General features: G+C 58.0%; 53 protein-coding genes. 28 read left to right on the top strand and 25 right to left on the bottom strand.

Features of this window, described 5'->3' with window-relative positions; translation table 11 throughout:
* Positions 1–90: 90 nt before the first annotated feature.
* A complete protein-coding gene (locus LYZ69_09040) occupies positions 91–1,101 on the bottom strand; it encodes an NAD(P)/FAD-dependent oxidoreductase (GenBank protein MDV3278588.1) in 1,011 nt (336 codons plus the stop codon).
* A gap of 252 nt (positions 1,102–1,353) precedes the next feature.
* Entirely contained in the window at positions 1,354–2,643 is a 1,290-nt protein-coding gene (locus LYZ69_09035) for a citrate synthase (protein ID MDV3278587.1), read from the bottom strand.
* A 379-nt stretch (positions 2,644–3,022) separates the two neighbouring features.
* On the opposite strand from LYZ69_09035, the gene LYZ69_09030 reads away from it, so the two are divergent.
* Genes LYZ69_09030 through LYZ69_09005 form a run of 6 tightly spaced genes read left to right on the top strand, consistent with a single transcriptional unit; the run spans position 3,023 to position 8,409 of the window.
* On the top strand, positions 3,023–4,273 hold the full coding sequence (locus LYZ69_09030) for a citrate synthase (GenBank protein ID MDV3278586.1): 1,251 nt from the start codon (positions 3,023–3,025) through the stop codon (positions 4,271–4,273).
* Positions 4,270–4,695, top strand: coding sequence for a CBS domain-containing protein (locus LYZ69_09025; protein MDV3278585.1), 426 nt, complete (start codon positions 4,270–4,272; stop codon positions 4,693–4,695). Before LYZ69_09030 ends, LYZ69_09025 begins: the two co-directional genes overlap by 4 nt.
* 46 nt (positions 4,696–4,741) lie before the next feature.
* Positions 4,742–5,110 carry an NADH-quinone oxidoreductase subunit A gene (locus tag LYZ69_09020; protein ID MDV3278584.1) on the top strand — a complete coding sequence of 123 codons (369 nt, stop codon included), beginning with the start codon at positions 4,742–4,744 and terminating at the stop codon, positions 5,108–5,110.
* Between the two features lie 2 nt (positions 5,111–5,112).
* A complete protein-coding gene (gene nuoB / locus LYZ69_09015; protein MDV3278583.1) occupies positions 5,113–6,759 on the top strand; it encodes an NADH-quinone oxidoreductase subunit NuoB in 1,647 nt (548 codons plus the stop codon).
* Positions 6,760–6,767: 8 nt separating this feature from the next.
* The gene (locus LYZ69_09010; protein MDV3278582.1) at positions 6,768–7,286 is read left to right on the top strand and encodes an NADH-quinone oxidoreductase subunit C; all 519 of its coding nucleotides are present in this window, start codon (positions 6,768–6,770) and stop codon (positions 7,284–7,286) included.
* 4 nt (positions 7,287–7,290) lie between these two features.
* The gene (locus LYZ69_09005) at positions 7,291–8,409 is read left to right on the top strand and encodes an NADH-quinone oxidoreductase subunit D (GenBank protein ID MDV3278581.1); all 1,119 of its coding nucleotides are present in this window, start codon (positions 7,291–7,293) and stop codon (positions 8,407–8,409) included.
* Between the two features lie 37 nt (positions 8,410–8,446).
* Here the strand turns inward: LYZ69_09005 and LYZ69_09000 are convergent, their stop codons facing one another.
* Positions 8,447–9,571 carry an LAGLIDADG family homing endonuclease gene (locus LYZ69_09000; GenBank protein MDV3278580.1) on the bottom strand — a complete coding sequence of 375 codons (1,125 nt, stop codon included), beginning with the start codon at positions 9,569–9,571 and terminating at the stop codon, positions 8,447–8,449.
* A 147-nt stretch (positions 9,572–9,718) separates the two neighbouring features.
* On the opposite strand from LYZ69_09000, the gene LYZ69_08995 reads away from it, so the two are divergent.
* Together LYZ69_08995 and LYZ69_08990 are read left to right on the top strand one after the other, a co-directional pair.
* Positions 9,719–10,120, top strand: coding sequence for a hypothetical protein (locus tag LYZ69_08995; protein MDV3278579.1), 402 nt, complete (start codon positions 9,719–9,721; stop codon positions 10,118–10,120).
* A 100-nt stretch (positions 10,121–10,220) separates the two neighbouring features.
* Positions 10,221–10,856: a hypothetical protein gene (locus tag LYZ69_08990; GenBank protein MDV3278578.1), complete on the top strand. Its 636-nt coding sequence runs from the start codon at positions 10,221–10,223 to the stop codon at positions 10,854–10,856.
* A 48-nt stretch (positions 10,857–10,904) separates the two neighbouring features.
* On the opposite strand, the gene LYZ69_08985 is transcribed toward LYZ69_08990, so the two are convergent.
* Positions 10,905–11,603, bottom strand: coding sequence for a hypothetical protein (locus tag LYZ69_08985; protein MDV3278577.1), 699 nt, complete (start codon positions 11,601–11,603; stop codon positions 10,905–10,907).
* Between the two features lie 54 nt (positions 11,604–11,657).
* Here LYZ69_08985 and LYZ69_08980 point away from each other — a divergent pair, with 54 nt between their 5' ends.
* Genes LYZ69_08980 through LYZ69_08970 form a run of 3 tightly spaced genes read left to right on the top strand, consistent with a single transcriptional unit; the run spans position 11,658 to position 16,415 of the window.
* Complete coding sequence (locus tag LYZ69_08980; protein MDV3278576.1) at positions 11,658–14,309, top strand: hypothetical protein; 2,652 nt, start codon at positions 11,658–11,660, stop codon at positions 14,307–14,309.
* Positions 14,310–14,337: 28 nt separating this feature from the next.
* Positions 14,338–15,996: a hypothetical protein gene (locus tag LYZ69_08975; GenBank protein ID MDV3278575.1), complete on the top strand. Its 1,659-nt coding sequence runs from the start codon at positions 14,338–14,340 to the stop codon at positions 15,994–15,996.
* A gap of 23 nt (positions 15,997–16,019) precedes the next feature.
* Positions 16,020–16,415: a PPOX class F420-dependent oxidoreductase gene (locus tag LYZ69_08970; GenBank protein MDV3278574.1), complete on the top strand. Its 396-nt coding sequence runs from the start codon at positions 16,020–16,022 to the stop codon at positions 16,413–16,415.
* A 7-nt stretch (positions 16,416–16,422) separates the two neighbouring features.
* On the opposite strand, the gene LYZ69_08965 is transcribed toward LYZ69_08970, so the two are convergent.
* The 3 genes from LYZ69_08965 to LYZ69_08955 all read right to left on the bottom strand — a co-directional run bounded on the left by LYZ69_08965 (position 16,423) and on the right by LYZ69_08955 (position 19,272).
* Complete coding sequence (locus LYZ69_08965) at positions 16,423–17,007, bottom strand: TetR/AcrR family transcriptional regulator (GenBank protein ID MDV3278573.1); 585 nt, start codon at positions 17,005–17,007, stop codon at positions 16,423–16,425.
* Between the two features lie 55 nt (positions 17,008–17,062).
* Positions 17,063–18,709: a TCP-1/cpn60 chaperonin family protein gene (locus tag LYZ69_08960; protein ID MDV3278572.1), complete on the bottom strand. Its 1,647-nt coding sequence runs from the start codon at positions 18,707–18,709 to the stop codon at positions 17,063–17,065.
* Between the two features lie 266 nt (positions 18,710–18,975).
* Positions 18,976–19,272, bottom strand: coding sequence for a 4a-hydroxytetrahydrobiopterin dehydratase (locus LYZ69_08955; GenBank protein MDV3278571.1), 297 nt, complete (start codon positions 19,270–19,272; stop codon positions 18,976–18,978).
* A 136-nt stretch (positions 19,273–19,408) separates the two neighbouring features.
* On the opposite strand from LYZ69_08955, the gene LYZ69_08950 reads away from it, so the two are divergent.
* Entirely contained in the window at positions 19,409–19,705 is a 297-nt protein-coding gene (locus LYZ69_08950; protein ID MDV3278570.1) for a hypothetical protein, read from the top strand.
* A 14-nt stretch (positions 19,706–19,719) separates the two neighbouring features.
* The gene (locus LYZ69_08945) at positions 19,720–20,055 is read left to right on the top strand and encodes a hypothetical protein (GenBank protein ID MDV3278569.1); all 336 of its coding nucleotides are present in this window, start codon (positions 19,720–19,722) and stop codon (positions 20,053–20,055) included.
* On the opposite strand, the gene LYZ69_08940 is transcribed toward LYZ69_08945, so the two are convergent.
* Positions 20,052–20,816 (bottom strand): nucleotidyltransferase family protein, encoded by a 765-nt coding sequence (locus LYZ69_08940; protein MDV3278568.1) that lies wholly within the window; start codon positions 20,814–20,816, stop codon positions 20,052–20,054. The two genes, LYZ69_08945 and LYZ69_08940, sit on opposite strands and share 4 nt — an antisense overlap.
* A gap of 94 nt (positions 20,817–20,910) precedes the next feature.
* Complete coding sequence (locus LYZ69_08935) at positions 20,911–21,234, bottom strand: hypothetical protein (GenBank protein MDV3278567.1); 324 nt, start codon at positions 21,232–21,234, stop codon at positions 20,911–20,913.
* A gap of 108 nt (positions 21,235–21,342) precedes the next feature.
* On the opposite strand from LYZ69_08935, the gene LYZ69_08930 reads away from it, so the two are divergent.
* Positions 21,343–23,094, top strand: a complete 1,752-nt coding sequence (locus tag LYZ69_08930; protein ID MDV3278566.1) for a hypothetical protein — start codon at positions 21,343–21,345, stop codon at positions 23,092–23,094.
* The gene (locus LYZ69_08925; GenBank protein MDV3278565.1) at positions 23,091–26,432 is read left to right on the top strand and encodes a DUF87 domain-containing protein; all 3,342 of its coding nucleotides are present in this window, start codon (positions 23,091–23,093) and stop codon (positions 26,430–26,432) included. Before LYZ69_08930 ends, LYZ69_08925 begins: the two co-directional genes overlap by 4 nt.
* A gap of 41 nt (positions 26,433–26,473) precedes the next feature.
* Here LYZ69_08925 and LYZ69_08920 read toward each other — a convergent pair whose 3' ends face one another.
* From LYZ69_08920 to LYZ69_08895, 6 genes are read right to left on the bottom strand one after another with little or no spacing between them, the layout of a single operon-like run.
* The gene (locus LYZ69_08920; protein MDV3278564.1) at positions 26,474–26,581 is read right to left on the bottom strand and encodes a YHS domain-containing protein; all 108 of its coding nucleotides are present in this window, start codon (positions 26,579–26,581) and stop codon (positions 26,474–26,476) included.
* A gap of 5 nt (positions 26,582–26,586) precedes the next feature.
* Positions 26,587–28,026: an MFS transporter gene (locus LYZ69_08915; protein MDV3278563.1), complete on the bottom strand. Its 1,440-nt coding sequence runs from the start codon at positions 28,024–28,026 to the stop codon at positions 26,587–26,589.
* Positions 28,027–28,078: 52 nt separating this feature from the next.
* Positions 28,079–28,918, bottom strand: coding sequence for a DMT family transporter (locus tag LYZ69_08910; GenBank protein MDV3278562.1), 840 nt, complete (start codon positions 28,916–28,918; stop codon positions 28,079–28,081).
* Between the two features lie 26 nt (positions 28,919–28,944).
* A complete protein-coding gene (locus tag LYZ69_08905; protein MDV3278561.1) occupies positions 28,945–29,145 on the bottom strand; it encodes a hypothetical protein in 201 nt (66 codons plus the stop codon).
* A 12-nt stretch (positions 29,146–29,157) separates the two neighbouring features.
* On the bottom strand, positions 29,158–29,592 hold the full coding sequence (locus LYZ69_08900) for a CoA-binding protein (GenBank protein MDV3278560.1): 435 nt from the start codon (positions 29,590–29,592) through the stop codon (positions 29,158–29,160).
* 24 nt (positions 29,593–29,616) lie between these two features.
* On the bottom strand, positions 29,617–30,411 hold the full coding sequence (locus tag LYZ69_08895) for a nucleoside phosphorylase (GenBank protein MDV3278559.1): 795 nt from the start codon (positions 30,409–30,411) through the stop codon (positions 29,617–29,619).
* A gap of 57 nt (positions 30,412–30,468) precedes the next feature.
* Here LYZ69_08895 and LYZ69_08890 point away from each other — a divergent pair, with 57 nt between their 5' ends.
* Positions 30,469–30,657, top strand: coding sequence for a hypothetical protein (locus LYZ69_08890; protein ID MDV3278558.1), 189 nt, complete (start codon positions 30,469–30,471; stop codon positions 30,655–30,657).
* Here LYZ69_08890 and LYZ69_08885 read toward each other — a convergent pair.
* Positions 30,644–31,909: a DUF4349 domain-containing protein gene (locus LYZ69_08885; protein MDV3278557.1), complete on the bottom strand. Its 1,266-nt coding sequence runs from the start codon at positions 31,907–31,909 to the stop codon at positions 30,644–30,646. The genes LYZ69_08890 and LYZ69_08885 overlap by 14 nt on opposite strands.
* 105 nt (positions 31,910–32,014) lie before the next feature.
* Here LYZ69_08885 and LYZ69_08880 point away from each other — a divergent pair, with 105 nt between their 5' ends.
* From LYZ69_08880 to LYZ69_08860, 5 genes are all read left to right on the top strand, one after another.
* Entirely contained in the window at positions 32,015–32,452 is a 438-nt protein-coding gene (locus LYZ69_08880) for a hypothetical protein (GenBank protein MDV3278556.1), read from the top strand.
* A gap of 41 nt (positions 32,453–32,493) precedes the next feature.
* On the top strand, positions 32,494–32,928 hold the full coding sequence (locus LYZ69_08875; GenBank protein MDV3278555.1) for a hypothetical protein: 435 nt from the start codon (positions 32,494–32,496) through the stop codon (positions 32,926–32,928).
* 272 nt (positions 32,929–33,200) lie between these two features.
* Positions 33,201–33,917 carry a Rieske 2Fe-2S domain-containing protein gene (locus tag LYZ69_08870; GenBank protein ID MDV3278554.1) on the top strand — a complete coding sequence of 239 codons (717 nt, stop codon included), beginning with the start codon at positions 33,201–33,203 and terminating at the stop codon, positions 33,915–33,917.
* Positions 33,918–33,921: 4 nt separating this feature from the next.
* A complete protein-coding gene (locus LYZ69_08865; protein ID MDV3278553.1) occupies positions 33,922–35,484 on the top strand; it encodes a cytochrome bc complex cytochrome b subunit in 1,563 nt (520 codons plus the stop codon).
* On the top strand, positions 35,481–35,780 hold the full coding sequence (locus tag LYZ69_08860; protein ID MDV3278552.1) for a hypothetical protein: 300 nt from the start codon (positions 35,481–35,483) through the stop codon (positions 35,778–35,780). Before LYZ69_08865 ends, LYZ69_08860 begins: the two co-directional genes overlap by 4 nt.
* Here the strand turns inward: LYZ69_08860 and LYZ69_08855 are convergent.
* Together LYZ69_08855 and LYZ69_08850 are read right to left on the bottom strand one after the other, a co-directional pair.
* Positions 35,777–36,202, bottom strand: a complete 426-nt coding sequence (locus tag LYZ69_08855) for an NUDIX domain-containing protein (protein ID MDV3278551.1) — start codon at positions 36,200–36,202, stop codon at positions 35,777–35,779. The two genes, LYZ69_08860 and LYZ69_08855, sit on opposite strands and share 4 nt — an antisense overlap.
* 23 nt (positions 36,203–36,225) lie before the next feature.
* A complete protein-coding gene (locus tag LYZ69_08850) occupies positions 36,226–36,717 on the bottom strand; it encodes an SET domain-containing protein-lysine N-methyltransferase (GenBank protein ID MDV3278550.1) in 492 nt (163 codons plus the stop codon).
* A gap of 69 nt (positions 36,718–36,786) precedes the next feature.
* On the opposite strand from LYZ69_08850, the gene LYZ69_08845 reads away from it, so the two are divergent.
* On the top strand, positions 36,787–37,404 hold the full coding sequence (locus LYZ69_08845; protein ID MDV3278549.1) for a hypothetical protein: 618 nt from the start codon (positions 36,787–36,789) through the stop codon (positions 37,402–37,404).
* 4 nt (positions 37,405–37,408) lie between these two features.
* Here LYZ69_08845 and LYZ69_08840 read toward each other — a convergent pair whose 3' ends face one another.
* The 3 genes from LYZ69_08840 to LYZ69_08830 form a co-directional block, all read right to left on the bottom strand.
* Entirely contained in the window at positions 37,409–37,792 is a 384-nt protein-coding gene (locus LYZ69_08840) for a helix-turn-helix transcriptional regulator (GenBank protein ID MDV3278548.1), read from the bottom strand.
* Positions 37,793–37,960: 168 nt separating this feature from the next.
* Positions 37,961–39,073, bottom strand: coding sequence for an ABC transporter permease (locus LYZ69_08835; protein MDV3278547.1), 1,113 nt, complete (start codon positions 39,071–39,073; stop codon positions 37,961–37,963).
* An 8-nt stretch (positions 39,074–39,081) separates the two neighbouring features.
* On the bottom strand, positions 39,082–39,495 hold the full coding sequence (locus LYZ69_08830; GenBank protein ID MDV3278546.1) for a hypothetical protein: 414 nt from the start codon (positions 39,493–39,495) through the stop codon (positions 39,082–39,084).
* 301 nt (positions 39,496–39,796) lie between these two features.
* Between LYZ69_08830 and LYZ69_08825 the strand changes: the two genes are divergently transcribed.
* Positions 39,797–39,997 (top strand): hypothetical protein, encoded by a 201-nt coding sequence (locus LYZ69_08825; GenBank protein MDV3278545.1) that lies wholly within the window; start codon positions 39,797–39,799, stop codon positions 39,995–39,997.
* Between the two features lie 94 nt (positions 39,998–40,091).
* Here LYZ69_08825 and LYZ69_08820 read toward each other — a convergent pair whose 3' ends face one another.
* Entirely contained in the window at positions 40,092–40,652 is a 561-nt protein-coding gene (locus LYZ69_08820) for an RDD family protein (protein ID MDV3278544.1), read from the bottom strand.
* Between the two features lie 149 nt (positions 40,653–40,801).
* A complete protein-coding gene (locus tag LYZ69_08815; protein ID MDV3278543.1) occupies positions 40,802–40,945 on the bottom strand; it encodes a hypothetical protein in 144 nt (47 codons plus the stop codon).
* A 2,360-nt stretch (positions 40,946–43,305) separates the two neighbouring features.
* Between LYZ69_08815 and LYZ69_08810 the strand changes: the two genes are divergently transcribed.
* Both LYZ69_08810 and LYZ69_08805 read left to right on the top strand, forming a co-directional pair.
* On the top strand, positions 43,306–43,530 hold the full coding sequence (locus LYZ69_08810; GenBank protein MDV3278542.1) for a hypothetical protein: 225 nt from the start codon (positions 43,306–43,308) through the stop codon (positions 43,528–43,530).
* Between the two features lie 194 nt (positions 43,531–43,724).
* Positions 43,725–44,273: a hypothetical protein gene (locus LYZ69_08805; protein MDV3278541.1), complete on the top strand. Its 549-nt coding sequence runs from the start codon at positions 43,725–43,727 to the stop codon at positions 44,271–44,273.
* 524 nt (positions 44,274–44,797) lie between these two features.
* Here LYZ69_08805 and LYZ69_08800 read toward each other — a convergent pair.
* Positions 44,798–45,370: a hypothetical protein gene (locus LYZ69_08800; GenBank protein MDV3278540.1), complete on the bottom strand. Its 573-nt coding sequence runs from the start codon at positions 45,368–45,370 to the stop codon at positions 44,798–44,800.
* 159 nt (positions 45,371–45,529) lie between these two features.
* On the opposite strand from LYZ69_08800, the gene LYZ69_08795 reads away from it, so the two are divergent.
* Positions 45,530–45,793, top strand: a complete 264-nt coding sequence (locus LYZ69_08795; GenBank protein MDV3278539.1) for a hypothetical protein — start codon at positions 45,530–45,532, stop codon at positions 45,791–45,793.
* Between the two features lie 62 nt (positions 45,794–45,855).
* Here LYZ69_08795 and LYZ69_08790 read toward each other — a convergent pair whose 3' ends face one another.
* Positions 45,856–46,638, bottom strand: a complete 783-nt coding sequence (locus LYZ69_08790) for a hypothetical protein (protein MDV3278538.1) — start codon at positions 46,636–46,638, stop codon at positions 45,856–45,858.
* A 103-nt stretch (positions 46,639–46,741) separates the two neighbouring features.
* Between LYZ69_08790 and LYZ69_08785 the strand changes: the two genes are divergently transcribed.
* Both LYZ69_08785 and LYZ69_08780 read left to right on the top strand, forming a co-directional pair.
* Complete coding sequence (locus LYZ69_08785; protein MDV3278537.1) at positions 46,742–46,960, top strand: hypothetical protein; 219 nt, start codon at positions 46,742–46,744, stop codon at positions 46,958–46,960.
* Complete coding sequence (locus tag LYZ69_08780; protein MDV3278536.1) at positions 46,920–47,444, top strand: hypothetical protein; 525 nt, start codon at positions 46,920–46,922, stop codon at positions 47,442–47,444. Before LYZ69_08785 ends, LYZ69_08780 begins: the two co-directional genes overlap by 41 nt.
* Positions 47,445–47,475: the final 31 nt, after the last annotated feature.

Here is a 47,475-nt window from a genome sequence, read left to right as displayed (position 1 = left end):
GACCGAAGTGGTCAACTTGGCCCCCAGCACCTTCTGGACCGCGCCCTTGAGGACGTGCACCGCTGTGTGCGTCCGCACCTCTTCGCTCAACTAGAGCCTCGTCGCTATCTTGTAGAAGTCAGTGAGCTTTGTCTCCAGCCCGTACCTCGTCTCGTTGCTCCGCATGTACCAGAAGATCGACAGTAGTGTGGGCCACATCTTCACCATGCTGAACCTGCCATCTATCTTGGCCTTGATGAACTCGTAAACCTTGGCGTACATCGCGAAGTGGTCCAGGACCACCCTCCTGTACTCTTCCCTGTCTCCAAGGTGCTCAACGAAGATGTTTGCGCACTGCATCGACGGTATGATTCCTTCTCCGAGCATCGGGTACACTGTACCGATGGACTCGCCAACGCCCACGACCTTGCCGTCGAAGAACGGCTCACAGAGCTTCGGGGGCGTGACCCTCACCGGCCGCCCAATCCTCCTCACGACCTCGCACTTGTACTTCCTCACGAACTCGTCCAGCTCTCCCCTGTACCTGCCTCTAAGGTCCCCGGCCCCAACGTGAGCAGTTCCATCCCCGAGGGGAAAGTACCACCAGTAGCCAGTAATCCCCGGGTACGGCCTTATCACGAAATCGTCATACGGGAGCTCCTTGGACTTCACCTGGTACTCGAGCGACGGGATCAAAATGTCCTCCTTCAGTTTCGGCAGCAGCGACCTGTGGAGCCCAGTCGCGTCCACGACCATGTCGAAGCCATCGAAGTGGCCGTCCTGCTCCGTGATGTGTTCTTCCCAGTGGATGTTCTTCCCCTCGATCATGTCGTGGGTCAGCTTGTGCTTGTCGTATGTCACGAGTCCCTTGAGTTTAATCTCCAGCTGCTCGTCTCCGAGGTCGACAATCATCTTCTTCCCCCTGTGCAGCACGTAGTCGTCGAAGTTGAACCCGGCCTTCCTGACCAAATCCCTGATGAAGGGTTCGCTCGTCCCCCACGCGCAGACTGTGTACCAGTTCTGCTGAGACCTCATCTCGAAGGCCTCCACTTTGTGCTCCGGTGGGATGCGGTTCAACAGGTACGCGCCGGCGACGCCCGTGCCCACAACTGCTATCTTCAAGCTTGGGGCCAAGCATGCCTCTCTCGCTTTTTTACTTGTCGATTAGGGCTCTCTGTAATCGCCGTTTGGCCTAACTTCAGAAGGCCAGTCATGCTCCCTCAGGACCGGAGACTTGGTGAGATTTGTCGAAATCTGGCACGGCTAGCTCGAGCCGTCTTACGCACTTTGCAGCCCAACTCTTCACACACCAAAGCGCGCGTTTTGTCTAAGGTATGGATAAGATGCACATCTGATTAGGTAACACCACGGCGCCTAACCCACTTCTGGGACATGGCGTTCTGGGTAGCCCAGGTAAAGCTGGCGAGGGCGTGCAATCTTTTGCTCAGGATCGAGGAGGCCTTCCTGCCACTGGGCCAACCAACCAGACATCCTGGGTATGGCGAAGAGAACCGGGAACATGTCAACTGGGAAGCCCATGGCCTGGTAGATGATTCCAGAGTAAAAGTCCACGTTCGGGTAGAGCTTTCTCTTGATGAAATAATCGTCAGAGAGGGCGACCTTCTCCAACTCCAAGGCGATGTCAAGGAGAGGATTACGCCCAGTCACAGAGAAGACCTGCTCGGCAACCTTCTTTATGATGCGAGCCCGCGGGTCGTAGTTCTTGTAGACGCGGTGGCCAAATCCCATCAACAACCTCTTTCCTTCTTTCGCTTGGGCAATTACCCCCGGCACCTTCTCCTTCGACCCTATCTCCCGGAGCATCCTGATGACTTCCTCGTTGGCACCACCGTGCAGCGGGCCGTATAGGGCGGCGGCTGCTGCCGCAGAGGCTGAGTATGGGTCGGCGTGGGAGCTTCCTACGTTCCTCATCGCGTTCGCGCTGCAGTTCTGCTCATGATCGGCGTGAAGCGTAAAGAGAATGTCGAGCGCCTTCGCCAGAGTCTCGTCGGGCTCGTACCTAGTTGTCGGGGAAGGAGTGTACATCATTGAAAGGAAGTTGGCCGCGTAGGCCAAATCGTTGCTGGGGTAGATGTAAGACATCCCCCTAGAGAGCCTGTACGCGAAGGCCGCGAGCGTTGGAATCTTGGCTATCAATCTGTAGATTTGAAGTTGTCTGGACGGCTCATCGAAAATCATCTTTGCGTCAGGGTAGAAGGTGGAAAGGGCACCCAGAGTCCCGACAAGCATCCCCATCGGGTGTGCGTCGTAGTGGAAGCCATCCATGAATTTCTTTGTGTTCTCGTGGACCATTGTGTGGTATGTGATGTTGTGAACCCAGTTCTCTAGTTGGTTCTTTGTCGGGAGTTCGCCGTGAAGCACCAAGTACGCAACCTCCAGGTAGCTTCGCTTCTCGGCGAGTTCCTCGATTGGATAGCCCCTGTATCGCAGTATTCCGGCTTCGCCATCAATGTAGGTTATCTTACTCTTGCAGGAAGCGGTGTTCTGGAAGGAGGGGTCGTACGACAAAAGTCCGAAATCGCGCTCAGATGCCTTGATCTGGCGCAAGTCGAGAGCATTAATCGCCCCGCTCTGAATCTGCACGTTGTACTCTTTGCCAGTGCGATTGTCCCTGATCGTCAGCGTATCAGCCTTGGCCGACAAGGTTGACTTTGCACCATTTTGTTCCGCGGTGAGAGGGTGCACTTAAGCACCCCACGCGATTCTCACTGCTGAAAACCAGAGATCCCCTTCACCATCTTGCCGCAATCAGGGGAGCAACGCCGCTGCCGAGGGCGTAGCCAAAGGGAGCAGGTTCCGAGGTAACGACTGGCAAATCCCTCCACCCACCGAGGGGAAATCAGGTTCATGCGCAACCATGATGCGAACTTGTCCACAGGCGGGGGGATACTTCCATGCGTTAGGAACCGTTCAATATCCACCCGCTAGACTCTCCATGTTGTTGGGCCGCAATCCAACTAGGATAGGTTGTACGCTGAACCTTCAAATATCCTAAGAACCCAAGTAACCGAAGTAACTGCAGTTGGCCAAGTCGTCGCCCAAGTCGCGGACGTCAAAAGTGGTGAAGGTCTCCGACGAGACCCACTCCAAGCTCGCGGGAATGGCGAAGTGGGGCGAATCGATGGACGAGGTGATTGGGAGACTAACCACACAGGCGAAGGGCCTCGAGGACGTCATCGCTGGCCAGAGCTCTATCTGCTTCATCGACGGCCATGAAGGAAGACTGCTCTACCGCGGGTACGACATCGTGGACCTTGCATCAAAGTCGACATACGAGGAGGCAGCGTACCTGCTCTGGAATGGTCACCTCCCGACCGCAAGCGAACTGCGCTCGTTCTCCGCTGACCTCTCGTCCAAGAGGTCGATTCCGAAAGAGCTCGTCTCGATCCTGACGACGTTGCCGAGTAACTGCGACGCGATGGACGCCCTCCGCGTGGGCGTCGCGGCCCTGGGAATCTTCGACGACCCAATGTACCAGCAGCAGGAGAAGGCGGCTTCGATTGCGTCCAAGATTGGCACCATGGTCGCTGCAATCCACAGGCACAAGCACGACCAGCCCATCGTCGCGCCGAAGCCCGGCCTGGGCTACGCCTCCAACTTCCTCTACATGGTCACGGGCAGGGAGCCTCATGAGGAGGATGCCAGGCTGATGGACGTCCTGCTCATACTCCACGCCGACCACGAGCTGAACGCCTCGACGTTCACTGCCAGGGTGATAGCGTCGACCCTCTCGGACGTCTATTCAGCGGTAACAGGTGCCGTCGGCGCACTGAAAGGGCCGCTCCACGGCGGGGCGAACGAGAAGGTCGTCGAGATGACCGAGGAGATAGGCACTGCAGACAAGGCCGAGGCTTACATTTCGGAGAAGTTCGCGCACAAGCAGAAAATCACGGGTTTCGGGCACAGGGTCTACAAGACGATGGACCCCAGGGCCAGGATCCTCAAGGACATGGCGCACAGGTTCGTCCAGACAGACAAGGAGAAGCAGGCCCTCAAGATTCTGGAGAAGGTCGAGGAGATGATGCGGAAGGAGAAGTCGCTCTACCCCAACGTCGACCTTTACTCGGGCCTGGCGCTGAACCACATCGGCATCCCGAGCTACCTCTTCACCCCAGTCTTCGCCGTTGGAAGGGCGCCGGGCTGGCTTGCGCACGTCCTTGAGCAGTACTCGGACAACCGCATCATAAGGCCGAGGGCGGAATATGTCGGACCGAACAAGACGGAGTACGTGCCCATCGACAGACGGCCGCTCGTGGGGTCGACAAAGAGATGAGGGTCGAGGCGCTCATCAAGAGGAAGCCGGTCACGATAAGCAACAACGCGACGATCAAGCAGGCGGCGGAGGTCTTCACGAGAGAGAAGATTGGCCTCCTCGTCGTCGCCTCCTCGATAAGCCCCGTGAAGGCCTTGGCTGTCGTCTCCGAGAGAGACGTCGTCCGGGCGGTGGCCGCCGGGACGCCGCTCGGAAACCCGCTCCAGTCAATCGCGACGGCGAAGCTGGTGAGCGTAAAGAGGGGAGACAGGCCCTCCAAGGCAATCAAGCTGATGATGGAGAATGGAATACGCCACCTGATAGTCGAGAACGACGACGGCACCCTCTTCGGGGTCATCTCCATACGCGACTTCTTCAGGGAGCAGAGACTACTGCAGGGCCTGCTGAAGGACGAAGTCGAAGACGTCCACGGCGTCGATTGACCCCCGTAAACCCTAAATAGCGTGAACCGGTCTGCGAATTTTGCACTTGCTCTTCGGCGACATCGGCTCCGTCTTCATGATGGGTGTGGTCGGCGTCCTCTTCACTATGGTCGTCGTTATTGTCCCGAAGCTACTCGCTCCTAGGAGGCCGAACCCAATCAAGAACGCGCCGTTCGAGTGCGGCCAGGTTCCCGTCGGCGCTGGCAAGATGCACTTCATGATGCAGTACTACGCCTATCTCCTGATGTTCATAGTCTTCGACGTGATGGCGATGTTCCTGTACGCCTGGGCCGCCTCGTACCAGCCCCTGGCTCTGGGCGTCGCCTCCGACTGGACTCTGACCCTCTTCATGGGGATGCTCTTCATCCCCATGGGCTTCGCGCTCAACCTCGCAGGCAAGAGAGAGCTTTGGTAGAAGTGCAAAAGTCGGGGGCATTCCAAGTCCTCGTTGGCAAGCTGAACGACGTCGTCCAGTACGCGGTCGGCGACCCGATGCGGTACCTCGCCAACTGGGGAAGGCTCTATTCCCTCTGGCCGGTCCATCTTGAGACAGCCTGCTGCGTAACCCCTGATACTGTCATACTCGGCGACAACAAGCCCATTTCAGAGTACCGGCCGGGAGATGAAGTAACCGGCGTCAGTGGGCATGTAGGCGTTATGCAGACCTTCGATCGAGAGTACCATGGAAACCTCATTGAAGTTACCGGACGGGGTATGCTCCCGCTCCTGCTGACTCCCGAACATCCGGTCTTGACAATCGAGAGAGAGGTGCGTCATGGTAAGGGAACTTACCACGAGAGCAAGGCGTGGAAGAGCGCCGGAGAGTTAACCAGCTCGCCCGCTCTCAAGATGAATGGGCGCCACGTGTATCCGACGAAGTCCCATGATTGCGTATTGATACCACGTGTCAACGGATTCACTGACATCACCAGCATTGCACTGGATAGATATGCAACACCCCGCGGACTCGCGATCGTGAGGGGCCGCGGCTGGAACCCGCCTCTGGAGTTCCCAGTTTCTATCGATACTGCCTGGCTGCTTGGGATGTACACCGCTGAGGGCTGGTCTACAAAGGGCCATGACGTATTTTTCGCATTCGGTCATGAAGAACACTCCGTGATTCGGCGAGTCTCAAGGTTGGTGGAATCGCTAGGTTACACGCCATCGACCAAAGTAAGAGAAACAACCACCACGGTTAGATTCTCGTCAAGCGTACTTGCGCGTGCCTTCCGTGAATGGTGTGGCCATCTGGCAGAGAACAAGAAGATTCCAGACTTCATACTATATCACAAGAATCTTGATTTGCTCAGAGCGTTTGTGCGGGGCTACCTTGATGGTGATGGCGGCGAAATACGAGACAAAAGAGGGCCCGTATACGTCCGTGCGGACACCACTTCAAGAGTCCTTGCTTTGCAGGTTCAGCTGGCGTGCGCGAGGCTTGGCCAATTCGCTCGAATCTCCTTAGGGCGCCGGAGGGGCTCCTCAAAAATCTTGGGCAGAACTGTGAAGACGAACGATGTCTATACCATCTCGATGCTGACTTCGAAGAGAAGACAAGCAGATTTCAAAATCTCCGCTGACTTCGTCGCGGTCCCGATAAGGAGAATATCTCAGATAGAGTACTCGGGGCACGTAAGCAATCTCGAGACCACCGATAATACCTATCTGGTTTCGAACGCAGTTGTTCATAACTGCTCGGTAGAGGTGGGGGCGGCCGCAGGCTCGAGGTTCGACTTCGAGAGGTTCGGTGCCTTGGAAGCGTTCGGCTCACTCCGGGCATGCGACCTGATCATAGTTATGGGCACTGTAACCAGGAAGCTCGCACCCAGGCTGAAGCTGATCTACGACCAGATGGCCGACCCTAAGTGGGTTATCGCCATGGGCGCCTGCAGCATCACGGGCGGGCTCTACTTCGACTCCTACAACGTCCTCAGGGGCATAGACGACATCATCCCTGTGGACGTCTACGTCCCAGGCTGCCCTCCGAGGGCCGAGGCCCTCATCCAAGGCCTGGTGCTCCTGCAGGAGAAGATCAGGAGAGCTCCCAGCCTCAGCGGGGCGTGACCTCCCCGATGAGCCAGCCACCGTCTCCGAGTCCCCAAGCTCCCCCAGCGCAGCCGAAGCCAGAGCCTATCAGGGCGAAGGAGCTCGCCTCCAGGACGACGGCTAAGTTTCCTGACGTGAAGGTCGACTACACGAGGGAGAGAAGGCTCAAGATGACAGCTCCAGCGCCGAAAGCCAGCGACGTCGCAACCTTCGTCCGGGACGAACTCGGGTTCGACCACATCAGCACTGTGAGCGGCGTCGACTGGATAGCGAAGGATGAGTTCGAGATAATCTACTTCGTCGGGTCTTTCAGGCCTGGCTTCGAGGATTTCGTCGTCTGCCTCGCAGAGCGAGTCCCGCGCGGCAATCCCGTTGTCCAGACCCTGATCGGGGTGTGGGCCGGCGCGGAGTATCACGAGAGGGAGACGCACGAGATGTTCGGTATCAACTTCCAGGGCCATCCGAACCAGGGGCACCTGCTCCTTCCCGAGGACTGGAACGACCTGCCGCCGCTAAGGAAGGACTACGTCTCGCCTGGGAGATGAAGCGTTGACAATCCAGTCAGAGTATTCGCCCGACGCGGACAGGATAATGTCCGTCTCGCTCGGTCCCCAGCACCCGGGCGCGGGCCACTTCAGAATCAAGCTCTGGCTGGACGGCGACTACCTAGTCAGGGCAGAGCCCGACCCGGGCTACGTCCACAGGGGCGAGGAGAAGATGGGCGAGTACCGAAACTACATCCAGAACGTCCCGCACCTCGAGAGGCCAGTCATACTTGACAGCTCGAACATCCTGTTCGCGTACTCTCTCGGCGTCGACCAGCTGATGAACACGACCGTGCCCGTGAGGGGAGAGTACCTCAGGGTGATTATGTCCGAGTGCAACAGGATCATCTCCCACATGTACTTTCTCGGGATAATGGGCATCTTCACCGGCCACTCGACGATGACGACTTGGTGTATGGGGGACAGGGACTTTTGGATCGACGTGGCTGAGAGAATAGGCGGCGCGAGGGTCACGTTCGCCTACATCATCCCCGGGGGAGTCAGGAACGACATGCCCACAGGGCTCACCGAGAGGGGGCTGAAGACGTGCGACTGGTTCGAGAAGCGGATGGACGAATACGAGAAGATATTCCTGAAGAACCCGATCTTCCTCGAAAGGTCGGAGGGTGTGGGCGTGCTCTCGACGGAGGACGCGATCAGGCTCGGCGCGACCGGCACAGTGCTGAGGGCCTCCGGCGTCAGGCACGACCTGAGGAAGGACGAGCCGTACAGCGCCTACGACGACTTCGACTTCAAGGTCTCAGTCCTCGAGTCAGGCGACTCGTGGGCACGCTGTCAGGTGGCCCTCCTTGAGATGAGGGAGTCTGTCAAGATAATCCGCCAGGCCTTCAGGTCGATCCCGCCTGGCCCCGTCAGGGTAAAGATCGGGCCGCAGCCGAGGGTCCCCGCGGGGGAGGTATACTCGCGCACAGAGGCCGCGAGGGGCGAGATGAGCTACCACATAATCAGCGATGGCTCACCCAGGCCATACAGGCTCAAAATAGGGACGCCGAGCTTCAAGAACCTCGCGGCCCTCCCGCACCTCCTGAGGAACGTGCACGTGGCCGACATACCTGTCATATTCTGGTCGCTAAATTATTGGCCGGTCGAAGCGGACCGCTGAGCCTGTTCTAGGTTATATTCACTGTGATTAGGCATTTTCAGCCTTCTCTGGAGATATTAAGCGATTTTCTGGCCATCTCGACGTAATCATCTCTGTCCCTCCTGATCTGCTTCTTCAGTACTTCCCAATCACCTATCACTTGTTCCCGTTCAAGGTCTGTGGGTCGATATCCTAGACGAAGTGCTATCTCGACCTTGGCGGCCTTCTCAGGATGCCTCAAGGGGAGCGCCTTGAGAAGCTTTGAGACGTCTCCATAACGCCACAAAGTCAATCTCCAGATGAAGCCACTACCATTCTTCACTCCTCTCCTCGGGCTCTGCCGATTGCGTCTCAACGTTGGAGAGTATCCTTCCTCCGACAGGCGCGCAGAGATACTGCGCAGCAATCCTCTATTCGTGTTGGCGAGACTAAACTCGAAGGCTCCCCATCGCTTCTTCTTGTGCAAATAGACACTTCCTTCAGCATCGAAGAGCCCCGCCAAGAAGGCAAAGAATCTCTTCCTATCTTTAATCAACTTCGCGATACGTTCATCAAACTCGAGCAAGAATCGAAAACTGGCATCCAGGTCGCAATCAAGGCTCCATTCGTAAGGGGTGAGCCGACTGGGCCTTGGGTACTCGTACACCGGTCCGTATCTGGAGAAGACATCTCGGAAGAGACGTGTCATTGCGGGATGAGTTGTTCCCGTCTTGACGCGAATCGACCGACCATGCGTAGTGACGTAGAAGTCTCCTTTGGCAAGTCCAAGCAGGTATGCTTGGTCGAGGGTGGTGCCGTCAAAGCGATGTTTCTCATGCTTGGTCACCGCCTTGATTTGCGCTTCAACCTTGTCGCGGAGCTGCACCCCTCTCCGCTTCAGGTGGTAGAAGACTGTCACGGGGTCAAGCCTGCTTCCGGCAATCTGCCTGAGCGACTCTCCGCCATTGTACCTTCTAATCCAGTCCTCCACCATCTCCTCAGTCACCTTCCTGATGTGCTTCGCCCTGTCCCTCCTCTGGATTCGGTACTTCCGCAGGTAATACAGCACAAGCGTCTCATCAGACTTTGGGTTCGTGCCCTTCAGACCGTATGCATAGGCGATTTTCGCCGCCGAGAGCTTCCTCCCAACATACAACTGCTCAAGGTCTTCCTTCTTCGGCGGCCAGGCGAGCCCTCCGGACAATCTACATGAGAGTTCACTTGTGCTCTTAAGCGCCTTGGAGAAGTGTTGTCGCAGTCCGCAGAAATCTTATGCCGCCCCCTAGCGGCGGCTTGGAAGTCCTGCATCCAAGGTTATTAGCGGGCTGTCCCGCTGGCACACAGATAGTCGATGCTGACCGACTTGGTCGTCCTACTGGGCGCCCTTCTCGTAATCTGGGTCATCGCTTCTCTGCCCGCATACGTGGCAGGGAAGATTGTCACTGGCGGAAGGGCTACCCTCGGCGAGGCTATGGTCGCCACCCTTGGCGGGGTCATAGTCTACGGGCTGACTGTGGTGGCAGTCGCCTTCTTCCTCGGTGCCGTGATAGGGCCGACTGCGATAGTATGGGGTGGAATCCTCGGGTTCCTCGCGTTCTTGGGCGTCTACAAGTCATCCTTCCACACAGGCTGGCTGGGGGCGTTCGCCATCGCCGTGGTATCGGTCGTGGTGGCCCTTGTAGTCAACCTGATAGTCGGAGCCCTGTTCGGCGTCTCCTTCCCGGCCGCCCTCCCGCACCAGATCAACCTCTGATGACCCGCAAAGCGACAATCGAAAGTTAACCTCACTGTCAAGAGATATTGTCAGCTTGGGCTATGCCAGCATTACGCAGCCATCTGACGCAGAGAAAGCGTTGAGCAAGTTCACCAAGGAGTGGAAGGCCGAGGAGAAGGACGGCTTCGGCAAGAGGACGAGAGAAGCGGTCAAGGGCCCCAAGCCCATCCGTCCTCAGATACTGAGGGCGACGCAGCAGCTGACGGGCGAGGTCAACAGGCTGGACGCATCCATGAACAGGCTGAAGCAGAGGGAGAACTCAATCTTCAAGAAGACAGTCGCAGCGGTACAGGCACACGACCAAGAGTCGAGCAAGGCATATTCGAGCGAGCTGGCGGAGGTCCGCAAGATGACTAAGATTGTCACGCAGTCCAAGCTGGCGCTCGAGCAGATTACGACTAGGCTGCAGACCGTCACGGACATGGGCGACTTCGCACTCACGCTAGCGCCCGCGATAGGGGTCGTCAGGAACGTCAGGGCGACCCTCGGAGAGGCGATGCCCGACGCTCAGGGCGCACTCGGTGAGATCGGCTCCCAGCTCAACTCAATCATGGCCGACGTCGGCCAGATTACGGGGATGAACTTCTACACAGCAGAGTCGAGCGAAGAGGCGAACAAGATACTCGCAGAGGCGGCTGCTATAGCTGAGAAGAGGATGAGCGAGTCTCTTCCCGAAGTGCCGTCTTCAAGCGAGTCGATATTCTCAAGCGGTTAAGGAAGCTAGAGGCCGTTCGGTGCAAGCAGGGCGGTCTCCTTCCTCACTTCATGCCGGCGATGAACTGTTCCAGAGCAGCTCGAGGAACTGCTTGAAGTGGCTCGCTACCTGCGGGCTGTCTATCCAGCCGCACGCCGAGTAGTCGGGCAGGGAGATTAGAGCCATCTTGTCGTCGACAAGGAGGTCAACAGCCACCAGGTTGCCCTTCCTTAACTTGACGCCAGGCGGTAGAATGCCTGATGCCCCTCCGTCTCCAATGCACCTGACCTTCAGCCTCCTCTTTACCGCTAGACCCAGTAGGTTCAGCAGTCTTTCGTCGTTCAACCCCAATGTGGGAGTGACCAACACTACACTCTCCCTCGCTCCTGCAACCAACTCGTAGATCTTGGACAGGACCCTGTCTCTTCCCCTCAGCGTATAGACCAGCTCTGCCTCCTCGGCGGGTTCCGACCTGTAGACCCTATCTAGGGCATCGAAGGCCTCATCCATCTTGGAGGCCACCATCGACTTCACGCTCCCTGGTTTCCTAGCACGGTACGTCGCCGGCCTCCTCCTCACAAGCTCGACCCACCCCTTCGCCTCGAGCCTCTTGAGCGCCTCGTAGGCATTCGGGTGCGGAAGGCTGGCATCCTCGGCGACCCTCCTCGGGTCGGAGGGACCGAGCTTGACGAGCGACGCGTAGCATTTGGCCTCGTAACCCGTGAGGCCTACGCTCTTCAGCTCCTCAACAACTGCGTGCGGTTCCAAGCAGGTTGAGGACGGCGAAGCTCTTATATAGGATTTTAGTTGCATTGGCAACTAATGTCTCCCAGGGATTACGACGTGGTCATCGCTGGCGGTGGGATGGCAGGCCTCATCACAGCCGCGTCCATCGGCTACCACTCCAAGGGCAAAGCACGCGTGCTGGTGATCGACAGGAACCCGGAGACCGAGCCGGGCAAGAAGACTCACAACGGCTGGACGTGCGGCGACGCCACGAGCAAGAGGAGCCTCGACTACCTGGCGGACCACATCGGCATCAGGTACGGGTCCCCAGAGCTCGAGCACCCAGTCAAGGGAGTCTACGTCTACTCGCCCGACAGGAAGACGAAGGTCCTCTTCGAGGGCGAAGGGTACCTCTTCAACAGGAAGCTCGCCCCGAGGCGTCAGGTCAACGACGCGAAGAAGTTCGGCACAGAGTTCATGTTCGGAGCGACAGCAGAGAGGCTCCTCTCGGAGAACGGTTACATCATCGGCGTCTCGGGAAGGAAGGCTGACGGGTCGACATTCAGCGTCACCGCAAAGGTTGTCATCGACGCAACAGGTTCTTCGTCCGTGCTGAGACGCTTTCTCCCAATCCCCTCCATGATTGAGAAGGAGATTGACGGGGACGACGTTGTCGGGACAGGGAGGTACATACTCGACTTCGACCCGGCCGCGGACGAGCCGTCATACTTCTCGCCCGACTACTGCATCATACACCTAGACCAGTTCAGGGCACCGGCTGGCTATTGCGTCGCCCCCGACACGCCGATAGTCTGCAAGAACAGTTTGAAGGCCATAGTGGACGTTAAGATGGGAGACGAGGTACTTACTTCTGAGGGTTGGATGCCAGTCTCTGCCACTAGCAGGCGGAACTATTCAGGACTTCTCGTCGCCGTAACGCCTTACATGCTGAACCAGGAGATCAGGCTGACTCCTGAGCACTTGGTGCGAGTGTGGAACCCCAGAACTGGAGAAATATGGAAGCGCGCCGACGAGCTAATCAGGAGTGTCAGTGGGAGTCATAGAGGTGGGGATTACCTGGTCGTTCCCCTGCCCACCGCCGCGAAGAGCCCACTGCTGGAGCTCGACGTTTTGCAGTACGTCAGTGGACTGGTCGAGGACGGCTTCGTTTACGTGACAATCAGACGCTCGTTCTTCAACGGCCGCGGACCTGACGGGACCTATCTCAGGCAGATTACCCTGGCGAAACACCCCAAGCGGACCCGTATGCCCACCAAGGTCAAGCTAGACGAGAACTTCATGGAGCTCTGCGGCTGGTACGTCTCCGAAGGCTCGATCAGGAAGAACCACGTTACAATCTCGAACACCAACAGGAATTACATCGAACGCATTCTCAACCTTACGAAGGCGCTCGGTTTCAACACCTCGGTCTGGAAGAATCTCAGGAAGGAACGGAGCCTGCCTTGCTACAACATTGACATCACTAACTCTCTCCTAGCGAAGGTCATGGAACAAAATTTCGGCAGGGGAGCCAGGAACAAGAAGCTCCCCTCATGGATACACGAGATTTCGAAGACAAGCAAACTGGCCTTCCTGAAAGGTCTCTACTTCGGAGACGGCAGCATCGAACACCAGAGGGGCGGCAGGTCAGACGCGCGTTCCTACTCGACAGCTTCCAGGGTGCTTTCTATCGATCTCTGGCTTCTTCTTGCTGGATTGGAGGTCATCGCCTCGATCAAGAGGAACAAGGTGAAGAACGCATGGGCGGTCACTGTCTTTGGTCATCAAGCAGGCTTCCTCGGTGAGGAACTCCTGCGAAGTAGGAGAAAGCAAAACAGGGGTTTCGTGCTGGGTGATGGAAGGGTCTATCTAGGAATCAGCAAGCTGGAGAGGAGCGAGTACAGCGGTCCAGTCTTTGACTTGAATACGGGCGGAGACTTCACTCCCCTGTTCAACGTCCACAACTGTTGGGTCTTCCCGAAGGGCAGGACGAAGGTGAACATCGGACTCGGCGTCTCAAAGTCTGGGCTCGACAGACGGAACAGGAGGTTTGGGCTTAACGACAACCTGCAGACCCTCATCGACAAGTACGTCGCTGACAACCCAGTCGTCAAGAAGCCGAGACAGCCGACGAGCGAAGCAGACTCTGGCAACACGAAGGGGAACTGGCAGGTTCCGGTCCGCAGGCACAACGATTGCATGGTCGCGAACGGCTTCGCGATCGTTGGCGACGCTGCGTGGATGCCGCGCCCAATAGACGCTGGCGGCATCAGCCCCTCGATTTACGGGGGGACGATCCTGGGCAAGGTCGTGGCCGAGGCCGTGGAATCGGGTGACACGAGCGAGGGCTCGCTCTGGAAGTACAACGTCGAGTACATGAACACGCACGGGTACCCGATGGCGAGCTTCGAGGTCCTCAGGAGGTACCTGCAGACCGTCACTAACGAGGAGATCAACTACGGAATGAAGCACTTCCTCTCCGAGGATGACGTAGCTGCAATCACAGAAAGGAAGCATCCTGAGTTCAACAGGGCCCGGCTGATGAGCCCCGCGATGTGGTTCAGGGTCCTAGCCCAGTTCTCCCTCGCGAGGGGCCTCAGGTACACAGTGGAGAAGAGCGCCGCGTTGGTGGGCGTGAACCTACGCTACCCGGAATCCCCCAAGGGGTTCGAGGAATGGAAGGGGCGGCTGGCGCGCGAGCTCCTAGAGACAGTGGAGAAGTTCAAACCTCTCGACGTGGCTAACTAAAATATCCCACGCCTCGCCCCCCATGGTCATGGCCTCCCACCTCGATGACGAGATTCTTGACTCGTTCAAGGAATTCGCGCCCTCCTCCGCGTACCTGATGGGCTTCGACGACTACGCCGGGAAGCTCTTCATTCCGTCGCAGGAGAACGTCGACGCAGCCCTGAGGAAGGTCCGCGAGCTGAAGGGGAGGGCTGAGACCGAGCTCCAGCGGAAGTCGCTCGACTCGATGGAGACTGCCCTCCGCTTCGACGAGCCCCAGCCGGTGCTCGACGACATCGTGGGGTCTATCTTCGCGTTGCTTGTGAAGGAGGGTATCAAAGACGAACACATGCTCCTGTTTCTCAAGAACGCTGCGGACGCACTCGACGCCTCGACCAAGAGATACTCTGGGAAGAACATCCCCGTGGGCGTGAAAGCACTCGTCCTCTACAGGCTCGGCAGCGTCGTCGAGATACTCGATACGGTGAACGGGCAGACCAAGAGCGCCGAGGTGAAGGCTGCTTGCGACGCACTGAAGACCAAGGCCTCCGAGTATGTCGGCTTGTTCCAGCTGGAAGGCTTCGGTCATGGCGAGTTCCAAAACGTGGAGAAGGTCTTCAAGAGGGACGGTTTCGACCTCGGCAGGCAGAGCTTCTACCCGGACGCTCTCTCGAAGGCGCTGGACTACGGCGAATCTCCCGAGGAGCTCGAGAAGAATGCCATGGCATGGATTGACGAGGAGCTCCCCAAGTTCAGGAAGGCCACAGAGGCGTTGGCCAAGAAACTCGGGTGCAAGACAGTCCCCGAGGCAGTCGAAACTGCAATCAACTCGAGGATGAAACTCGACCCGAAGAAGCTCCTCCGGACCACTCAGCAGATCAGGAAGGTCATCCAGCCGCTCGTAAACCAAGACGTACACGGTATCAACCCCAAGTACAGGACGAAGGTCATCGAGACTCCTCCCTACCTGACAGGGACCATACCCACAGGCGCTGCGCAGTTCTTCAACACCTACACCAAGAAACCTTTCCAGGTGTTCTTCCAGACGACTGACCCCAAGAGAGATCCAGACAAGTCGGTGACTGGCCTGATGAACCTACTCGTGCACGAGGAGTACGGCCACTGCGTCCACCATTCGAACAGCGTGATGGGTTTCGTCGGCAAGATTTCAGCACTCCAGCTTCTGCCAGCGCTTCCCACCGGAGGTCCGATCACAGAGGGCCTATCATTCAACAGAGAGCTGGAGTTCCTCGAGGCGTCGAAGAAGCTCGAGACGAAGAAGAAGCTGACGAAGGCGGAGAGAGACTACGTGAAGTCGATGGCGAAGTTCGGAGGATTGAAGCTAATCAACCTCGAGCTCGAGTTCTGGACAAGGCGCTGGCGCATCGTCAGGTTCCTCAGGGTCATTGGCGACGTCCGCATCAACACTGGCAAGCAGGGGCTTCTTGAATTCGTCGACTGGGCCAACGAGCGCACCGGAGTGCCGCGTAGCAGCGTCTACTTCCAACTCTTCCCTGCGCACGAGGGCATGTTCCCTGGGTACGCTACAAGCTACGCGGTGGTCGGCCAGGAGATAAGGGCGCTCGAGCGGCGAATCAAGGACGACAGGAAGAGAGTCAAGTTCTCGACATACCTCTGCAGCGTCGGCTTCCCTCCCAGGAGCATCTACGTGAGGATGCTCAAAGACTACGTCAAGAAACTGAAATAGCCCCAACCAACCCCGGCGAACCCATGAAGTTCGACAAGAAGGCAGGGGACTTCCTGAAGGGCACTCACTTTGCGAAGCTGGCAACACCGAACAAGAACGGCTCTCCTCAGCTGACTCCTGTCAGGTACAAGTACGACAACGGCAAGTTGATCATCAACACGACGAGGGACAGACAGAAGTTCCTCAACATGAAGAGGGACGACAGGGTCGCCTTCTTCATCGACGAGGGGTACAGGTACGTCGCGACTAGGGGCAGGGCCAGAGAGGCCAAGGAGAGGGACCCGAACGAGGACATCGAGGCACTCGCAGTCGCCTACACGGGGGAGGAGAAGGGAAGGGAGTCAGCGAGAGATGTGTACTGGAAACAGCAGAGGGTCTCCTTTGAGATAGCCCCGCTGCGAGTTTTTAGCGGCCTCTAGCCTGTCGCTACTTCATCGCCCTGAAGAAGAAGTCAGTCACGAACCTGCCGTAGGCCTCCCTGTCAGACGCCTTTGAGAAGTGCAGGTGCTGGAAGATGACCCTGTTGAGCATGCCGAGGAGGCAATCTGCGGCCAGCCCTTTGTCAGTCCTCCTGAAGACGCCCTCCTGCATGCACCTCCAGATCAGGTCCGAGGCCAGCGAACGCACCTTGTCTAGGTCGACGCTGATCATCCTCGCGCTCTCCCTGTCGAGCGTCGCGGAATCCCTCATGTAGAGTCCGGCGTCGAAGGCGTGCTCAGGAAATGAGGAGAGGTACGTCTTGATGAACGCCGACAGGGCCTTCGACGCGTCCCTCTCGGCCACAATCCTCGAGAGCTTGCCGATCAGGTCTGCCATCGAGACCTTGCTCCTCGTCACAGCCTCGAAGAGCCCCCTCTTGCTCCGGAAGTAGTAGTAGATGACAGGGGCTGTCGTGCCCGCCTCCTTGCATACGTCCCTAATCGATACGTTGGCGAATCCTTTTTCCGCGAAGAGCTTGGAGGCGGCCTGCAGAATCTTGCCCGCGGTGACTCGCTGGTCGCTCGCCTGCATTTCGGTTGAAATTGGCGCCGCGCGTATTTAATTCTTGTATGCTCGTACGGGGTCTCTAGTCGAAGTCGCCGCCGCCTTCACCGCCCATTCCTCCTCCGCCTCCAGGCGGGCCGGGCGGGGCCTTCGACTTGCCCGCTGCGATCACGTCGTCGATTCGGAGTATCATGGACGCCGCCTCCGTGGCGGACCTTATCACCTGCTCCTTCACTAAGAGGGGCTCGAAGACCTGCCTTTGGTACATGTCCTTCACCTTGCCGTCGGTCGCCTCGACGCCGAACCACTTGCCGCCCTCTGCGTGCTTCGCCCTGAACTCTACCTGGGCGTCGATTGGGTCCATCCCGGCGTTCTCGGCGAGGGCTATGGGTATCGACTCGAGCGCCTCTGCGAACTTCTGGGCCGCGAGCTGCTCCCTTCCGGTGAGCTTCTCTGACCACTTCATCACCTGGTAAGCCGCCTCCGCTTCGGGTGCGCCCCCGCCCGCAACGATCGCAGGCTTCTCCATGACGTCCTTCGTGACCATGAGCGCATCGTGAACCGAGCGCTCTCCCTCGTCGACTATGCGCTGCGTCCCTCCCCTGATCAGCAAGGTCACGGCCTTTGGATTCTTGCATCCTTCGATGAAGACCCACCTGTCCTCCTCGATCTTCCTCTCCTCTACGAGAGCCGCATAGCCTAGGTCCGCAGCAGTGAGGTCCTCGAAGTTGTTGACGACCCTCGCACCCGCGGCCCTAGCGAGCTTGGTCATGTCGCTCTCCTTGGCCCTCCTGACGGTCAGAATCCCCGCCTTTGCGAGGTAGTGCTGCGCGATGTCGTCGATTCCCTTCTGGCAGACGACCACGGTGACACCGACGCCAGCGACCTTGTCGACCATGCCCTTCAGCATCTTCGTCTCCTCGTCCAGGAACTTCTTCATCATGGACGGGTCGTTGATGTTCAGCTTCGCGTCGAACTCAGTCTTCTCAATCTCGAACGGGGCGCTGACTAAGGCTATCTTGGCCTTCTCCACCCTCTTCGGCATGCCTGAGTGGACGACTTCCTTGTCGAGCACTATGCCTTGGATTAGCTTCGTGTCGCCCAGCGAGCCACCGGGCTTCTTCTCCACCTTGACGTTGTCGATGTCCACCTTGTACCCCTTCTGCGTCTTCTCGGCAACAGCCATCGTGGCGTCTACGACCATGCCTGCGAGCTGCTCCGCCTCCTTCGAGATGAGCTTTGTCTGCATGCTCGTCCGGGCCACCTTGACGAGCCAGGTTCTATCCTGCGGGTCGATCTTCTCTGCCATGGCGTCGAGCGCCTCCACCGCCTTCCTTGACGCCTTCATGTAGCCTTCAACTATCACTGTCGGGTGGACGTCCTTGTCCAGAAGCTCCTCTGCCCTCTCGAGCAACGCACCCGCGAGGACGACGGCGGAGGTCGTTCCGTCCCCCACCTCGTTGTCGGTCGTCTTGGCGACTTCGACGAGCATCTTCGCTGCTGGGTGCTGCACGTCTATCTCTTTGAGCATCGTCGCCCCGTCGTTTGTTATCGTTACGTCGCCGAGTGAGTCGACGAGCATCTTGTCCATCCCCCTTGGGCCGACCGACGACCTGACTATCTCTGCGATCAGCTTCGCAGCAGCGATATTGTTCTTCTGGGCCTCTTTGCCCCTATTCTGGCTCGCCCCCTCCCTCAAGATGAGGACGGGCTGCCCCGACGATGTCATGGCTGGAATAGCTTGGGTTGACATAGATGATTCGCTGTTAGGTATACAACTTCGCGTTGTAGATAAGTATTGCGGCGCCCAGAGTAATTACTTGGCTCTGTCGAGGCGAGTCCAAACCTCAATGCCAGGTTCCTCTCACGAGGTGCTGGGCAGGCTCATCTTCGCAGTCACCCATTGAAGAATCAGCTTGCGGAATGTAGGTCGCTTCTCCCTTGACATCTGCCCGATACTCATCGGCGGCGCTGAAGGTCGGAATCCCAAGGCTCCTACTTGTGGGTCTTTGGGTGTAGCTTCTCGATTGCCTTGGCGAGGCCTATGTCCCAGCTCGTGACGCCCCCCTCCGAATGTGTCTGTATCGACAGTCTGACAGTCGTGTACCTGACGTTGATGTCGGGGTGATGCTCCTGCTGTTCGGCAACCCTCGCGACCAGATTCAGGAACGCGATTCCGTCCATGAACTTGTCGAACTCGAACGTCTTGACGATGAACTTTCCCCGATGTCTCCAGCCACTCAGGCCCTTCAGCTTCGCCCTGATCTCTCTCGATGTGAGAAGTCGAGGCAACGAGGCGTGCGACCTGACGCTCCTAATTAACTTAGCAACTGCAGGCCGGAAAAACACAAAAACGTCAAGTCGTCTGAATCTGCGACGCGCACACATCGAGTCTTAAATATCCCCAAGCACTCACGCGCGAAAGAAAATGGAGCTCAAGCCGACCAAGGGTCTTAAGGTCAAGGTCAACGCCCGGCGCGAAGCCGTCTTCGGCGAAGAGTCTGTGGCGGTAAAGAAAGTAGCTCTGCCAGACGGCAAGGGAATGAGCGGGATCATGACTGGGGTCACGCTCGCAGGATACTGCGAGGTCGAGATGCCGGGTCTCGACGGCCAAAGGCATTGGTACCCCATCGACGAGCTGCTCGGAGAGAAGGGGGAGAAGGTAGTCGAGGAGGTGTTAGTCATTGAAGACGGCGAAGGGGACGAAGACGACTCCGAGGAATAGGGGTTGATGCCCCTTTGGGCGCACAAGATATCCAGGAACTCGTCTTCGCCGTGGACGTGTCGTCATTCACCAAGAACGGATTCATCGGCACAACCAGCTTCGGCGGCAAGCCAGTTGAGGTAGAGTTCGACGACGGTGACGAGGGCATCTTCCTCTCAGCCGAGATGTGCGAGAAGATAGGCGTCAGGAAGAACTCGAAAGTGGACGTGATTGTCGAAGCCGACGACCGCCCGCAGGTTGCGGAGAGCGTCTTGGCCGGGGTCGTGAAGGCGCCTCGGGTCTCGAACGCGAAGGTGTACTACGAGGTCGGGAGGAGCGGCGGGGCCGTAGTGCGCATAAGGAAGCGCTAGTCGAGCATCGTGTCGCCGTCAGAATCGGGTATCTCATACCACCTCGCCTTCTCTCCGATTCTCGCCCTCATCTTCCAGGAGAGTCCCTTCGGCTTCGACTCGATCATGCCTGTCAACCTCTCTATTCTTGGGACGACCACGCTTCTGTCGTCGCTTCCCAGTGTCTGGGCCCATCCCAGGAGGGCGGCGAGGCTCTTGGTGAACGTCGCGTAGACTCCCCAGTCCTTCGAGCATGCCTCGGCAATCTTGTTTCCTTCAATCTCCCCGCTGCCGTTCGTGACGTCATAGTCGTGGAAGGCTGCTACAAGGTCGAGGTACTCCTTCTCCGTCTTCTCTACGACCTGCAGCTTGGTCATCATAAGCTCAGTGAGCGGCAGGGTGTACGAATCGGGGGCCAAGCTGTCCTTGAAGTTGAACTTGTGGCACATCTCGAACTCGTCAAGGAAGATGTCCACCCTCCGCCTGTTGACCATGTCGTAGTAGATCAAACGCCTCCCCATACTCAGCTTGTTGAAGACCTCGCGGGACTTGTAACCGAGCGTTTCCATGATTTTCATGACCTCCCTGCAGTCTTCACGTCTCCCCATCAGGTCGATGTCCTTGTTCTCCCTGTAGTAGCGCGCCTCGCGTGAGCTGGGGCAGAGCAGCTTGAACGCCAGCCCGCCGAGGAGCCTCAACCTCACCCCTCGCGTCTCGCCGAAGTCAATCACTTGCTGAGCTGCCTCCAGCCCGTTGGCCGGAAGCATGATGACGCTTTCCATCTGTGAGAAAAATGCCCTTCATTCGGATTTAAAGGCTGTTTGCATTAGCGTGTCGATTAGCACTCCTTTGCTAATTCGGCCTGCAGGCTGCGCCCTACCGGTCCTGCCCGCTGCCTCTGGTCTTGCGCAGGTTCATGAGGACCCACTGAGGCTTCTTCCACTGCTCCTCGTAGCCTTGGGCGTTCCTGACGATGACAGTCCTGCCGTCGTCGTCAACTTTTTCCACTGCGGGAAGGTTGGCCCTGCGCCGAGTATACTCCAAGTCAGACATCTCGACCTCACGGGAGCTTCCGATGCTCGCGTGCCAGTCTGCGTTCGCGCCGTTAAGCGAGAAGAAGACGGACGCGCCACCAGCTTCGAGGTAGACCCTCGCGTACCTGAGCTTCCTCGGGAGCATGTGTTCGAGAAAGAACTTCATCCGGACATCGAGAGGCGCGTTTCGCTTATTAACTTATTACTGGCGCATCTGCTGTGACCTTCACCACATGGTTGCTTCTCGCCAGACTTCGGTGAAAGTGAGTCAGTCTTGTCCAGCGAAATAGCGGAGGAGCTCTCAAAACAGACGCAGGAGCTGGTCTCGAAGTTCGAGAGCAGGGCCGCTTCCTTCTCGCAAAGGCGCGACCTCACGGGTCTCACGCTGCCCGCGGACGCGCGCCGAGCCGAGGAGTTCGCAGTCAAGCTCTTCGGAAGGGGGGAGCACATCGCAACCGGGATAGACGGTTCGATGGACTTCGACGAAAGGCTCCAGATGATCCTCTTCTACTCAAACGCCACCGCCTACAACTGCACATTCACTGTCAACGACCAGATACACTTCGACCTCGACTCGGCGTACAGGGATTCGAAGCTCGCGGCCTCGGCCGCCGTTCCCCTCTGGTCCGAGGACCTCGCGAACGTCTCCAGCGCGGAACCAGAGATCGACATCGAACTAGAGCACTCGATGGAAAGGATACCAAACTCCTTCATGACGCTCGGAGAGCTTTTCCTCGCCAACCTCGCATGCGAGAAGGCTAGCATAGTTTTCCTCGACAGGCCAATGTCCGGTACCTACTCAACGCTGTCGCGCGACGCGAGGAACCTCCTCAAGCGGAAGGAGAGCAATCTCACAAAGTGGCCCGGGGAAAATGGTGTCACGCTCCTCGACCTTCACCTCGCGATCAAACTCGGCTCGCCCGCAATGGTTGTCCCGACTAGGAGCCGCTACCTTCCGCTCGCCATCATCCAAGAGCTGATGGACGGTCCCAAGACAGTGAGCCAACTCGCAACCACGCTGAAGGTTGGAGAAGGGGAGGTGACGCGGGCGAAGAGCAGGCTTGAGAAGCTCGACAAGATGTACGGCAACAAGCTTCTCGCCGACTCGACGGACAAGAGCATCGTCCTAGCCGAACGGGTGACCGGCTACTGGGAGCGCGTTTCCGCCCTTTCAATGACATATGCGAGGGACGTCTTCGAGCGAAGGCGGCACCCCCTCGCGCTGGGAGGCGACGAGTACATCACGATTCTGGACGTCAACGCGATGTCCCTCTTCCTCCTCGACCTCCTCTGCCAGAGGGCCAAGGAAAAAGGAGTCCTGCTGATTGGAATCGCGAAGGACACCACAGCCACGGACATAGCGAGGGCAGTCCTCCCATTCGCCGCTTCACGGGGCTTCCTTCGTCTCTCGTCTGCGCCTCCGCGCCTCAAGAACGACAGAGCGTTCCTGGCGATACTGAGTTCGGAGAATCCGTCCATCAAGACGCCCTGGCGGACCATGAGCTACGACTCTGCCTTCTCGACAGTGATAGACATCGACGGCAACTTCGTAAGCGCGAGGAAGGTCGTCTCGCGCGAGAAGCTCTTCGTGCGGTCCTTCTTCCAGCTGAGGAGCCTGAAGACCGACCCCAGTGTCCGCTCACAGGTCTTCCTCTTCGACAGAGTCTACGACGCCCGATTCGACGCAGATGCCACGAGGGACTTCTCGGTGAAGGAGAGGGCAGGCACTGCGCACTTGAACCCTTACTTCGAAGGGGACGTCCAGAGCCAACTCTCCAACCTCATCCTCCACATTCTTTCCCTGAACGACAACCCGGAGGTCTTCGAGGCCTTCGGGCACAACCAGCTCCTCTACCTCGCTGACAAGGCGGTTAAGGCCGAGGTGAGGATGTTAAGGAGCTCCCTTCACGGCGTCGCCGACCTCAGGGTGGGCGGCGTATCAAGCAGGAGGAAGATATTCGGGCTCGTCACACCTTATAGGCAGCAGAGGGCTGAAGCGGAGCACGCGAGGATGCGTTCCAGTTGACACAGTCCAGTGCATTCGACGACATGGACGGGGAGTTCGACGCGAGGCTCAAGCGCACCACAATCGCGACCAGGACATCCAAGAGCGAGGGCAGGGAGCTTACAGTCTCCAACCCGCTGGCAATCCTTGAAGCTCGCTTCAGCTACAAGGTCCTCGACAGGCTTTACTCGCCGAGCTTCGCTGCAATAGAAAGGAACGTCGACGGTGAGACGCGATACGTCATTTACGAGGTCGTCGGGGTAACACCAACCCACTACCAGCTCTCAGGGGTGGACTCCTCGATGCCCACACTCCTCAGGAAGGAGTACCTGGACACGATCAAGGAGAGCTGGGGCAAGTCCCAGGAAACGTGGATCGACCTCGCAGCCATTCCGACCTTCTACGTGGCAAGGGTGTCTGGTCAGGACCTGGAGTTTTCCAGGGCCCCTCACGTGCCACTGCCCGGGGCAAGGGCGTTTCTGCTCTCCAAGTCAGCAGTGGAGAAGTTCCTCTGCGAGGAGCAGGGCGAGGAGATCGGAAGGATGTCTGGGTTCGACCTCCCTTACACAGCCAGCATGGACAACCTGATTCGTTACCACTGCGGTTTCTTCGGCTTCAGCCTCGACCACTACGAGCCGATCGTCTACAGAAAGGACGGTCAACTGATCATTGAGCCAATCGGAGACTTGGTCGACCGACACTTCGTCGACTCAAAGGAAGGCCGGGCCTACACAGCGTCCGTAGAGGTCCTCAGTTTCGACCGAGAATCGATGGACGTCAAGTGGTCTCCTGTCCAGTACGTCTTCAGGCATCGCTACGAGGGCAAGCTGCTTAGGTTTCGCGCCAGGACTGGAAGAGCTGTGACCGTAACGCCAGGGCATTCGCTCTTCGTGCTAAGAGACGGGAGAATCCAATGCCTGCCGTCCGATGAGCTTCGCGTGGGCGACTCGCTGGTCGGGAGCAGGACGTTGCTCTCCGAGCAGTCACAACCAATCACTTGCGACTTGGCGGAGATTTGCAAGGGGGATGGGGAGGGGATTTCAGTGGTCGGTGTCCAGCCGGAAGCGTTCAGCGCCCTGGATTCGAGGATTCCGAGTTGGAAGCGGTCGCGATGGAGGCATTCCAGAGCGCTTCCGCTCACCTACTGGGAGAGGTTGGGCGAGGAATCTCGAAAGAATGGGCGACTTAGCTACAAGGGATGCCGGCAGCCGACGCCAACAAGGCTCGTGGTCGATTCCGACCTGGCGAAGTTGCTAGGCTATTTCGCAGCCGAGGGACATGTCAGCATCAGAGCGCGATGCTCGTACAAGGTCGAGTTCACCCTGAGCAGGACTGACCTGCAAATAGTCAGGGACCTCAGACGCATCCTAAGCAACAAGTTCGGGATAGCGCCGAGAACGTCGAAGCACGGGAAGAACGCCATCCGCATCTCGTTCAACCACAGGATTCTCGCTCGGCTCTTCTCGAGCCTTGTCGGTCACGGCGCAGCTAACAAGAGGGTGCCGCTCGTGGTCCTGAACTCGCCTGTCGAGGTCAGGAGGGCATTCCTACAAGCGTGGGCATTAGGGGACTACGGGGTCACCGTTTCTCAAGCGCTGATGAACGACGTGATGTACATGCTCTCGCTCGAAGGCACTGTAGCCACGGTCAGCAGATGGCTACCCAACACGCGCACGGTCATCGAAGGGAGGCCAGTCAATGCACGCCCGCGATTCCAGCTTCGGTTCCCGCGAGCCAGGGAACTCCAGGTCGACAGAGTGCGACCCAGGAGAGGGAGGGCGGAGCCGAGCTTCCCTGCGACTCAGCTCCCGAAGTCATTACACTCGATGCTCCAACACCCATCCCACGTTGCACGTTCTGGACTGCGTGTGGGGAGAAGATTGCTGGAAGAGGTCGGTGGCAGGATTGAGAGGTTGGAATCCTATCAAGGCCTGCCCAAGTCTGCAGACGAAGCCAGACACGACGGCGTCTACAGGAGAGGCTTTGAGAGGTACCTCACGAAGAATGGAAACGCAGTTGCCGTCACGCAGCTTCTCCTGGAAGCTGACCACGAGTTCGAATACGTCAGACGCCTCGTTGACTCTGAACTTACGTTCTACGAAATCGAAGCGATTGAGGAGGTCGCTCCGACCTCCCCATTCGTCTACGACGTGTCCGTGCCGGGGGACGAGAGCTTTCTCGCAGGTTTCGGCGGAGTGTTCTGCCACAACACCGGTTCAGGCAAGAGCAACCTCTCGAGCTCGCTGATACGGCGGGCGCTCAGCAGGGACCCAAGCCTGACCGTAGTGATTCTGGACATCGCCGGCGAGTACACCGTCAACCTTCTGGACCTCCTCGGAAAGGACGCCAAGGTCCTCAGCACTGAGATCTTCGACTCAGCCGAGGAGTTCGTCAGCTCCCAGACAATCCCGGAGAGCCTTGAGGACTCTGTCGGGAGGAAGGCGATAGAAGACGCGCTCGCAGCGGTCTACAAGGGTGGCGTCGAGAGGCTCTCGCTCCGTCAGGAAGGTGGGATTGACCTCGGTTGGATACAGACGCTGCTCGAGAACGCGGCGGAGAGCGGAAAGGCGGGAGGGACGGCTGCGAAGATAGGGCTGTCGTCATTCACATTGGAGCTCTACGAGACGCGGAGCCTACGTCCGAGCGCGAAGCTCACAGACCTCGACGACGAGGCGAGGAAGGCGCTGGCATTGCAACTGACGGACGTGCGCGGGAAGGTCCACCAGATGTCCGGGTTGAAGGGAGACCTCGACCTCATAATAGAGATGCTCGAATCCGGGGCCTCAGGCGATCAGGCGAGCTCGAGGCTCAACCCCGAGAGGCTGGCAGAGCGGCTGGCGAAGGGGGCTGGAGCCAAGCTGAATATTCTCTACCTGCCGGAGCCGATGATGGCGAGGCAGGCCACTGAGAGGCTCATCCGCCGCCTGCTCTTCTTGAAGAAGAAGCACGGGAACAAGCAGCGTGTCCTAGTAGTGCTCGACGAGGCGCAGGAGTACATCCCTGACGAGCACACGGAGAGGGAGTTCACAACCCAGTCGAACCGCGCTGTGGAGCAGCTGCTCCGTCAGGGGAGGAAGTACAGGGTCCACTGCTGGATGGCCACCCAGAGGGTGGCGAGGCTGAACGTCAACGCTCTCCAGCAGCTCCACAGCTACTTCGTCAGCACGCTCCCAAGGATGTACGACAGAATGGTGATAGCCGACGCCTTCGCCCTCCCGTACGAGGTCTTGGAGCGCTCGGCCGACCTGGGGACTGGCGAATGGCTCTTCGTTTCATTCAAGGCTTCGAAGCAGAGGAACGTCCCGGTCTTCCTGAAGACAGAGAACAACGAGTCCTACGTCGTTGACAGCCTGAAGTGAGCGCACTACTTTGCGAACTTCGCCTGGTCTGCGTCAAAGGCCTACATGCACCCTGCGGAGCAGAAGTAGTAGGTCGTTCCCTTGTGGTCAGACTTGAACCTGGCCGACTTCTCGTCCACCCTCATCTTGCAGACCGGGTCCGTTGCCAACAAACCTACTCGACCTGCTCGCCCGTATAGACCTTTTGGCTGACCCGAGGGCCCGTCATGGAGGCGGGGATTGCTGCGATGAGGCTCACAGCAGCCATCACCATGAAGACCTTGCGCATAGAACCGATGAACAGCTGGATACCCAGTGGGTCGATCGTCACAGCCTGTCCTGCGAAGATAGCCTGCAGAGTGGAGATTGGCACGCTCACAGCCATGATTGCGAACGCGAAGCCCAAGCTCAAAAGGAAGCCGGTGTTGACCAACGTCGAAGACATCCCGGATGCGACGCCCCTCCTTGCAGGCGGTGTAGCGTTCATGATTGACGCTATGTTTGGCGCGATGAACATCCCTCCTCCTATCCCAGCCATGACCATAGGTATCACAAGCTCGCCGTATGGCGCGCCGAAGGGGAATACTGAGAACCAAAAGATCGCTCCGGCGCTAATGAGGACTCCTGCTGTAGCGAACCATCTCGAGCCGAACCTGTCCGACAGGTAGCCGCTGAGGGGCCCGAAGCTCACGAACGCGAGCGAGAAGGGCACAAGCATCAGGCCGGCCGACAGGGCGTTGAGTCCCAGCGCGCCCTGGAAGTAGAAGACGAGCATGAGCGAGAGGGCCCCCCTCGCCACGAAGCTGAGAAGGTTGCTGAGTATGCCAGCGGAAAACGCCCTGTTCCTAAACAGCGACAGGTCCATCATGGGGAACTTGACCTTGGATTCGACGAAGACGAAAGCGCCGAGCATCGCAAGCCCCACGAGGGTAGTCCCCACTAGCGCCACGCTCCAACCCGATATGGCGCCGAGTGTCAGGCCCAGGAGGAATGCCGAGAGCCCGACAGCGAATAGCGCGTTGCCGATTGGGTCCAACCTCTCCCCTCTGCTCGGCGAGGAAGTCTCCCTCAACCTCGTGTAGGCCCAAACTGTTGCGAAAGCTCCGACCGGGATGTTGATCCAGAAGATAGACTGCCAACCGAGGGAACCAGTCAGAATCCCCCCGACGACAAGGCCCCCGACCGACCCCACGGTGCCCGCCACTTGATTGATTCCGAGCGCCTTGCCCCTCTCCTGCGGGGGGAAGACATCTGTCAGGATTGCAGTGCTGTTGGAGAAGATCAGAGCGCCCCCGGTCCCCTGGACCAGCCGGAACGCAACTAGCGCGGTGCCGTTGGGAGAGAGGCTGCACAATGCAGAGCCGACCGTGAAGACCGCGAAGCCGAGTGTGTATAACCTAACCCTGCCGAACACGTCGGATAGCCTGCCGAAAGTCAGGAGCAGCGTCGCAGTGATCAGCATGTATCCCATGATTATCCAAACCCCGTCAAAGGTGCTGGTCCCTGGCAGCCTCGCTATGATCGTAGGGAGGGCAATCAGCACGACGTTGGCGTCGAGGATCGCCATGAACGCGCCTATCGTCGTGTTGGTCAGGACTACATACTTGTACTGCAACTGACTATTCGAACCGCCCGCCCAGTGGGGCCGCGGATAAGACTTTCCAGCGTTAGAGGGCCACTGCCAGGACTAGGGCGGCCACTATTATGACTCCGCCCAGGAACTCCATCCTCGAAGGGCTCTCCTTTCCGAGCGCCTTGGAGAAGGCCTGGGTGAGCAGCGGCGAGAGACTGGTCAGAATCACTGTCAGTGCGAGACCGACGAGAGAGATGGAGTACACGAAGAAGAGCGAGCCCACCACTAGGTCAGTTGCGGCGATGAAGGCGACGAAGGCGAGCTCCTTGGCTGTCACGCCCTCTGGCCACCTCTTCAGCCTCCCAGATGCGAGCACGGCAAGCCCGATCCCTACAGCGGCTGCCGCGTTCCTCCCGAACGTGATTGTCACCACGCTCCCTCCCGTGTTGGTCGCCACCTTGATCAGCTCCTGGCCAACAGTCCAGACGAGGCCAGCGCCGATACCGAACGCTATGCCCTTGGCCCTAGGCTTGCCCCCCTTGTCCCTTGAGAGAATGTAGACACCCGCGATGACCATGGCGGCCGCCAAGAAGTTGGTCAGCGGGACGACCTCTCCGACTGCCGGGGCTGCAAGCTGTACGAAGAGTACGTATGTGTATACGACTGGCGCGGCGACCGAGGCGCCCATCTCGCGAATAGACCGCAGGAATAGCGTGTCCCCCACGGCGAGGGTGACTGCCCCGCTGGCGAGTGCGTAGTAGAACCCATGGCCGAAGCCGAAGTAGAGCGCCGGCAGGAGGAGGACGAGCGAAGCTGTCGAAGTCCTAATCAGATTGAGGGTGAGGGAGTCGAACCTCTTCATGAAGACGCGGTAGTATATCGGACTGAACGCCCAGATGAATGACGGGACAAGTCCGTAGACGGGGTTGAGCAACCTCGGCGCCAGGCCCGCAGAAGGGGCTAATTAGTTGGGTGGACGGGATGGGACACCCTCCGTCTCTTCAGCTCCGCCCGCACTCTCGCTGGCATCTGCCTGCATCCGCACGCGTCTGCGTGTTCGACGTGCCACTCCAATCTCTGCTCCATCGTGGCCCTCTTCGGCATCTTGTTCGTCTTGTGCCAAGCCGTGTTCATTCTAATCCTTCCGTCCCCGCGCCTCACAGCAGGCAGCTCCTAGTTGCCGTAGAGTTGGTGGACGACCCTCATGCACGCGTCCATGACGTAGTCGACCTTTCCCTTCCCGAGGATTCCCTTCGCCTCCTCGTTCTCCAGCCCTGTCTGCGCCCAAAAGACGAACGGCCTTTCCGTCCTGTTCTTCATATCGACAACCTGCTGCGCCACCTGGGGGAGCTCCTCCGACGGCCTGAAGACCTCGACAACATCGACTCTCTTCGCGATGTCTGCTGGCAAGTCGGCCAGCGACGGATACGCCTTTGCTCCGTTCACGTTGTCTGTCGTGGGGTTGATCGGTATGATTGTGAAGCCGTGTTCTTTCAGGTACGCAGGGACGGTGAACGCCTCCTTCTCCGGGTTCTTCGAAGCGCCGACCACGGCCACGACCCTGTACTTCCTGATTACGTCCTCGGGGGATACAGTCGAGCTTGCCAACTGAGGCGCCCGACATCTCGGGCGCTAATAATTCTTGCCCAGGCCGACCCTCGCAAAGAGCCTGGCAACAGCCGCGAGGTTCTCGAAGTCAGTCTTCCTTCTGCCCGCGACGAAGCCCGACCATCCCTTCTTCGTCAGGACGTCTGAGACTACGAACGCGGCTGCAGCCTTCGCCTTCCTGACCTTCGCCACTGCAAAGACGGCCGCCGCCTCCATCTCGACAGTCAGGATCCCCTTGCTGGCGTAGATATCCAGCTCCTCTTTGCTCTCCATGTACGGGGCATCTATCGTCCATGTTGGCCCCTTGATGAATTCGATTCTTTCCTTCCTTAAGGCCGACACCAGTCTACCAGTGAGCACTTTGTCTGGTTCCACGTACATCGAGTTCGGGAGGTAGTGGTGTGACGTGCCCTCGTCCCTCAACGCCTTCGTGCACAAGACAAGCCTGCCAGCCTCCGGTTTCTCGAGTCCGCCGGCCGTCCCCAATATGAGGAAGCTCCTCGCCCCCATTGCGATCAACTCCTCGACGGCCACCGATGCCAAGGGTGCGCCTATCCCTATCCTCAAGAGAGCAAAACTGCGGTTCCGAGCAATCCAGCCACCATGCGCGTAGGGATACAACCCGTCCGCGGCTTTGAGGCCGAGCCTGTGAGCCAACTCCTTCTCGAAGACGTGGTCGAAGATGATGACAATCCTCTTCGGAACCTTCGGGACGTGTCCCTTGTACAGGTCGAGGATGAACCGTTCAGCCCGGATTACAGACTCGAACCTCTGCTTCTCCCCCGCCTTCGGGAATGTCACCTTATGGGCGCGCGCCAAACCGACGTTCGCTGTCTCGCTGCGTAATACTTCTATAAACCTCCACGGAGCGGGTGAGTGGCAGCGGAATCGGACATGCTCTTCTCCTCTTTCTTGACGAATGTGCCCCCAAGCATCGCCAACGTCCTCTCTTGGTCGATGCTCGCCATAGTCGCCGTACTGCTCATATCGGGTCCAATCATCGTCTACATCTACTACAAGAAGAACAAGAAGGAGAACGCGGCTCAGCAGGCTAGCCCTGCTTGACTTCGTTGCGAGCCCTGCTCCGCCTTCTGAACGGAAGGATCACGAGCGCGAGGACGCCGGCAGCGGGCAGTACGATGACAGCGACCTCAGCGATTCCCTCTACGACGCGAACAAGTAGGTTGGCCAGTGTAGTGGGGAAATCGCCGAACCCGACTGATGTGGGCGCGGCTGAGACATGGACCATTGCCGAGGCCATCATCACGTTGCCGGTCGAGTCGGTGGCGGAGACCGTCACGTTGTAGTCCCCCGCTCCGTAGAATTGGTGGATTACTATCTGCCCCTGCTGCGAGGTTCCGTCGCCGAAGTTGTAGTTGACGAGATACGGCTGACTTCCTCCGTTCACGACTGCGTTGAACGTCACGCCGAGGGGGCTGACGCCGCTCTTCGGCGTCGCGCTGAGCGTCATCGAGAGCGGTTTGGGCTGGACCGACTTCGAGATCGAGACGGCGATTGTAGAGTAGGTGACGAGCCTCTGCGTCTGGAGTATCTCGCTCTGGACGAAGTTGATCTGCGCGTCGACCGACTGCAGACGGGCCTCTATTGCCAGAGTGTCGTTAACCGTGGTCGACACATTGATCAGGCGGAGCAGCGCCTGCTGCTCTGCTTCCAGCGACACGAGCGTCGCGTTGAGATTGGTGTACTGCACCGTCACATCGTTCGAGGTCGATGTCAGGCTTGTGACGTTCCCCATGGTCTGCACCTGGCTCAGCACCTGCTCGTATGTCGAGGCTGGGACCCTGATGATTACATACGATGAGCCGCTGTACGTGGACTGGTATGCGACGTAACCTCCGACGGAGTATGCCAGTCCGATTACCCTCGAGGCAAGCGACGACGGGTTGGGCGATTCCATCGTGACGTTGCTGAAGAACTCGACGAGGCGACTGCCGTTGCCCGATGGGCCTCCGGCCTGACTTTGTGGCCCCGTGGACCCAGTCGAACGCTGTCCTCCCAGAACTACGGTGGGAGGCTGCGGAATCGCTTCCGTGGTCGCAGTCATAGTCGCTGTCGAAACAGAAGTGGAGAGTCCACTCAGGGGGCCGAAGCTGAACACGCCGTTGAGTGCGCCTTGGACAGATGAGAACTCCTTGTTGTACACGCTGCCTGTGTAGAGACCTGGCGCTGCGGCCCCGTTCGAATAGACGCCGCCTCCGTTCACACCCAGCAGAGCCAGCGCGAAGCCGCCGATCACTATGAATGCGAGGAGCCCCGCTGCCACAGCCTTCAAAGAGACTCCGCCGAACCTGCTCATTAGTACCCCTAGGAATGGCCGACGTTTAGTCCCAGCGAAACGAACGGTGCGTTCTCGCAAGCAGAACGAAGCCCTTATCTCGCATGGAGAACGCAGCCCCACAGATTGTCCGAGGAGAAGCAGAAGGAAAAAATCGAATACGAGCTCAGGGGCAAGACGCTACAGGTATACCTCTACCTGCTCCGCGCGGGGTCGGCCGCGGGTGTCAGGGAGGTCCAGAAGGAGCTGGGCTTCTCGAGCCCGAGCGTCGCCTTCCATCATCTCGACAAGCTCATCAACCTCGGCATAGTCGAGAGGGACCAGTATGAGCGATACGTCATAGCCAAGAAGGTCGACACGGGCATCCTCTCTGCCTTCGTGAACGTGGGAAGGCTCACGCTTCCGAGGCTCGGGTTCTACGCTGCCTTCTTCAGCACGATAGCGGTCGCCTACCTCCTAGCCGATGCCGGGGTCCTGGACCTCTATGCTCTAATCGGCACGGTCGGCGGTGCCGCGGTCTTCTGGTACGAGGCGTGGCGTGTGTGGAGAAGGAAGCCGTTCTGAAGGTTAGAACTAACTATACCTTGGGGGAATGATGAATCGACATGCGGTCCGGAATGTTCGTAGTCGGGGTCTTGGCTGGGGTGTTCCTTGCCGCCTCTATTATCCTCGCGTCCAGCATAGCCACGCCCAGCATAGGGTCGAACGCCGCTGTCTACGGGACCGCGGTGACGGAATCGACGACCACAGGCTTCTCCTCTGTCTCCTCTGCCTCGGTGCCGACACCCCCTGTAGTCTCGCTCAGAACGGCCTCGAACGCGACGTCGACCGAGGTCGCCACGACGACAGCCAACTCGTCCGCGTACGCGATGGGTGCACTCTCCTCGCTCTCCTCCGCTGTCGGCGCCGAGCACCAGCCTCCCTCGAGGCTCGACACCATGCTGAGCCAGCCCGCTCAGTCCTTGATTCTGCTCGTCCCAATCGCCGTTGCACTGCTACTGGGGCTCGCGTTGCACAAGGCCTCAGCTTCTGGGGACTAATTCGATCGTCCCAATCCTCACTTCGTGTTCAGCAAGAGTGGACCGCAGAAGTTGTCAGCTCAGGGGACCAATGCGCTTATTCTCAAAGCCGAGAATCGACAGGGAATGTTATATCCGCAAATCCTAACGAAATAGGGTCATGCGTGACGCGCCCGGAGTCATACTTGTGAAGTGCCTTTGAGCGCACGAGGACGGGCCTTGTCCGGTAAGGGTCATAGAAGCCGACTGCCAAGACAGTTAAGAGGTGCGAATGCCGTGGAGCTGCGACACTGATGCCGCCTGCTGAGGACGGGAAGGAAAGCGGACAGCCAGACGCCCGACGCCCGATGGACGAAGAGGTCCTGAGGCAGAAAACCTCCAGGAGGGACTTCGTCAGAGTCGCGCTCGCATTCGGCGTTGTCTTGTTAGCTGCCGGGATTGCCTCCATCACGCGATCCCTGCTAAGCCCTGCGGCTCCGCCCCCACAGCCGACTACCATCACTTCCACAGGAAGCCAGACGGGCACGGTGTCGTCCTCGCCATTTCCGAGGGTCAAGGCCGCGAACGTCGGCGACTTGGCCGGGGGCAAGACAGTCAGCTTCAACTATCCGCTCCAGGAGACTCCGAACCTTCTGGCGAAGCTCGGCAAGAAGGCCAAGGGAGGCGTGGGACCCGACGGCGACATCGTCGCATTCAGCCAGGTCTGCCAGCATCTCGGTTGCATCTACGGGTTCGTGCCCGCGGGCAGATCTCCCTCATGCGACCAGACCTACCAGGCGTCTGGCCCCGTGGGCTACTGTTGCTGTCACGGCAGCGTCTTCGACCTCGTCAACGGAGCGAATGTGGTCGCCGGTCCAGCGCCGAGGCCAGTCCCCCAGGTGATGCTCGAATACGACGAGTCAAGTGGCAACATCTACGCAGTCGGCATGCTGCCGCCGACCATCTTCGGCCACAACACTGGGAGCGATGACGTGCTCTACGACCTCCAGGGCGGGACGCTGGTGAGCTAGCCAGATGGCGGGCGAGTCACAGGAATCAGCCTCTCTCGCGGAAGGGAACGAGGAGCCAAAGCCGGGCAAGCTCGAGAGGCTCGCGCGCTGGTTCGACACCAGACTCGGGCTCTCGTACGAGCTGTTCCGGCCAGCACCGCAGTACTCGATAAACCCGTTCTACTGGCTTGGCGCCCTCGCTGTGGTCGCCTTCGTCATCCAGGGTGTGACCGGAATCATGATGATGCTGTACTACGTCCCCAGTCCGTCGCTGGCATATCCGAGCACCCTCTACATCTTCCAGAAGGTCAGCTACGGGACGTTCCTCCAGACCGTCCACCTCTACACCGCGTATGCGATGATAATGCTGGCTTTCATGCACCTCATGCGAGGTTACTTCGTCTCAGTCCACAAGAAGCCGAGGGAGGCGATGTGGGTGGTCGGGATGCTGATGGGGTTCATCACGCTCGGGTTCGGATTCACTGGATACCTCCTCCCATGGACGATCGTCTCGAAGTCGGCCACAGACGTGGGGTTGGGTATGGTGCAGGCGTTGCCCCCGCCCGTCTCTTCATTCCTCACCTTCCTGATCGTCGGGGTGGGCGGAGACGCGGCAGAGCTGCTCCGCTTCTACGACCTGCACGTCGTTGTCCTCCCCGCAGCGCTCCTGCTCCTCCTGGGCGCGAAGATGTACATGCTGGAGACGCACGGCGTCGCGGAGCCGGCGACAGGGACTCCGGGCAGGATCCCACCCGCAAAGTTGGGGCCGATACCCATCTTCCCTGACGTCTCCTTCTACTTGTTCGAACTTGCCGCTCTCTTCGGTGCCGCAATGCTGCTAATCTCGGTGGCCTTCCCGCTCACTCTGCAGCCCGAGTACTCGGCCGCGCTGGCCGGGCAGTACACCGCTCAGCCTGACTGGTACTTCCTCTGGGTCTACCAGATTCTCAAGATCTCCGCCTTCGAGGAGGCGGGGCTTCCTGTGGCGCTCTCTGTCATTACGCTCATTTTCATCGTCCTCCTCTTGCTCCCATTCATCGACAGGGGGAAGACAAGGGCAATCGCGGGGAGGACGAAGTACGTGACGCTCGGCGCGATCTTCGTCGCCGAGGTGGCCGTGCTCGCAATCTGGGGCTTCGTCACACCAGGGAAGGTGATTCCAGACGAGCAGGCACTGGTCATCCTGGGCGGCACAGCCCTGCTTGTCACCCTCGGGTCGGCCGTCACCTACAGGATTCTCTTCAGACCTCTGAATAGGCAGGGGGCCTCGCTGCCTTTCACGCCGGGCGGACCCGCCACCCAAGCGTCTTCCCCGCGGGTATCCATCAGGTCGGCCTCAATCTGGACCGCGGGTGTCTTCGTCGCGCTTCTGGCAGTCGGTACCTTCAGCATGGGCGCAGCGTTCAACGCCCTGGCTGGGCTTGTGGTCGCCGGCCCGCTGCCGTCGGGCCTCTCCACGCTCGCTGTGGCGCTCTCCGGAATCTGCGCTTCCGCAGTAGGCTCGGCCTACCTGCTCTACAGGCTGGACCTCCCCAACGGGAGAATCAGGAGGAGGGTCAGGGCGTTCGAGGTGGGGTGGGCCGGTTGAGCGGCGGCGCGGCGAACGAGGATGTGCGCGCGACGTTTGAAAGACTCGCGATCCAGGTTGTGACCGTCCTCCTATTGCTCGCTGCCCTCTCCGTCTACTCCCTCTGGACGCTCAACCCAGTGGGTGCAAACGCGGAGCCCGCGTTCGCTCTCTACTTGGCGGTTAACCTCGTGTCTTTCGCCATGGTATCGTACGTCTACAGGGCTCTCAAGAGGGACAACAGGTTCGGCCCTGCCCCCATGGTCGCTGGCTTCTCCTTCATCATAGTCCTCCTCCTACTCGCCTTCATCCTCTAGCGCTGGTCTGCGAGATAGCGCCTTACCATCCGCCTCGTGAACGTGTCGAGTCGGAGCCTCAGGGCCTTCCCCGGTTTCACCCACGTGAAGTCCTGAATCTCATCGCCGTCCACCTCCACCCTGTCCTCCCTGCACGTGCAGACGAAGTCGAAGAAGATGAAGTGCCTCTTCTTCCAGAATTCCTTGCTGAAGATTGCCTCTTGGACCATGAGGAACCTCACCTTGGAGACGTCCAAGCCCACCTCCTCCTTGATCTCACGCTTGAGCGCTTCCGCCAGCGTTTCGCCCACCTCCACGTGCCCGCCTGCGATTGTGTGCCTGTCGCCCCACTTGTGAGACTTCACCAGCAGCATCTCCCCTTTCTTGTTGAGTATCAGTGCGCCCACAGTTGGCTCCGGGTACCTCTTTCCCCTGTGTGGCAAGCGTCTCAGAACCCAATCGGCAGCTAGAAGAGGGTTGGCCTCTGCCTCTTCGGCTGCCTGAGGAGGAAGGGCGAAACGTGACCCCGGTACTTCCTCTTCAGGTCGGGTGCGAGGCTTGCGTAGCTCCTGATCATCTTCCTGCAGTTCTTCTCGCCACATCTGCACTCCATCGCGAACCCATCCCAGCCGACGTTGGTGGAGTAGTCGAACGTCAGCTCCTCGCCTTTGCTGATGCCTCTGATGGCCACGATTTCCCTCTCCCCACTGACTGAGCAGTTGGGGTCGCAGGAGTGGTTAATGCACCATCCAGCGGAGCCGACCCTAGGCACGACGTACCTGTCGTAGTCGACCTGAAAGCTGTGCGCCCAGCACCACTTTGGAATCTCCCATATCCACCTCGGCTTCCCTCCGTACCTGACTACGGCCTCCCCAGCGCCGATTTCAGCCTGTGCAACAACTCCCAGTCCCCTCTCTCCGACCTTCCTCACAACCAGTGGCGCCATACCCCTCGTCATCGAGTCGGTCCCAGCATCCAGCGCTCAGCGAGTCAGAGATTAATTACTTCGTTCACAGCGGGGTCTGCGTTGTTCAACTTCGCGGTGACGTGGCTGGCGGCGGTAGCGCTCGGAGTCGGGGCTCTCCACATGGTCGCGCCAGACCATTGGGTTCCCCTCACCGTCTACAGCCACAAGAAGGGGTTCTCGTCCAAGAAGGTAGCCATCATAGCCGCGCTGGGAGGGTTCGCCCACGTGGCCGGCTCCCTGGTGGTAATGGTGGCGGCCGTGGTGATAGGGTTCGCAGTGGCAGCTTCTTTCTCGGCTCTGACAAACACCATGGTAGGCGCCTCTTTCGTAGTGGTGGGCCTCTACATGTTGGTTGCTGGAATGAAGGCGCCAGATGTTGAAGAGGACCGCGTTGATGTCGTGAAGGGAACGAAGTGGCTGGTGTTCGCCGGTGCCTCTTCCCCGGAGCTTACCATTTTCCCAATCTACCTTGCAGCAAACGTGTACGGCTTGGTGGGAGTGACAATCTCGGTTTCTGCCTTCGCACTCGGGACTGTGTTGTCGATGGTACTCGTCACGATTGCGGGTGTGAAAGGGATGGGGAGGTTCCTCCGCGCTCCAGGTCGCGAAAGGCAGGTGGACTACATCCTCGCGTTGGTCCTGCTCGCGCTCGGGGCCCTCGTTCTGGCAGGCGCCTAGCGAACTACTTCGAGACCAGGAACTCCCTGCTGTTGGGTTCCTTTCCGGCCCAACGCTTGGACCAGTCGGCGAGGCCTCCGAGTATCTTGTGGAGCTCGTGCCCCTTTACAGTCAGGGAGTACTCCACTCGAGGGGGTTTGTCTGGGTAGATCTTCCTCTGGACCACACCAATCTTCTCCATCTGCGTGAGCCTCTCGGCCAAGGACGTCGCGCTAATTCCCTCAATCCTCCGCTTCAGCTCGTTGAACCTGGCTGGTTCCTTGAGCCCAAGCGCGTGAATTGTGGGTAGGGTCCATGTCCTCGTTAGCTCGTTCCATGCAGCGTGGACGACCTTGCAGGAGTCCAGAATCTCCCGGTCAAGCTGCTCTGACTTGCTCAGGTTAGACATGCGTAGTTAGTCGCGTATTCTGACTCGATGATAAAGTTGTTTGCCTCGGGTTCTCTTGGGCCCGCGGTGAGAGCAAAGAAGGAGCCCTTGACCTCATTGATTACGCGATGCTGGCATGGAAAGGGGTGGACCTGCCAGAGCAGGTAGTCATCCAGCGTAGCGTAGAGTCTAGTCTTCGCGCCACTTGAAGAACCTGACAGCCAAGCCGAAGATGACCAGCGAAAGGACGATGAGTATTCCCATGTCCACGTAGGCGGGCGGGTAGTTCCCATAGGTCATCACGTCGTTCAATCCGTCGATGAGATAGAAGAGCGGCAGGATGTGTGCCACGCTCTGGAGGTACGCGGGCATCATGGAGACAGGGAAGAAAGTCCCCGAAAGGAACATCATCGGGAAGGTGATGAGATTGCCAACAACCGCGGCTGATTCGGGGCTGTTGGAGACGGTACCGACCAGCATCCCGAGTGAGACGAAGAGGAAAGGGCCCAGCAACAGAAACGGGATTATGCCCCATGTGAAGCTAATGTGTGCCCCGAATAGGAAAATTCCAGTAACCGACATCAGCACGAAGGAGATCACCGTCAGGAGAATGTACCATACGATCTTCGAAAGGAGCCATTCGGTCTTGGTCAACGGCGTGAGCGAAAGGAGCTTGAAGACCTTGTCGCGCTTGTATTCGGAGCTGATATTGACAAGTGCGAACATCGGGCTGGTAAGCACGGAGAATCCGATGAGTCCGGGGATGAGGAAGTCGATGTACTTGTAGGACTGAGAAGCGGCGGTAAGAGTGTGTACTCCGAGGATCGGGACCCCGTGCACAGCCTGCAGGTTGAATGCGTTGGCAACGCCGTTCACGACGCCCGATACAATCGCGCTCGTCGTTGAGGCCGGGTTCCCGTATAGGGTTAGGTTCGAATGTTTCCCTGAGAGCACCGAACCTGTGAATCCGGCGGGTATCACTATGCCGTCTGAGGCAGAATGCGCCAGAAGGAAGCTCGTGAAGTTCTGGCCTGGCGGCACGCTGATCAGCTTGATCGGCCAAGTGCTGTTGTGTGCGACTACGGATCCGTTCAAAGCTGAAACCAGCTGGGTGCTGACTGCACCTCCATCCTGATTCTGGACGTAGACTGTGGTTGGTCCTGAGCTGCCGCCAGAGAATATCGCGCCGAAGAGCAGTATCAATATGACCGGAAAAATGAGCGAGAAGAAGGCGCCGATTCTGCTCCTGATGTAGCCCTTGCCGAAAACGCTCAGGTCAGCGAGTGTCCTTCGCGCGCTCACCATGTCCTTCACTTCGGCCTAACGAGCTCTCCCTGCTCGTTGATATCCTCGCCCACCATCCTCACGAATATGTCCTCCAGGCTGTCCCTCCTAGTGGAGAGGGTGTCCCAGTGAATCCCTGATTCCGCGATCGCGCCTAGTGCAATCATCGCATCGTTCTTCTGTTCCAAGTGTATCGTTACTGTCTCGTTGCCGTCGTGTTCGACTTTCAGCTTGGTGTTCTCGGCGATGTAGTCTGCAAGCGTCCTGTCGGGAACAACCTTGAGCCCCCCGCTGCACTTGAAGGGACCCTTCTCTGTCCCCCCCAGCTCCGTATCGAAGTGCCTACGGCCGACCGTCCGGTTGGCAACGGCGAGCACTTCGAGGAAACCGACGAAGTCTAGCTCCTCGACTCCCGGAAAGATGAGTATCGAGACCTTCATCGCATTCGCGCTTTTCCCTGGACCCGTAATAAGCCTGCGCAGCTTGTGCCTCGTGTGATTTCCTAGATGGCGGTTTTCCCCATTGCTGCGTACTACCTGTCGTTGGCGCGGTTGACTTCGCAACATAGCTTGTGCCGCTTCGTCATCAAGTGATTGTCAGAGGCAACTCTTGAACTTCGCAGGTCTCGGACGAGATGGCGCCCGGATGAACGGCGTTTCCAGACGCGCGGATGCAGCAAAGTTCTCTAAGCGAAGGGTCTTAAACCCCCGTCGCATAGCGTCCGAAGCGTCAGCGATAATCTTGAGCGAAGAAGTTCCGATTGTAAAGTGCCATACGTGCGCTGACATTGCTGACAGAGCCTTCGAGTCCACACCAGACAAGCTGCAAGAAGTCTCCAGTGCATTCCTGGTGCACGTGCTGGAGAGCCATCCTGGCGAATTGATGAATATCCTTGCCGAGCGCTACGGCCCCATCTTCCTCGCGAAGCGAGAGATGAGGTAACTCACTGTCTGCATCGCCGAAGTCCATGTGCAGGCGCGGCAGATGAAGGCCTTACGTGATGCTTGGCGTGAACCGGCGGCCTACTACCTGACGTCTAAACGGAGACGACGTCGGTGCCGATGAACTTGTCGCTGAACTTCTGGGTGAAACCCTTCGAGGTCGCAAGCCCGACCACTACGTCGAGCAGGAGCAGGACCCAATAGACCTTGCTTATGTTCCTCACCAATGTCTCTGCGAAGTTAGGCGCTCCCCCGGACGTGGTCCTGACCCTCAGACCCATGATGTGCTTCCCGATGGAAGCTCCCGTCGCAACCTCCGCGATGGCGAAGTAGAGGACGAGGGCAATCCCGGAGACGACTGAGAAAACCCCGGCGAAGAGCGACCCAACCATGGCTATTCCTCCGATGAGGAGGAAAGGGATGGCCAAGAGGAACGCAACGATTCCCACCGCGATGTTCACTATTATCGCGTCTATCACGAACGCCACAAGCCTCCTGAACCAGTGCCCCTGAGCCCGACTCTCCTTGACAAGCGTGTCGAATCCGCTAACTGGTGCCTGGGGCGCCGCGCCAGCCTGCGCCGCAGGCGCGCCGCAGCTGGGACAGAAAGCCGAGCCCTCCGGAAGCTCTTTGCCGCACTTCGCGCAGTAGGCCACGTTTTTCCTCTTCGGTTCGACCGATATAAGCGAGCACCTCTTTCTCGAAAATGAGAAATGCACACCCGGGGAAATAATCAGATGCCGCTCGTCTGCACCTAGCTTCAGGTCAATGCGTGTTGAGAGCTACCGCTTTACTGGTTGGCGTTCTATACGAAGCCGAGGCCTGCAGAGTCCATCCTCTTAATGCACTTCGCGCATTTCAACCCTCTGGGCGTTCGGTAGAGGCGCTCCAGAGCGCCGCAGCTCGGACAGTAGTTGCGGAACTTCGATTCTTGGACACTAGTGGCCATTGACCTATCTCCTTCTTGACCTGCGCCTGAGCGACTCTTGGTTGTCAATCTGCGCGCACACCGGGCAATAGAGGCGCGTCCCCTTTCCTTCCTGCTGAAGCCTGATCCTGTGCGTCACACAGAGCTCTGGCTGGGTCTGACTCACCTCCCCCCCGTTTCGGCGTCCCTAATAGGGGTGTATAGCAGCCGTTCTCAAGCCCTTTTTCAGCGTCTTTCGGGAGAGCGCGCAAGAGTCGTTTCATCTCTGCCAGCGTTTTGACGGGCATAAGCATCTTAATCCTCCAGAACGCAACTATCAACCCGCCCAGCAGAAAAGCACCGATGGGAACAAGCTTCAACGTCGGTGTCTGGAGAGGCGGGGAGAGCACCAGCCAGACCAGGAAGGAAGAGAGGAGGATCGCAAGCTGCCTCGGGCTGACCCAGACCACCCTCAGCGGTATGCCCCTCCTGGCCCAGCGGCTTGCTTCTTTGAACCAGAGGATTCTGATTACGTCGGATATCGACCCTGCGGGATTTAACGAGGAGTTGCAGGGTTGTCAGAGACTGTCGAGAACCAAGAAAACAGAACGTTGCCGCGGTCGATTTAGCTACTATTCAGGGTGGGGTCGGTTAGAAGAAACGAGCTTGGCCTTCTCATGTCGGATTCCCGACTGGCTGCAAACTTGAAATCAATCTCAATATGTCGTCAGCAGTAAGTGGGTGATAAGCGCGTACCTGATACCATATTCCACCGTCCCAGAACTGTGCGTAGAGTGAGCTACCGAATTGCTCCTGCAGGGCTGGATCGCCCATGCCTTGCTGTGGATTCAGGAGAACGGGGATTCTGTTTATAGTTAGCAATTGGAAGCTCCCCCGCGTATTGTTAATTATGGTACTCAGGTCATTTGGCGAAGGCTGTGCTCCAGGTCTTATTTCGAACACAATCTCCGCGTATCTGAAATCTTTGATTCCAGTACTGCTGTATGTAACCATCGCATAGCCATAGAGGGAGTTGACATCGGGCACATGAACAGAGGTCAGACTGAAACCATTTGGAAGCTGGCTCGGGAGTCTCAGCGTTAGGTTGTGAGCAGAATAGGCAGCTGAAAGTTGCGAAACTGAAATTTCGCTGCTGGAACTAGTAAGCCACGGCGGGTATGGAATTCCAAAAATCGGTTGGTTACTTTGCCTCGCGGGAGAAGAGAATGCCACGGCAGAGAGTGCGACCGCGAGAACCAAGGTCGTGGCAAGGAAGGCACTTCTCTTCAACATCCCGTACCTCCCGCAGCTGTGAATTCTGTATCACTAATTTGGTTAATTGTGTAAGGACTATCTGCATGAGCCGCATGCTGAGTCCAATAGAGCCAACTGCCAGGCAGGTAGATTGTTTGCAACTGTAGACCGGAGAAGTGCGTATTCGCAATGACTATGCAAGTATTGGTGGTTTCTGAGAAGGCCTGTAAATCTACGGCTTCGCTGAAGGCCGTTGACCAGGTTGTACCAGTGGCACTATCGGGTGTACAAGACCAGTCATAGTTGTTCTGATACAGAACGTTATAGGAGTAGGTGCTTCCTGGGCTGGGGTTGCCGAAATACCGAACGTTTTCTTGACCGTTGTAGTACTCACAGTAGTAAGTGTCCGAAGTGTAAGCTGCGCATTTGACATTCAGGCCGCCGCATTTGACGTATCCAACTTGGACCCACTGAGATGTCGAATAAGAGAATACAACGGTCACCCACTGAGCCAAGTCGTCAAAGTAAGGCACGTAGGGGTTTATGGTGTATATGCTTCCACGAATGCCCACGAGGGTATTGCTGCATGCGGTATCAGGTGGGGAGCAAAAGAAGTAACCCGCGTAGTAAGGATCAGCAGCCGCGGACGCAGATGGAATCACGGCGGGTGACAACAAGGCCACAACGATAATGGCGGCGACCTCAGCAACTCCGACGGACCTCACCACTCTGCGCCTCTTCGGACAATCCCTGCTTTGATTCGTGTAACGAGTTTCCTTCCGAGAATTCGGGCAAAAGTATATTACACGAAATGCGCCAAAAAGAGTCGGCGCTTGCGGTGGTTTGGGCTTCTGTTCACTGCCCTGCTTGTCTTTAGCGCGATTAATACAGTACTTGCCTTCGTGCAGATTTCCCGAGTCCCCATATTCCAGCTCCCTTCACCCGGAGCTACCCCGCCCTCGTTTCAGGAACAACTGTTACTCTCAATCAGCAGTGGTTCTGTCTTCACTGCCCCAGTGGGTTGGGCCGGGCTCATCTCTCTTTGGATATGGCGGGGGTATACAAAATCCAGGTGGAAACAACTAGGCTATGATCGTGACGTATTCAGGCTTATGACGCAAATGAGAGGGGCTGCCACTCGGTTGAAATTGCTGGAAGCACTGGACACACCGATGGACAGGCTTCAGCTTGCAAACAAGCTGGGACTGGACTGGAAGGCAATTGATAGACAGACCGAAATCTTGTGCAAGTACGGCCTAATCAGGGAGCAGCAGGCCTACGGCAAAGTGAAGATTTACTCGCTATCTGAGAATGGCAAGACGATGCTCAAACTCATAAAAGAACTGAGTGAAGAACCACAACAGCAAGGCTGAGCGAATAAGGTCGGCAGCTTCGATCGCGTGTACAGATCCAAGGTCGGCAGAAGGATACACATTCGAAGAGGTACACGCAGGGACGTCGATTCCGTCTACAAGCCCGAGCCCACGCCAGAACGAATAAGCACGACTCGATTACACGGCATGTACGGAGGAAATCCGTAAATCCCCATCGACACTTGATTCTCTGTGTGAGACTCAAGCGCCTCAGAATTGGGATAGCACTGATCCTGCTCGGATTCTTGTTTGTCTTCTTTGTTCCGCTTGTCTATGATGCGACGATGTTTCAATGCGCCGAAAGTAGTTTCGTGTGCCTGACTAACCCATCAGGACTGAAATCGTTAGGATACGCCCTCTTCCACTGGGGCGGGGCTTATTCATTTGGGGAAGCAGGAGACTCGCAGCTCCTGGGCTATGCCTTTCTTCCAGAGGGATACTTCTCCTACCCTGGCACCAGCGGCCTCACATCTTTCGGGGTTCTGCTCTTGGTCGCCTTTCCTATCACAGTCGCTTGCGTTGGGCTACTCGCACCCGAAATCATCAGGAAATCCCGTGTGATGAGGATTGGTTTCGTTGGTCTTGGTGCGGTTGTATTCGTACTGCACGCCCTCTTCTTTCTTTCCATGATTAGCGAGGGGTTCAATCTTACCGTCGCGTTGCTTGGGGCGGTCCTCGCCGCCACGGGCGGGACCATGGTCTTGTATGGTCTTCGCCCTGGATTTTTCACACCAACAACATGACTTGGAACAAGAGCAACTCGGAAATCAAGAAACGGATACTGCCGGCTGGAAGTTCATCCCAAAATGGCGCTGGGGAAAAGCTGAGCCTGACCAAGGCCATAGGATGTGGGCCAAAATGGACTACGTGACACATCCGAAAATGGAAACCTTCATAACCGCTTCACGAATGGGAACCACGAAAGCTGGAGTAGGATATGCCGAAATTCAAGACGACCTCAGAGGCTCTCAAGAGTACGACTTCTGGCCTCTTAGGGAGAACCTGACCGACCTCACTTCGCTTCCAGCAGAGTAGGCTATGATCATAGCGTCGCCATCAGGCTTTACCATCCTGATTGTGCTCCTCTCGAACCCGCTGACCCTGCCGCTTCTCGAACATGACGGACTGGTCGGTGATGTGTAGGAGTGATTCTTCACCGTCGACTTTGACCCTCATTCCTTGTTCGTTCGTCTTTTCCTCCCCCTTGCCGTATCGATTCGTTCGACTTCGACATATAACTCCCGCTGAGGCGACGGTCGGAGTTGCTTCACAAGCCAGCCGTGACGGTGTTGGTGGCAAAGGTACCAACGGTGGTTCTGACAATGATGCTGACCCTATCACCAGCTACGAGATCCTGTATCACAGAAGTTGTAAGATTGGTCTCACCTTCACGTCCCAAACGAATGCCTTGCAGATTCACAAACACGGAACCTTTGAACCCGACGTTGCTCGAATCTCCAGTCACATTCGCATTGGCGAGCGTCACGTTGACAGCGCCCACATTCTTCACCTCGAAGACGACAAGTCTCGTGGTGGCGTTGGCGTACGCCTGCGTTATTGCTATTCCTTCCAGAGCAACACCGGGCATGCCTTCCAAGGGTGCGCCTTGCGTGCAGGGCGCCTCGCAGCTCTCTGCAGTCAGCACTGTGGTGGATGTGCTGGTCACCACGCTGCCGTTCGGGAGCGTTCTCGTCATCGTCACCGTCTCGGCTGCTATCCCCGGGTTTGTCGTGGCCCCAGAGACTTCGTTGCGTGCTCCGACAGTGAAGGTCGCCGCCACGACCCCCGCCATCACAATTACTATGATCGCGGAGAATGCGACGAACCCCGTTCTTTGCATGCTTCAGCACCCAGGGAAAGGCGAAGTGCCAATCCTCCTATTATCCCTTCAGAACGATTTCTCCATCGCCGGGCAACTTCAAATCCGAAGCCCCGCGGCGATTTCTACAACACAGTGGGGGTTAAGTTAATTGGGAAGCTATTGCCTTGGAGGTGGTGGATGACGGAAAAAATCCCAGGGTGGCTCGAGAGGGTCCTTCTCCCAAGGCTGAGCGAGATATCAGGTGAGATAAAGGCAATCCATGCCAGAATCGACGGGCTCGACAATAAGATCGATGCCGTCGATGCAAAGCTAAGCGCCAAGATCGACGCCTTGGACGAGAAGCTTAGCGCGAAGATCGACGACCTTGACAAGAGGCTCGACATGGCCCAGCGACTGGCAATTCTTGAGACGAAGATGGGCGAGCTCCAGCCGAAGAGGTAGCGCGGGACGGCGCGGCGGACTGACCGCTGCGCCCTTTCCACGATTTTACAACATACCGATAGTCAGAATCTCAAATCCCGCACCACACGCCAGAAACACGGGTCGGCATCGCCTGGGCCGAACGATTTGATTATCTCTTCTCGGGCCCATCGAAGGAGCCTCTTTGAGGCCAGAATGACATCCTCGTTGTTCCTTGGAGCGCCGGCGAGCCCCGACGCCAACTCGAAATCGCGCTCGAAATCGGGAGGTCTGACCTTCGCTTGGCCAACTATCTGCCGGTACATGCTCTTGTCGGAGTCCATGTCAATCGTGTTCAGTGCGGCTACCAGCAAGGCTGCGTTCTTGCCGACGATGTAGCCGTCCTGGAAGAATTCGGGCCCCCTCTCCGAAGGCGCCTTGTCCAGCATCTTTCCCATGTATTCCGCCATCGTCACATATGAATCGCGGATGATTGCCATCTGGCGCTTCTTGTTCCACCGTCGCGCGAGCGCCTTCCGGATTGTCTTGCTGAACTCCTCCCTGTCGCCGTAGAGGAGCCTGGCCTTGCGGAGTTGCCTCGTCCGCCACAGGAACTCTTGGTCGTCGTCTCCAACGTAGCGATGCTTGAACGACTCTTCATCAACAAGCCACCCACTGACGATTCTCCCTTCAAACACCCCGAAGAGGTCTGTGACCGAGCCGGGTGGTTTCGACAGGCCCCTCCTGACGACTACGTTGTAGTCGCTGTGTTTGTGGTCGCTTCCTTCGGCCGTGCTGCCGTCCAGTATCACAAGCATCGCATTCCCGGACCTGGCTCCGGCAAGCTCGAGGGCGTAGCCCACCAACCGCTGCTCTGCCCCTGTCATCCTGCGACCTACGCTGAGACCGCGTTGAAAAAGAGTATCCATCCAGCGGCGGTTTCTACAAAAAGAGGGGCGGTTATCTGCGAAGCGTAGATGAAAGGGAGACTTGTGCGCCACCGTCTACTACACGAAACTGATGAAGGGCAAGCTCTACCCCAAGGCCACCAGGACCAGCTCCTTCGCCTACGCTAACGAAGTGAACAGGGAGCGAGGAAGGGTCGTTTCGAAGTACATCGGCATCATGAAGGTTCCCGAGGGTTCGGATGTAGTAGAAAAGGGAGGAGATGCAGACGCCGACAGTCCCGGCGAACCCCAACAGGTTTAGCCGCAACTACTCCGAGTTCAGGGTTAGTCAGACCGAGGCTGAATCGTCCTTCCTCGCCTCCCTCAACTGGTACGGCATAGCTGCGGAGCGCGACTGCAAGATCGTCGATTGGTCATCTGTAAGATGCACGCATTGCAAGGCCGAGTTCGCGGTTGAAGGCGGAGAAGCCACAATCATAGGTCCTCACGACCCGCTACCAACTACCAAGTGCCATGAATGCGGCGAAGATGCGGTTCCGAGGGCATTCCTACCGGACCTGGTCCTGAGCCGCAAGAGGAGGATTGTAGTAGAAATCTCTGGGAAGAAGAGCTCCATCCACGACCGGCCGAAGGTGGATTTCTATAACAAGGCGGGAATCCGCTGGATCGAGGTCAACAACGAGACGGCAAAGTCGGCAGAGGCGGTGAGGGCGATTTGTCAGGCCCTGGCCCTGTCGGTCGGAACGTCCCATCTGGAGAGAGTCTGGGGGTCAAGAAGAGCTTAATACTCACAGAGGTCATTAGCGATTGCGAATG

Source organism: Nitrososphaerales archaeon, assembly GCA_032906765.1.
Lineage (GTDB): Archaea > Thermoproteota > Nitrososphaeria > Nitrososphaerales > Gagatemarchaeaceae > DASPPF01.
This window is presented reverse-complemented; position numbering and strand designations above follow the sequence as displayed.

What these genes read in the sequence shown, in the direction of transcription:
- LYZ69_08965 (MDV3278573.1), bottom strand. Translation starts at nt 17,007, where the DNA reads ATGCAGGCGAGCGACCAGCGAGTCACCGCGGGCAAGATTCTGCAGGCC.
- LYZ69_08885 (MDV3278557.1), bottom strand. Translation starts at nt 31,909, where the DNA reads ATGAGCAGGTTCGGCGGAGTCTCTTTGAAGGCTGTGGCAGCGGGGCTC.
- LYZ69_08970 (MDV3278574.1), top strand. Translation starts at nt 16,020, where the DNA reads ATGAAGTTCGACAAGAAGGCAGGGGACTTCCTGAAGGGCACTCACTTT.
- LYZ69_08960 (MDV3278572.1), bottom strand. Translation starts at nt 18,709, where the DNA reads ATGACATCGTCGGGGCAGCCCGTCCTCATCTTGAGGGAGGGGGCGAGC.
- LYZ69_08850 (MDV3278550.1), bottom strand. Translation starts at nt 36,717, where the DNA reads ATGACGAGGGGTATGGCGCCACTGGTTGTGAGGAAGGTCGGAGAGAGG.
- LYZ69_08980 (MDV3278576.1), top strand. Translation starts at nt 11,658, where the DNA reads ATGTCTCCCAGGGATTACGACGTGGTCATCGCTGGCGGTGGGATGGCA.
- LYZ69_08840 (MDV3278548.1), bottom strand. Translation starts at nt 37,792, where the DNA reads ATGTCTAACCTGAGCAAGTCAGAGCAGCTTGACCGGGAGATTCTGGAC.
- LYZ69_09025 (MDV3278585.1), top strand. Translation starts at nt 4,270, where the DNA reads ATGAGGGTCGAGGCGCTCATCAAGAGGAAGCCGGTCACGATAAGCAAC.
- LYZ69_08870 (MDV3278554.1), top strand. Translation starts at nt 33,201, where the DNA reads ATGCCGCCTGCTGAGGACGGGAAGGAAAGCGGACAGCCAGACGCCCGA.
- LYZ69_08795 (MDV3278539.1), top strand. Translation starts at nt 45,530, where the DNA reads ATGACGGAAAAAATCCCAGGGTGGCTCGAGAGGGTCCTTCTCCCAAGG.
- LYZ69_08995 (MDV3278579.1), top strand. Translation starts at nt 9,719, where the DNA reads ATGCTGACCGACTTGGTCGTCCTACTGGGCGCCCTTCTCGTAATCTGG.
- LYZ69_08830 (MDV3278546.1), bottom strand. Translation starts at nt 39,495, where the DNA reads ATGAAGGTCTCGATACTCATCTTTCCGGGAGTCGAGGAGCTAGACTTC.
- LYZ69_08950 (MDV3278570.1), top strand. Translation starts at nt 19,409, where the DNA reads ATGGAGCTCAAGCCGACCAAGGGTCTTAAGGTCAAGGTCAACGCCCGG.
- LYZ69_09010 (MDV3278582.1), top strand. Translation starts at nt 6,768, where the DNA reads ATGAGCCAGCCACCGTCTCCGAGTCCCCAAGCTCCCCCAGCGCAGCCG.
- LYZ69_08975 (MDV3278575.1), top strand. Translation starts at nt 14,338, where the DNA reads ATGGCCTCCCACCTCGATGACGAGATTCTTGACTCGTTCAAGGAATTC.
- LYZ69_08780 (MDV3278536.1), top strand. Translation starts at nt 46,920, where the DNA reads ATGCAGACGCCGACAGTCCCGGCGAACCCCAACAGGTTTAGCCGCAAC.
- LYZ69_08940 (MDV3278568.1), bottom strand. Translation starts at nt 20,816, where the DNA reads ATGGAAAGCGTCATCATGCTTCCGGCCAACGGGCTGGAGGCAGCTCAG.
- LYZ69_08865 (MDV3278553.1), top strand. Translation starts at nt 33,922, where the DNA reads ATGGCGGGCGAGTCACAGGAATCAGCCTCTCTCGCGGAAGGGAACGAG.
- LYZ69_08935 (MDV3278567.1), bottom strand. Translation starts at nt 21,234, where the DNA reads ATGAAGTTCTTTCTCGAACACATGCTCCCGAGGAAGCTCAGGTACGCG.
- LYZ69_08790 (MDV3278538.1), bottom strand. Translation starts at nt 46,638, where the DNA reads ATGACAGGGGCAGAGCAGCGGTTGGTGGGCTACGCCCTCGAGCTTGCC.
- LYZ69_08800 (MDV3278540.1), bottom strand. Translation starts at nt 45,370, where the DNA reads ATGCAAAGAACGGGGTTCGTCGCATTCTCCGCGATCATAGTAATTGTG.
- LYZ69_08815 (MDV3278543.1), bottom strand. Translation starts at nt 40,945, where the DNA reads ATGGCCACTAGTGTCCAAGAATCGAAGTTCCGCAACTACTGTCCGAGC.
- LYZ69_08875 (MDV3278555.1), top strand. Translation starts at nt 32,494, where the DNA reads ATGCGGTCCGGAATGTTCGTAGTCGGGGTCTTGGCTGGGGTGTTCCTT.